Raw genomic sequence first — 56,376 nt, forward strand, 5'->3', positions numbered from 1 at the left:
ATGCCTCAAGGGACGCTCCGCGTCCAGTGACGCGGAGCGTCACGGGCTGCATTCCCACGCAGAGCGTGGGAACGATCCGATAACCGAGCCCGTTCAACAGAGGCAATCACTATGACCAGCATGGAACCCGGCGCCACCGGGGTCGATCCGCGCCTGAGCTTCGACGATCCGTTACTCGACGGTCTGCTGATCCTCTGCAAATTGCATGGCGCCACGGTCAGTCGTGCCAGCCTGAGTGCCGGGCTGCCCCTGAACAAACAACGCCTGAGCCTCGATCTGCTGCCCCGTGCAGCCGCGCGGGCCGGATTACAGGCGCGGTTGTTGCGCCGTGACCTGAAAGACATTTCACCGCTGAACCTGCCGATCCTGCTGCTGCTCAACGACGGCCGCACTGCCGTGCTGCGGCGCTTCGGCGAGGATGGCAAAGCCCTGCTGCTGCCCAGCGAAGCCGACGGCGGCGAGCAATGGGTCAGCCGCGAAGAACTCAGCGAACACTACAGCGGCCAGGCCTTATTCGCCCGTCCGCGCCACGAACTCGAAGACCTCCGCGCGCCGCTGGTGCCACGGGTAAACGCGTGGTTTCGCGACACTCTCAAACTGTCGAAATGGCTGTACAGCGATGCGATTCTCGCCAGTTTTCTGATCAACCTGCTCGGCCTGATGGTGCCGCTGTTCGTCATGCAGACCTACGATCGCGTGGTGCCCAATCAGGCGACCTCGACGCTGTGGGTGCTGTCGATCGGTTTGCTGATCGGCACCGGTTTTGAACTGGTGCTGCGCGTGGTGCGTGCGCACCTGCTCGACACCGCCGGCAAGAAAACCGATGTGATCCTCTCGGCAACGTTGTTCGAGCGCATCACCGGCATGTCGATGAAGGCGCGGCCGGCGACCATCGGCGGCTTTGCCCAGAGCATTCACGACTTCCAGGGCCTGCGTGAATTTCTCACCGCCGTGACCCTGACCAGCCTGATCGACTTGCCCTTCGTGGTGTTGATGCTGGTAGTGATCGGCCTGCTTGGCGGCTGGCTGGTGGTGATTCCACTGCTGGCGTTTCCGATCACCATCATCTTCGCCATGGCGATTCAGGTGCGCCTGCGTGACACCGTGCAGAAAAGCCTGAGCCTCGGCGCCGAGCGTCAGGCAGTGCTGATCGAAACCCTCGGCGGTCTGGAAACCCTCAAGGCCTGCGGCGCCGAAAGCGAGCGCCAGCACAAATGGGAAAGCACCCACGGCGCCCTCACCCGCCTCGACAGCCATGCGCGCAACCTGTCGGCGCTGGCCACCAACGGCACGCTGTTCATCCAGCAGTTTTCCGGGATGGCGACGATTGTGGCCGGGGTTTACAGCATCATCGCCGGCAACCTCAGTGTCGGCGCGCTGGTCGCCACCTACATGCTTGGCAGTCGTGTGCTTGCCCCGCTCGGCCAGATCGCCGGGCTGATCACCCGCTATCAGCAAGCGCAACTGACCATGAAAAGCACCGACGCACTGATGGCCCTGCCGCAGGAACGCGACGGCAAACAACGGCCACTGGAACGTACGCAGCTGCAAGGTGCCCTCGACGTCAGCGGCGTGACGTTCCACTACAACGGCCAGAACGCACCGGCGCTGAGCGAGGTCAGCTTCAGCCTGAAAGCCGGCGAGCGGGTCGGCATCATCGGCCGTAGCGGTTCCGGCAAAAGTACCTTGGCGCGATTGGTGATGGGCTTCTACGAAGCGGAACAAGGCCAGTTACTGCTCGACGGCCTCGACCTGCGCCAACTGGACGTGGCTGACCTGCGTCAGCAGATCGGTTATGTCGCCCACGACCTGCCGCTGCTGGCTGGCAGCCTGCGCGACAACCTGACCCTGGGCGCGCGCTACATCAGCGATTCACGCATGCTCGAAGTCGCCGAACTGACTGGCGTCACCGAACTGGCCCGACAACACCCGCAAGGCTTCGACCGACCGGTAGGCGAACGCGGGCAATTGCTTTCCGGCGGCCAGCGCCAGGCGGTTTTGCTGGCGCGGGCGTTACTGCTCGATCCGCCGATCATGCTGCTCGACGAACCCACCAGCGCCATGGACAACAGCAGCGAAGATGCACTGCGGCAGAAACTGCATGGCTGGGTGCAAGGCAAAACCCTGCTGCTGGTCACCCACCGCACCTCAATGTTGAGCCTGGTGGACCGGTTGCTAGTGCTGGATAACGGCCGGGTCGTCGCTGACGGCCCGAAAGAAGCAGTCATCGAAGCGCTGCGCAAGGGCCGTGTCGGCTCGGCGGCGGTCTAGGAGTTACGCCATGCCTGCTTCCTCCGATAGCAACAAGCGCGGCTACTTCGACAGCTTCGGCAAAAGCGCCGAAGCCGAGTTCATGCCGGAAACCGCTGGCGCAGCATTGCAGGATTCGCCGCGCAAATCGCGGATCACCGTGTGGCTGGCGGCAGCGCTGCTGATCGCCGCCCTGGTCTGGGCCAAATTCGCCGTGCTCGAAGAAGTGACCATGGGCGAAGGCAAGGCGATCCCGTCGAGCAAAGTCCAGGTGATCCAGAATCTCGAGGGCGGCATCGTCACCGAGATTTTCGTTCGTGAAGGCCAGATGGTCGGCAAGGGCGACACCCTGCTGCGTCTGGATGACACGCGCTTTCGCTCGAACAAGGGCGAAAGCGAGGCCGACCGGTATGCGCTGACCGCGCAGGTTGAACGGCTGTCAGCGGAGGCCGAGGGGCGCCCCTTCAAACTCTCCGCTGAAGTCATCGCCAAAGCGCCGCAAGTCGCCGAGGACGAGCGCTCGCTGTACGAGCAACGCCAACGCCGCTTGGCCAGCGAACAGCGCACCCTCAGTGAACAACTGCGGCAGAAAACCCAGGAACTGGCGGAGTTTCGTTCCAAGCAAGGCCAGTTCAGCTCCAGCCTCGCGTTGTTGCAGCAAGAGATGAACATGTCGGAACCGCTGGTGAAAACCGGCGCTGTGTCACCGGTGGAAATCCTCCGCCTCAGACGCAGTGCGGTGGAAATTCGCGGTTCGCTCAACGCCACCACGCTGGCGATTCCCCGCGCCGAATCGGCGATCGCCGAGATCCGCAGCAAGATCGACGAATCCGAGCAGACCTTCCGTTCCGAGGCCGCCAAAGAGCTGAATGAGAAACGCACCGACCTATCGAAAATCACCGCGTCGAGCATCGCCATCGACGACCGCGTCAGTCGCACTACGGTGACGTCGCCGGTGCGTGGCGTGATCAAGCAGATGAAGGTCAACACCATCGGCGGCGTGGTCCAGCCGGGCAGCGACATGGTTGAAATCGTGCCGCTGGAAGACAACCTGCTGATCGAAGCCAAGGTCCGCCCGCAAGACGTCGCGTTCCTGCATCCGGGCCAGAAAGCCATGGTCAAGTTCAGTGCCTACGACTACACGATTTACGGCGGGCTGAGCGCCAAGCTCGAACTGATCGGCGCCGATACGATTACCGATGACAAGGGCAACAGCTTCTATCTGATTCAGGTGCGCACCGACAAGAATCACCTGGGCGGCGACGTGAAACCGCTGCTGATCATCCCGGGGATGGTGGCGACAGTGGACATCATTACCGGCGAGAAAAGCGTTTTGGATTACCTGCTCAAACCGGTGCTGAAAGCGCGGACCGAGGCGATGCGTGAGCGTTAGCCAATGATCGTTCCCACGCTCCGCGTGGGAACGATCATCTGTCGCCATGGTTACGCTGGAAGACCTCCTCCCCCATCGCCGCAATCTGCCCTTCGATCAGCGCTTCAAACGGCTTGAGCAACGGCGCAAAAGTCGTCGGCGCTTCGAGGGTTTCCAGTGCCTGAACGATCGCCTCGATCGTCGATAACGCCCCCGGCCCCGGTGCCTTGCGCAAGCGATAGCGCGACACGCCGCCCTCGGTCAGGGTCACCCGTGGTAGCACCGCCAGCAGCGGATTGAGGTGCAGCATCTTGCGTGCCTTGCGCCAGGTGCCGTCCGGGACGACCAGCAACATTGGCTGATCATTTGGCGCGTAAGCCTGCAACGGCTGCGCATCCTCAGCCGGGAACAACAAGCGCGCCTGATAGCCCGGCCGGTTCAACAGTTTCGGCAAATCCTCGAATACCTCACCGACAATCAGCTCGGCATTGCTCAGCCCCAGTGCCGCCAGACGCGCGGTATTGAGCGCGTGGCTGACCTCGCTCGGATGCTGCAGCACTAACACGCGCGTGCGGCTGTCGAGGTGCGGAATCAACGGGCACAGGCAGTGGGTCTGGGGGCGCAGGCAGCGCGGGCATTGGGCTCGGGACATGATGGGTTACGCCTGATTCAATTGCGCTTTGAGCAAATCGCGGAAGGTCTGGATCAGCGGCTCACGGCTGCGGCCCCTGCGCATGATCATCGAAAACGGTGCCTGATAACCGAAGGTCGCCGGCAGTAATACACGCAGATCGCCCTTGTCGGCCCAGGCCTGCGCGTAGTGCTCCGGCAGATAACCGATGTAGGCGCCGGAGAGCACCAGAATCAGCTGCGCTTCCATGCTTTCCACGGTCGCGGCACTGTGTTTGAAACCGTGCCTGGCCAGTTCCGCCTGACTCCAGTAACCGCGCCCGACCATCCGTTGCTGGGTGATGACCTGCTCGGGGATGCGCCGCTCGTTGAACAGCGGGTGACGACTGCTGCAATACAACCAGTGCTGCTCGCGGTACAGCGGCATGTAGACCAGACCGCTCATGCGCGTGGAAAACGCACCGATGGCCAGGTCAAGGCGATTGTCCTGCACGCCGAGTTGCAACTCATATGGACTCATCACCGACAGGTGCAAATGCACCGCCGGGTGTTCCTGACTGTAGGCGCCGATGGCTTCAGCAAACGGCAGGGCCTTGTCGCTGACCGTGGAATCGATCACCCCGAGATTGAGCGTGCCGCGCAGTTCGCCCTTGAGCGCGGCGGCGTATTGCTCGAAGCCTTCAAGCTCGGCGAGCAGGCGCAGGGTTTCCTGATGGAACAGCTCGCCCTTGCTGGTCAGGCTGAAGCCACCGCGCCCGCGATGGCACAGCACCAGTCCGAGCGCGGCTTCGAGCTGGCTCATGTAGGTGCTGATCGCCGAGGTCGACAGGTTGAGTTTCTGCTGCGCATTGGCAAAACCCTGATGACGCACGACGCTGACGAAGATGCGCAACAGTTTCAGGTCGGGTAAAGCGTTGGCCATTTCTGCTCCCAAGGATCGTTCCCACGCTCTGCGTGGGAATGCAGCCCGTGACGCTCTGCGTCACTTGCGAGTACGGCTGGACGCGGAGCGTCCGTGGATGCATTCCCACTCAGAGCATGGGAACGATCAGGTGTGGAAGTCTGGCATTAGTTTAGAAAAATCTGAACTAAGTTTTTGCCCGTAGCGATTCTTCCCCGTCACTACATTTCGCATGATCGGCCCCACAGCGGCGTCCGAACCTGTGCTCCACGGCGCGCCGGCATAAATAAAACAAAGACGATGAGGCCCTACCCGTGGACAAGATTCTTCACCAACCACTGGGCGGCAATGAAATGCCGCGCTTCGGCGGCATCGCCACCATGCTCCGACTTCCCCATGTACCGACCGCTGCCGGCCTCGACGCTGCCTTCGTGGGCGTGCCGCTGGACATAGGCACTTCGCTGCGCCCCGGCACCCGCTTCGGGCCGCGCGACATCCGCACCGAATCGGTGATGATCCGCCCGTACAACATGGCCACCGGCGCCGCGCCGTTCGACTCGCTGTCGGTGGCCGACATCGGTGACGTGGCGATCAACACCTTCAACCTGCTCGACGCCGTGCGCATCATCGAAGAAGCCTACGACAACATCCTCGAGCACAACGTCATCCCGATGACGCTGGGTGGCGACCACACCATCACCCTGCCGATCCTGCGCGCGATTCATAAAAAGCACGGCAAGGTAGGCCTGGTGCACATCGATGCCCACGCTGACGTCAACGATCACATGTTCGGCGAGAAGATCGCTCACGGCACCACGTTCCGTCGTGCCGTCGAAGAAGGTCTGCTCGATTGCGACCGCGTGGTGCAGATCGGTTTGCGTGCCCAGGGTTACACCGCCGACGACTTCAACTGGAGCCGCGATCAGGGCTTCCGCGTCGTTCAAGCCGAAGAGTGCTGGCACAAGTCGCTGGCGCCGCTGATGGCGGAAGTACGCGAGAAAGTCGGTGGCGGTCCGGTGTATCTGAGTTTCGATATCGACGGCATCGACCCGGCCTGGGCGCCCGGCACCGGCACCCCGGAAATCGGCGGCCTGACCACCATTCAGGCGATTGAAATCGTCCGTGGCTGCCAGGGCCTCGACCTGATCGGCTGCGATCTGGTAGAAGTCTCGCCCGCTTACGACACCACCGGCAACACCTCGCTGCTGGCCGCCAACCTGCTGTACGAAATGCTCTGCGTACTGCCTGGCGTGGTTCATCGCTGAGGGTCGGGTCATGCACGCACGTGATCAGGTTTTGCACGCGGCCGCCGAGTTGGTCGCCGCGTTTGCCCGTAATGATCGCGAAGCTTACTTCGGCGCATTCAGCACCGATGCCAGCTTCGTTTTCCACACCCTCGACCAGCCATTGCTGTCGCGCGATGCCTATCAGGCGTTGTGGGACCGCTGGCGTGCCGAGGATGGATTCGAGGTGCTGTCGTGCACCTCGAGCAACGCCTTCGTCAGCCTGCAGGGTGACGTGGCGATTTTCATCCATGACGTGGCCACCGAGCTGCGCATGCAAGGGGAGCAACACTTCAGCCAGGAGCGCGAGACGATTGTTTTCAGAAGACAAGCGTCGAGCCTAGAACAACAAGGCCTATGGCTGGCCTGTCACGAACATTTGTCCGCAATGCCGGAAGGGCTGCCACCCCCTTAGCCAATGGTGACGCTCACGCACGATGAGCGCGCCTGATGATCGGAGCAGATCATGAATAACAACAACAACGAAAAAAGCCTTAGCAGCATCGAAACAAACGGGGTCGAACAGATCCCGGATCATGAGCGCGACGCCCGACCCAGCGACTTGTTTCGCTTGATCTTCGGCGGCGCCAATACGTTTGCCACCGCTGTGCTCGGCAGCTTCCCGGTGCTGTTCGGCCTGTCGTTTCAGGCCGGTGTCTGGGCGATTGTGCTGGGTGTGGTGGTCGGTGCGCTGATCCTCGCACCGATGGGCCTGTTCGGCCCGCTCAACGGCACCAACAACGCCGTGTCTTCCGGTGCGCACTTCGGCGTGCACGGGCGGATTGTCGGTTCGTTCCTGTCGTTGCTGACGGCGATCGCGTTCTTCTCGCTGTCAGTGTGGAGCTCGGGTGATGCGCTGGTCGGCGGTGCCAAACGCCTCGTCGATTTGCCGGAAACCGACCTGACCCTGGGCCTGGCCTACGGTCTGTTCGCGCTGCTGGTGCTGACCGTGTGCATCTACGGTTTCCGCATCATGCTGTGGGTCAACCGCATCGCCGTGTGGGCCGCGAGCCTGTTGTTCCTGCTCGGCATCTTCGCCTTCGCCCCTGCTTTCGACAGCCAGTATGCCGGCAGCGTGGCGCTGGGTCAGGCCGGGTTCTGGGCGGCATTCATCGGCGCGGCGCTGGTGGCGATGAGCAACCCGATTTCCTTCGGTGCGTTCCTCGGCGACTGGTCGCGCTACATCCCGCGTGAGACGCCGAAGGGCCGGATCATGCTGGCGGTGATCGCCGCGCAACTGGCAACGTTGATCCCATTCCTGTTCGGCCTCGCCACCGCCACCATCGTCGCGATCAAGGCGCCGGACTACATCGCCGCGAACAACTATGTCGGCGGCTTGCTGGCCGTGTCGCCGAGCTGGTTCTTCCTGCCGGTGTGCCTGATTGCGGTGATCGGCGGCATGTCCACCGGCACCACGTCGCTGTATGGCACCGGGCTGGACATGTCCAGCGTATTCCCGCGCGTGCTCTCCCGGGTCAAGGCGACCTTGCTGATCGGCGTGCTGTCGATCGCCTTCATCTTCATCGGCCGTTTTGCGGCGAACCTGGTGCAAAGCGTGTCGACCTTCGCCGTGCTGATCATCACCTGCACCACCCCATGGATGGTGATCATGATCATCGGCCTGCTGGTGCGGCGCGGCTTCTACTGCCCGGATGACCTGCAAGTGTTCACCCGCGGCGAACAGGGCGGACGCTACTGGTTCAACCACGGCTGGAACTGGCGCGGTCTGGGGGCGTGGATTCCGAGTGCGCTGGTCGGCCTGTGCTTCGTCAACCTGCCGGGGCAGTTCGTCGGCCCGCTGGGCGAACTGGCCGGTGGCATCGACATCAGTTTGCCGGTGACATTGGGCCTGGCGTCGGTGGTGTATCTGACGCTGTTGCGCCTGTTCCCCGAACCTATGGAAGTGTTTGGGCCAACGGATGTGCGCAGCCAAAGCATGGAGACGCCGGCCAAAGCGCCGTTGCGCCAGGCTGCCTGATCTAACACAAAACCCTGTGGGAGCGAGCTTGCTCGCGAAAGCGGTCTGTCAGTCACATGAACATTGAATGTGCCGCAGCCTTCGCGAGCAAGCTCGCTCCCACAGAGAGATTCGACCTTAGCCTCACCATAAAAAAGACAATCGGAGACACGCCATCATGGCTTTGGATTTATTCGTCGTACTCATTTATGCCGCTGCGATGCTGATTCTCGGCTACTACGGCATGCGCAAGGCCAAGACCCACGAAGACTATCTGGTTGCCGGGCGTAATCTGGGACCGTCGCTGTACATGGGCACCATGGCAGCAACCGTACTCGGCGGCGCGTCCACCGTCGGCACGGTCCGTCTGGGCTACGTGCACGGCATTTCCGGTTTTTGGCTGTGCGCGGCACTGGGCTGCGGCATCGTCGCGCTGAACCTGTTCCTCGCCAAGCCCTTGCTGAAACTCAAGGTATTCACCGTTACCCAGGTCCTGGAGAAGCGCTACAACCCGATGGCGCGCACCGCCAGTGCGACCATCATGCTCGCTTACGCGCTGATGATCGGCGTGACCTCGATTCTGGCGATCGGCACCGTGCTGCAAGTGTTGTTCGGTCTGCCCTTCTGGATTTCCGTACTGCTGGGCGGCGGTATCGTGGTGACTTATTCAACGATCGGCGGCATGTGGTCGCTGACCCTGACGGACATCGTCCAGTTCGGCATCCAGACAGTGGGCCTGATGTTCGTGTTGTTGCCGATCTGCCTGTACCGCGTAGGCGGCTGGGATCAATTGGTCGCGCAACTGCCGGAGGCCAGCTTCAACTTCACCAGCATCGGCTGGGACACGATCATTACCTACTTCATGATCTACTTCTTCGGCATCCTGATCGGCCAGGACATCTGGCAGCGGGTGTTCACCGCCAAAAGCGAAAAAGTCGCCAAGTACGCTGGCACTTCAGCGGGGATCTACTGCATCATTTACGGCCTGGTCTGCGCCTTGATCGGCATGGCTGCGCATGTGCTGATTCCGGATCTGGACAACGTCAACAACGCGTTCGCCGCCATCGTCAAAGTCTCGCTGCCCGACGGCATCCGCGGCCTGGTGATCGCTGCCGCACTGGCGGCGATGATGTCCACCGCCAGTGCCGGCCTGCTCGCCGCGTCCACCACCCTTACCGAAGACCTGCTGCCGAAATTGCGCGGTGGCAAACAGTCCAACGTCGCGGTCAGCCGTCTGTTTACGCTGCTGACGGGGATCGCGGTGCTGGGCATTGCTCTGGTCGTCAACGACGTGATCAGCGCGCTGACCCTGGCTTACAACCTCTTGGTCGGCGGCATGCTGATTCCGCTGATGGGCGCGATTTTCTGGAAACGTGCGACTACCGCCGGGGCGATCAGCGCAATGACGCTGGGCTTTATTACGGCGCTGGTGTTCATGGTCAAGGACGGCATGGACGCGAACACGCCAATCTATTACAGCCTGGGTGTCAGTCTGGTGAGCTTTGTACTGGTCAGCCTGTTCTCGCCGCGCCCGGCAACCGTGGCAACGGCGGTATGAATCGGCTGTAACGACTTGATGTTTTCTTCAGCGGGTGTGGCGTCGGTGGCCACACCCGTTTTTTTGCCTGATAAAAAACAAAAGATCGCAGCCTTCGGCAGCTCCTACACTTTGTAGAAACTGCCGACGGCTGCGATCTTGAAATCTCTGATCGCAGGTATTAACGGCGACGTGGCTGGCGTCGGCGCTGTTCGTCGTCCGTGCGAATCGGTACCGGTTGCAGAGGCGGTTCGATCAAACCGAGGGCAACTCCCAAATCGTGCAGCCAGTTCTGGATTTTCTCTTTCATCGTCATGCCCCCTTCAGGGTGGTGCTGAGCGGCCGGAATTCTGAGGCCGCTTCGCACTGATAATAGTCCGAAGTCCTACGCAATGCTCGGCCAAATCCGCAATGATCTGTTACTGAATTGAACAGAATCTGTTGCGATTGGTTCACGCTGTTTCACGGACTTCATGCAAAGCCACGGGATAGACCGCTTGCTGCACGTCGATCCAGGCATTCAGGTTGGCCCCGGCCATACCCTTGCGCCACATGAGCCACGTTGTCGCACCCGCGAACGGCTCGGCCAACGGATGCACGGCGACGCTTTCGCGACCCGGCAGGCTAGCGAGCATCGACTCGGCCATCAACGCCACACCACTGCCGGCAATCACACAGGCGAGCATGCCCTGATACGACTCGATCTCCATCGGCCGGCCCATCGCCGCGTGGTAGTGAGAGAACCATGCTTCCAGACGCATGCGATATGAACAGCCCTGGCGAAAAGTGAACACCGAGCGCCCTTCCACGTCCCGCGCGGTGCGTACTGGCGGATGGTCGATTTCAGTGATCAGCACCAGCCGCTCCTCGCACAACGGCACGCCATCGAGCCCGGCCAGCTCCAACGGTCCGTCGACCAACGCCGCGTCGAGGCGGCCGGTGAGCAACCCTTCGAGCAATTCCCCGGTCGGTGCCGATTGCACCTGCAAATTCACTGTCGGGTATTGCTTGTGATACCGCGCCAGCAGCGCCGGCAGATGGATCGCCGCCGTGCTGTACATGGTGCCCAGCACGAAGTCGCCGGCCGGTTGCCCGCCCATCACCGCCGCACTGGCCTGATCGCGCAGAGCGAAGAGTTTGCCGGTGTAGTCGAGCAGGACCTTGCCCGCCGGCGACAACTGCAAGCGCTGCCGTTCGCGGACGAACAGTTCGACACCCAACTGCTCTTCGAGCTGTTTCAGCCGCGTCGACAGATTTGATGGCACCCGATGCAGGCGCTCGGCGGCGCGGGTGATCGAGCCTTCCTCGGCGACCGCCTGAAATATCCGCAGTTGGCTGAATTCCACCCGCTTTCTCCTGAACAGAACAAGTCACTCACTATTATTCAATTTTAAAGAAAGTCAATCGATCCTAGCCTGACGGTCATTGCTGCCTTGAAGGAAGCCCGACCATGTCGCCGCTGATACGTTTATCCGCCTGTTTCGTTGCCCTGATGATGGCCATGGGCATTGGCCGTTTCGCCCTGACACCTCAGATGCCGCACCTGCTCAGCGAAGGGCAGATCGACCTCACCGCCGCCGGGCTGATCGCGGCGGCCAACTACTTCGGCTATCTGCTCGGTGCCGTGGATGCGATGTTCGCCCAGCGGCCGCAGCAGGTGCAGCGTCGCCTGCATGGCGGGCTATGGCTGTGCGTGCTGCTGACCCTGGCGTCGTTCTGGGCCAACGGTTTCTGGTCGCACTTGCTGTTGCGCTTTGGTACCGGAGTGGCGAGTGCCTGGGTGCTGGTGATGATTACTTCGCTCAGTCAACCGCTGGCGGCGGCAGCGGGTCGCCCGCGCTGGGGTGCTCTGGTTTTTGCCGGGCCGGGTCTGGGGATTTTTCTCACAGGCTTGCTGGCGCTGGTCTCACATCGATTGCAGCAGACATCGGCAACCCTGTGGCTGATTTACGCGGCGGCTGCGCTGCTGATGATGCTCGGCGTCTGGCGGTTGTTACCGCAGCCCACGGCGGCAGCGAGGCCAGCGACAATGCATGTGAAAACAGCGAATCGAGGCATTGGCCGACTGGCACTGGTGTATGCGCTGTACGGTATCGGCTACATCATTCCGGCGACGTTTTTGGCGCAAATGGCCAACGCGCAGTTTCATGGCCAGTGGCAGGCGGATCTGTTCTGGCCGTGCTTTGGCCTCGGCGCGGCAATCGGTGTGTGGTTAGTGAGTCTGCGCCGACATGATCCCGAGACCACGCGGCACTGGCTGATGGCGACGTTGTGGCTGCAAGCGGCCGGAGTGTTCGCCTGTCTGCTGGGCAGCGGCCTCGGCCTGGCGTTGGGGGTGATCCTCTGCGGCACGCCGTTTCTGGCCTGCATGCAACTGGTCATGCAGCGTTCGCGAGAGCTGGCGCCCCACGACACTCAGCGCAACGCCGGGATGCTCACGGCGTGCTTCGCTGTCGGCCAGCTGAGCGGCCCGCTGCTGGCGGCGCTGAGCAGCCATTTCAGCGGCGGCTTGCAGCCGGCGCTGCTGATCGCCGGTGCCGGCTTGTTGCTGGCCGGCGCGCTGGCAATGCAGGCCAAGGCTACTGGCCCAGCGCCTTGCGCAAACGCCGACGCAGCCACTGTTCGGCGCTGACGAAAGTGATGCCGAGCAGCACCAGCACGGCGCCGATGACGAAGTTCAGGCTCAACTGTTCGCCGAGCAGCAGCACGCCGAAGGTCACGCCGAACAACGGCGTCATGAACGAGAACACCGCAAGGTTGGCCGCCAGATAACGGCGCAGCAGCCAGAACCACACCAGGTAGCTGAAGAACGACACCACCAGCCCTTGGAACAGCACACTGGCCACCGCCACGGTAGTCAGGCTGACGTGGGTGATCTGGCCGCTGAACAACGCGATCAACAGCAGACCGATGAAACCCACCAGCAACTGATAAAACAGGGTCAATGTCACCGGCGCTTCCGACAGTCGCGAGGCGCGCACCACCACGGTGGTCGCGCCCCAACAGGCGCCGGCCAATACGCCGAAGGCATCGCCCAGCAGCATGCGCCGATCAAGGTTGTCCCACGACACACCACCGGCGAAGGCAATCGCGATGCCGATGAACGCCAGCAGAATCCCCAGCCATTGCAACGGGCGCAAACGCTCGCTGGCCAGCAGGAAATGCACGCCGAGTGCGGTGAAGATCGGCGCGGTATACAAGAACACCGACATATGCGCGGCGGTGGTCAGTTGCAGACCTTCGGCGATGAACAGGAACTCCAGACCAAACAGCGCACCGGCCAGCAAGCCGCCGCGCCAGGTGCTGCCGACCTGATCCCAACCGCCCTTCCAGCAGATCAGCAAACCGACCAGCAACGCAGAAATCCCCGAGCGCCCCGCCGCTTGCATCACCGGCGCGATGTCCGTTGCCGCCCACTTGATCAGGACTTGCTGCACACCCCAGATCAGGCACAGGCCGATCATCACTTGCAGGGCAAAACCGTCGGCATTGCGCCGCTCGGCACTCACCGCATCACCTCGAACACACACAACATGGCAGGCCATCCAATGGTCAGAAAACAGTGTCGGGGATTATCAATCAGTCGCGCGGAAAAAGCCGTCTGGAAAAGACCTTTATTTGGTCAGTGGCGTCAGCGCTGAATGGTTGACGGCTGCGCCGTCATTCGCGAGCAGGCTCGCTCCCACAGAGGGTTCGGTGAACACGTGGGAGCGAGCCTGCTCGCGAAGAGGCCAGCACTGCCAACACAACTGCCGGATCAGCTCAGGCAAACCGCTTCGCCACCAAATACCCCACCGTGCAAGCAACTGCAGTCGCCACTGTCCCCCACGCCCAATCCATCAAACTCACCTGCATCGACCAATCGCGCAAGGTCGCCCAATTGGTCAGGTCATAAGTGCCGTAGGCCACCAGCCCCAACAGCGCACCCAGCTTCGCCGCCCTCTGCCAGCTCAGCGCCGGCAACACGACAAACACCACGCAGCCAATAACGTACAGGCAATAAAAAACCGCTGCGGGCAACAGCAGCGGTTTTTCCAGCATCAGCGAACCGAGCAGTTCGCGATAGGTCGGCGCCATCAGCAGCCCGAGCCAGATGCCATCGAGCAGCAGAAACGTCAGCAGCGTTGCGACGTAAGCGATCAGCGCCTTTTTCATCGATCCAACCTCTTGTGTGGCCTGCAACATGGGCCACTCAAGGCTCAGGTTAGTTCAATGCGATCGGCGTGAATGACGATCTTGCCTTCCTTGTACAGAGAGCCGATGGCTTTCTTGAAGTTGCCCTTACTGACGCCGAACAGGCTGCTGATCAGTGCCGGATCACTCTTGTCACTGACCGCCAGGGTGCCGTCGTTCTCGCGCAACTTGCCGAGGATCTTCGAACTCAGGCTGCTCGCCGCTTCCTGGCCGACCGGTTGCAGGCTCAGGCTGATCTTGCCGTCGGCGCGCACTTCCTTGATGAAGCCTTTCTCGCGCATGCCCGAACGCATGAACTTGAAGATCTCGTTCTTGTGGATCAGGCCCCAGTGCTTGTTGTTGATGATCGCCTTGAAGCCCATGTCGGTGGCTTCGGCTACCAGCAGATCAACTTCCTGGCCCGGGCTGTAGGTGGCCGGGGTCTTGTCCAGGTAACGATCGAGGCGCGCGGTGGCGGTGATGCGGCGCGTGTGTTTGTCGAGGTAGACGTGCACCACGCAGTATTCGCCAGCAGTCATCTGGCGCTTTTCTTCCGAGTACGGCAGCAGCAGATCTTTCGGCAGGCCCCAGTCGAGGAACACGCCGATGCTGTTGACTTCAACCACTTTCAGGCTGGCGAATTCGCCGACCTGAACTTTCGGTTTTTCCGTGGTGGCGAGAAGTTTGTCTTCGCTGTCCAGATAGATGAATACGTTGAGCCAGTCTTCATCTTCGCTGGGAATATCTTTGGGGATATAACGGTTGGGCAAAAGAATTTCGCCATCGGCACCGCCGTCCAGATATAAACCGAAGTTAGTGTGTTTAACCACTTGCAAACTGTTGTAACGCCCGACTAAAGCCATTTCCGAAACCCTCAATACGTGGGCGGCATTCTACCCGTTTTTGCCGCCAACGTCGGGCGACAGATCCTCGCAGCGGAAAATCTGCCTCAACCTGTTGATTTTGCTTGATCACTGCCCTGCGGGGTGCCGCTCGTCAGTCCGGCCCGACGCATCACTGCTGCGCTGATTGGCCTCATTTCAATTAAATGTTCTTATTTAAAACAGCAGGTTAGCTGCTTATTACGGACGACTGACCGGCAATATTGCAGCGCGGCACTTGGTTATTCCGGAGGATATTTACCAAGCTATTGTCAAGTTATTCCTGTACGATGCCTGGCCGAGTTACTTTTCTAAAGGTTAATGGCCGCCATGCGTGTAAAAGCATCCACCAGCAAAGCAAAGCCAGCTCCAGCCGTTGAAACCAGCGAATCGATCAACGATCAGATCGCAGCATTCCTCAAGTCCGGCGGCGAGATCCAGCAAATTGCCAAAGGCGTCAGCGGCCAGACATTCGGCCCGTCCAAGCAGATCAGCCTGGGCAAGAAGTAATACCGGTTTCACCCCGTCCAGAGGCGCTTTGAGCTTCGAAGCGCCTGGACTGGCACCGCGCAATCCCCCTTCGTTTTAAACAAAAATTCCCGAAAATCGACGAACGGCCATCAATGCCTGGCATTCGCCGGTATCCTTGCACGCGTCTAGATCAAGCGTTTCAGCAGGCCTTTGCCCTGCGCTCGCGGTTCATGGAGTGACGCATGCGCCCATTTCCCTATTTATTGTTCGTCAGCCTGCTGTCAGGCGCGACCGCGCACGCGCAGGTTTTTCAGGGTGAACTGGGCGACTTCGATCTCAAGCTTGGCACCACGCCCAGCCGCAGCATGGCCCAGGGTCTGGTCAAACCGGCGGCGGTCGGCTCGTTCCACGGTGGCCTTGATCTGAGCCACGACAGCGGCGTGTATTTCGGCCAGTACGCGCCGAGCATGGGCATCAGCCCGGGCAAGAACCTCGAGATCGATTCCTACGTCGGCTTCAAGCAGCCGTTCGATCAGGTGCTCGGCTATGAAGTCGGGATGATCCATTACAGCTATCCCCGCGTGGACACCCTCGACAGCCAGGAGCTGTTCGGCGGTCTGACCTTGCTCGGCAGTCGCTTCGGCATCGCATTGAGCAACGACCCGGATAAACAGAACAACACCTTGTTTGCCGACCTCACTGGCAATCAGCCGTTCGGCATTGGCGTGAGCATGAAATACACCACGCACCAGTTGAATACACCAGCGGCGGTGGACGGTGGCTATATCAGCAGTTTCACTGATTGGTCGGTGAAACTGTCGCGGCCATTCATGGGCGTCGATCTTGATCTGATCTACAGCGACTCCAGCCTCAGCGGCAGTGATTGCTCGGCGTATTCCGGGCACAACAGCGAGTGCGACGGCCTCGTCACACTCAAGGCTGTACGCACGTTCTATTGATCGGCTGAACTGCCGCGCGCATCCTGCATCACATAAGAATCAGATTTCCGACGCCAGGCTCTCGCAAGGATTTGCCCATGTCTCGCTGGTTCAAACAGATTGCCGCCCTGCTCATCTTCACCCTCGCCCTCGGCGCTTGCAGCCGCGTTGGCCTGGCCTACCGCAACCTCGACGTGATCATCCCGTGGTCGCTCAGCGACTACGTGGACATGAACGGCGAGCAGAAAGACTGGTTCAACGAACGCCTCAAGGAACACCTGAGCTGGCACTGCACCACGCAGTTACCGGGTTACCTCGACTGGCTGGACCGTTTGCAGGCCATGGTCGAGAGCAATCAGGTCAGCGACGCCGCGCTACAGGAGCGCACCGCCGAAGCCAAGCAGGCCATCGCCGAAACCGCCCGGGAAATCACCCCTTCGGCCATCGAGTTGCTGCAAGGCCTGGACGATAAACAGGTGGCAGAAATGAACGACGCGTTTGCCAAGGATTTGCGCAAACGTCAGCAGGAATACGTGAAACCACCGCTGGCCCAGCAGATCAAGGAACGCGGCGAGCGCATGGAAAAACGCTTGAACGATTGGCTAGGCCCGCTCAGTGACACGCAGAAACAACGCGTCGTGGCCTGGACCAACGCCTTGGGCGACCAGAACACCCAATGGATCGCCAACCGCGCGCACTGGCAGCAACAGTTCAGCGCCGCCGTTGCGCAACGCCAAAGCGCGGAATTCCCACAACGCATCGAGACACTTCTGGTCAATCGCGAGCGCTTGTGGACAGCGGACTACCGCAAGGCCTACGCCAACACCGAAGCCCAGGCGCGCTCGCTGTTTGTCGACTTGATGGCCGAGAGCACGCCGCAACAGCGTGAACGGTTGTTGAAGAAAATCGAGGGAGTGCGCAAAGACTTCAATGACCTGAAGTGCCTGAAGGCTGCGCAGAAACCTTGAATAAACCAATGGCCCATTGTGGGAGCGAGCCTGCTCGCGAAGGCGGAGTGTCAGACAGTTCAAATGTCACTGACAGACCGTTTTCGCGAGCAGGCTCGCTCCCACAGGGCGGATTTCACTGGCTCAGGCGATTTGAGCCTTTGAGGCGACTTCATCAAACGTCACCTCATCCAGCGCATCCTCCTGTTCATCCAAAACCTGACGCGGGTGGTCGTTGCCGGGGATGCTGCTGTCGATCAGGCTCAACAGGCTGGAGCCGCGCGGGGTCAGAATGAAGTTGTTGCCTGTACTGCCCTCGTGATCCGGCCGCGGCTCGATGAATCCGCGCTCCAGCAAGAGCTTTTCATAATCACAGGCCAGGGTTTTCAAGTGATCGAGATTGTCGATCGGCTCGCCGGCGCTGGCTTTCTCGGCCGCATGGTCTTCGGCATAAGCGCGGGGAGCGAAGCTGTGGCCAGCGCTGTTCTGCACTTCATGCAGCAAACGTTCAATCAAATCCCAGTTATAAGTCGTCATCCTGATCCAACCTCCGGTGCGGGTGATTTTGTGCCGCTTTCAAGGTTGTGACCGAAGCGCTGCGCAGCCGTTCAGCAGTATTTCCGGACCCGACCGACCGGCGGCTGTCGATTCCCTCGCACGATGAACGACTAGGCTGAAACAGCCGGTTCAACCCGCAGGAGACATCGTCATGAACGTTACAAACCATCCGGTGGTATCACGCGAAGAATGGCTCGCCGCCCGCCAGCAGCATCTGGCCCACGAAAAAGCCTTCACCCGGGAACGCGATCGCCTCAGCGCCGAGCGCCGCGCCCTGCCGTGGGTGAAAGTCGACAAGGACTATCATTTTCAAGGGCCGAACGGCGAGCTCAAGCTCAACGACCTGTTTGGCAACAACAGCCAGTTGATCATCTACCATTTCATGTTTGCCAAAGGCTGGGAGCAGGGCTGCCAGGGCTGCTCGTTCCTCAGTGACCACATTGATGGCGCCAACCAGCACCTGGCCCATCACGACGTCGCGGTGGTTGCAGTTTCCCATGCGCCATTCAACGAGTTTCAGGACTTCAAAAAGCGGATGGGCTGGAAGTTCGACTGGGTCTCGTCAGAAGGTTGCGATTTCAATTACGACTTCGGCGTCTGCGCCCGGGCTGAGGACGTCGCGGCAGGAAAGGCTACCTACAACTACGAAAGAACCGACAGCGTCGAGGAAGAAATGCCGGGGCTGAGCGTGTTTTATCGCAATGACGAAGGCGAGATTTTCCACACCTATTCCACATACGCGCGCGGCCTGGACATGCTAGTTGGTGCTTACCACTATCTGGATCTCACGCCCAAGGGCAGGAATGAAGACGAGATCATGGAATGGGTTCGGCATCATGATCGCTATGACGGTGCGCCGAAGTCGGGTTGCTGCCATGCCGATTGAGGACAATCCTGGCCCCACAGTTTCTGAACTTTTACCAGGCTTCGGCCCTCAACCGGTTAACCCGCCTTAACCGGAACTGAGGCCTGCCCATGAAAACCCTGATCAAGCTGTCCCTCGCCGCCACCCTTGTCTGCGCCCTGCCCGTCTGGGCCTGCACGCCGGAAGAGGCGACGATCAAACGCGAACAACTGGCCAAGGAAGTCTCCAAGCTCACCGAGCAGAATCCGGAAAAGGCCAAGGAGATCAACGCCGAGTTGCAGAAAATGGATCTGGGCACGGCCAGCGCCGATCTGCCGGACAAGTGCCAGTTGATCGATCAGCGTCTGAAGGAACTGGGGTCGGCGGAGAAGAAAGCTGACAGTTAAGACGAAAAAAAAACCGGACAATGTCCGGTTTTTTTATATGTGATGCTAAAGCTTACTCAGCCGCAGGCTCGGCTGGCTTGCGGCGCTTGAGCGGGGCCATGCCGTCGCTGCTCACCAGAGAATCCGGCTTCGGACGGTTGACGCTCTTGCGCTTGGTTGGTGTCTTGGCGGCGGTTTTTTTCTTGTCGCCCTTGGCGTCGGTCTTTTTCTTCTTCACACCAACCGCTTTACCCGAAGCCTTGACCTTTTTAGGGCCGCCGTAGGTGCCTTTGACTTCCTTGATGGTGCGGCGCTCGAAGCTCTGCTTCAGGTAGCGCTCGATGCTCGACATCAGGTTCCAGTCGCCGTGGCAGATCAGCGAGATCGCCAGACCATCGTTGCCGGCGCGGCCGGTACGACCGATGCGGTGTACGTATTCGTCGCCGCTGCGTGGCATGTCGAAGTTGATCACCAGATCCAGACCGTCGACGTCCAGACCACGAGCGGCAACGTCGGTCGCGACAAGGATCTTCACGCCGCCCTGCTTCAGACGATCGATCGCCAGTTTGCGATCCTTCTGGTCTTTCTCGCCGTGCAGCACGAACGCCTTGTATTCCTGAGCCACGAGGCGGCCGTAGATGCGGTCGGCCATGGCGCGGGTGTTGGTGAAAACGATGGCCTTCTGGTAGGTCTCGTTGGCCAACAGCCAGTTCACAATCTGCTCTTTGTGCTGATTGTGGTCGGCGGTGATGATTTGCTGGCGAGTCGTCGAGTTGAGCTGGCTGACCGCGTTGAGCTGCAGGTGCTCCGGGTTGTTCAGGACCTTGGCGATCATCTCGCGCAGGCCGGAACCACCGGTAGTCGCGGAGAACAGCATGGTCTGCTGACGGTTCGGGCACTCATCGACCAGACGCTGCACGTCTTCGGCGAAGCCCATGTCGAGCATGCGGTCGGCTTCGTCGAGGACCAGCACTTCGACTTCTTTCAGGTCGAGGTTGCCGGCATTGAGCTGCTCGATCATCCGCCCCGGGGTGCCGATGAGGATGTCCGGCACTTTGCGCAACATGGCGGCCTGGACTTTAAAGTCTTCGCCGCCAGTGATCAGGCCGGACTTGATGAAAGTGAACTGCGAGAAGCGTTCGACTTCCTTCAAGGTCTGCTGGGCCAGTTCACGGGTCGGCAGCAGGATCAGCGTCTTGATGCTGACGCGGATCTTCGCCGGGCCGATCAGGCGATTGAGGATCGGCAGGACGAAAGCGGCGGTTTTGCCGCTACCGGTTTGCGCCGTCACCCGCAGATCACGCCCCTGGAGCGCCAGCGGGATGGCCGCGGCTTGCACTGGCGTTGGCTCGACAAATTTCAGCTCGGCCACGGCTTTGAGCAGGCGTTCGTGCAGGGCGAATTGGGAAAACACGGGTGCTACCTCGAAGATATGCAAAAAAACAGCTGCATAGGTTACCGGTTTCGAGCGCTCAGGCCGAGTTTCTTTGTGCAAACGCCGACAATCAGTGGTTTTTTTGTTGCCCGATTTGTCACTCGCTGCAATACACAGCGTCTTAAATGCTCTAATCGGCCCTCGCGTCTTACAGAAGAAACGTTTCGCTCATGGATATCAAACAGCTCTGGCTCAAAGCCCAAGGCCTCTGGGGCACGCTCGAAGAGCACCCACTTCTGCAATCGGGACTGGCGCTGCTGGTGCTGCTGGTCATCGCGCTGGTGCTCGGACGAGTGGCGCGTTACCTGATCCTGCACGCCAGCCGCATGCTCGGCCGCCAGCCGGCGCTGCACTGGATCAACGACTTTCGCCACAACAAGGTGTTTCAACGACTGGCGCAGATGACGCCGTCGCTGGTGATCCAGTTCGGCCTGCACCTGGTGCCGGAGCTGAGCAAAACCGCGATGAATTTCCTCGGCAATGTCGCGCTGGCCTTCACCATCCTGTTCCTGCTGCTGGCGGTCAGCGCCCTGCTCAACGCCCTGCTCGACATCTACGCCCGCACCGAGCACGCCCGCACGCGCTCGATCAAAGGCTACGTGCAACTGGCGAAAATGGTTTTGTACGTGTTCGGCGCGATCATCATCGTCGCCACCCTGATCGACCGCTCACCGCTGTTGCTGCTGTCGGGTCTGGGTGCGATGTCGGCGGTGATTCTGTTGGTCTACAAGGACACCCTGCTGTCGTTCGTCGCCAGCGTGCAACTGACCAGCAACGACATGTTGCGCGTCGGCGACTGGATCGAGATGCCGCAAGTCGGTGCCGATGGCGACGTGGTCGACATCACGCTGCACACGGTCAAGGTACAGAACTACGCGTGAGTTGAATTCAACTTCGACGTATCGTGAGTTCGCGGCAATCCGGACAGCAACAGGCCTGTATGCTGTGATGCAGCTTTAGCCAACCTGAGCACCACCATCTGCTCTACCAATCGTGCAGAACACATCCCTCTGCGGCCTAGTGTACCGCCTTCGCTGACACTCTTGATCGCACCCCGCGAAGGGTAGGTAAATAGAGCCAGATTTTCTTGAGCAAGAGCTCAGAGGATGGGGCACTCCGTGAGCGAGTTGGTCATTCCACTTTTTTGAACACGTCCACTTCAGGCAGCTTCAATTGGTTCTGGCGGTGCTCGACAGGGGCGCGGGTGTGTTGCTTCTTATTAGATATCCAAAGCCAAAAATGCAGACCACCTTTCTAAGAGTTAGAAGTCGATAGCCTCCTTAAAGACGTTAGATATCGAAGGCCACCAACACTCATCGTCGTGCAGAAGCACCCTTATCAACGCAAGGTCATTCAGGTGCAGCGCACTCAGAGTTATTTGCCTAAGGGCAGCTTGGGGCTTCGCCTAGATGGGTGAAAGTTTGGTCGACGCTTGCTACAGCCCCTTGTTGGACAGTTACGCCACTAGCCTTCCACATTGATTAGGTCAGCTTGAACGCAGCGCCCGTCGACGCCTTGGTGCCCCTACGAGCGGGGCTAGTAGTCTCCTTCATGAGCGAGTTCGCCGTGCTGCTCACCATCTTCGTCATAGCTTGGGTCAGAGCTTGGGCCCGGATACCATCTTCGCCGCGCATGTCAACATAATGAAGGCCGATGATTAAATAAGCACCACCAGCACCAGCACCAGCACCAGCACCAGCACCATCCAGGGTAGGCTCCTCATTTGGCGAGAGTCGCACTACTTTCCTGAGCTTCGAGCCCATGTCACTAAGGCCCAAGCGAGCCATGTCACCTGGAAGTTTCAGGTTAGTCTAGCCGTCTCCCAGGATGACCACACAGTAGTTGCCCCCACAACTCGATGCTCTGAGGCGTCGAGGCATGCGCCGAGAGGCGTGGATGAATGGCCAAAGAGCGAAAAATGTAAAAAAAATTTCGCCCGTCGAATTTTCTCTAGCGATATAAATTCTATTTGGCAATTAACCTTAAACATCGACTCAGAAGAAGGCTTGGCAATTGACGTAATTAATTCGTTTACAGCCAAGAGTAATGCCCAGCCCTTCAATCACGTTGCTTGAAAGGCATTGCGAGCTTAGACATGCATCAGCCACCTCCCATAACCTCCTAGAATCGACGTATACAAGGGACTCACAAACCGGATTAACTCATTATTTACAGACATGTCGATATATTCCAGAGTCAATTGATTAAAAATAAAAAAACCTCCCTCTAGGTATTACGCGGCCTCCAGCAGAGCCAGCGCCCACAACCCTAATAAAAAACTAGCGCAACAAACAAAAAAGACCATGACAATATATTAAAATTAAAATGCACCATCGCAACCAGCAATAAAAATACATGTTGCAAAAGTTTTAAACGCCGCTAATCTTTTGGCTTACCTAAATCGAGCCAGAGCGGAAACTCAGGCTTCCCCCTGAAATCTAACTTGCAAGCTCGCTATGTACACAACAGTGGAACTTAAAGCTCTTACTCCTTTCACCAAGTGCTACGAAGACCCAATTGAATCGATGATCTCACTCCCAACAGAGCCTCCCTTTTTTTACCCGGTGCGGTACCAAGACGAAAACTACATCCAAGGAATGAAGATCATTCTTCAACCAGATGGCACTCCCTGGGTGGAGGGGAACCTTTTTCTATTATGGCGGGCCGGACAGTATCCTAAACTTTCTGACCAGACTTTAGGCGCTGAGGCTGTCAACCTCAGAGAATTCATGAATGTGATGCACGCTCACAATCAAGATCATCTCGATTTCAAAGGAAGGGAATTTGAAAGGCCGACGTACGTCTTTAAAGCCCACTTCAAGTTAGCTATTGCACGAAACGAGATAGATGCGGAAGGCGTTAACAACAAGATCCGCTCAATGATCCGCTACTATCGATGGAGAATGACGTATCGAAATTACATTCCGACGAAACCACCTTGGAAAGAAAAGATTTCCCATATCACCCGCACCGATAGATACGGCGTAACGCGATTCCGAGAGGTCATCACTACAGACCTAACCTTCCCAAAAAACAAGGAAGAGACGAGTGACTTCATTTACGACGGAGGAAAGCTACGGCCCTTGAACAAGTTTGAGCAGGATGCAGTCATTGAAGGACTGATTATGGTAGGCAATACAGAAATGCTGCTCGCGTTTCTGTTGGCGCTCTTCTCAGGAATGCGAATCCAAACAGTACTAACAATACGTATCGGCAATGTGATCGACGCCTATGCAAATGACATCGCCACATACCCAATCAAAGCGGGGGAAGGCTCACTCGTAGATACAAAATATGGTAAGCGACAGAATATTCAAGTACCTGGCTGGGTGCATCATCGACTTTTTACCTATCTCCAATCCGAACGCTACCAGGGCCGTAAAAAGCAAGCACTGGAAAGAGATGAAACTGAACAATACATTTTTTTGAGTAGGAGCGGAAAGCCTTTGTATGTGAGCCAGCTTGACAAACACAAATACAAGAACCATGAAAAGGGTTCTGCTGTACGAAAATTTATGAGAGACACGTTATTGCCGCTAATCAAAGCACGCGGCCATAACTTTAAATTTAGTTTCCACGACTTAAGGGCTTCTTTCGGAATGAATTTGGTAGAAGAGCGCAGAGAGCTCCTGACACAAGGCAAGATTGGCTACCTAGAATTGATCGATTACGTTGCCAAGCGTCTGCACCATTCGAGCCGCAAAACCACCATGAGTTACTTGGACTACAGGAGGATTAACCAATTGGTGCACGAGGCTGATACAGATTATCAAAAGCACATCCTGAGCCTTATAGAAAATCAATAATGGACGACAGATCTTATTGCGAAATTCGTCTGGACGTCCAGGTTAACTACGCAGAATTACTTACCGAAGCCCAAAATATGCTGGAAAAAAATCCTATCGAATCAATTCTTGTCCGGTTCAGCCATCGACATGCTTTTGATTTTGGAGCTTTTTGCTTTGGCGAACGTTCGGGTAGCAGAGCAAGGAGAAAAGTTAAGTTATCAACTCGCCTACCCAAGCGACTAGCGAGGATAAAAAACCTCGCTAGCCACATCATCAGCATGAGCCTCACCAAAACAGCTCTAAGCTCTGCCTATTCCGCAATTGCGGATTGGGTAATCATGGCAAAATGGTGCGAGGCTAACGGACTTGAAAATTTTCTTAACACGCCTGAGTTATATCACGATGCCTTGGTTGCCTTCACTCAACACCTAAATGGCGATCATAGAGAATACGACACGCGCAGGCGTATGCAGACAGTATGCAAGACTTGCGGAGAACAAATGTTCCCGGAGGAAAGCTATCTGTTCACGAAACTACCTCTAATTGTACGACCTCACAACAAAGCTACGAAGGAAATCGAGCCCCCGAGTCTAGAATCGGTAAAATATCTCCTCCAGACATACGAACCCCTATTCATCGGGCTCACGGATTTCTTAACAAAAGAAGAGCAAATCCCATACAAGTTAAAAATCAAAGACGATTATGCCTGGATAGTAGCGGACGATAAATACACGCTAATCACCAGCAAAATTCTCGGTAAAGGCGGAGCGCGGACTGCTGGGTCTTTGTCTTTTGACTACAGCAAAGCTTGCATGAGGACTTTCGAAGAATATAAAGCCCGCCGCAGTGGAAACTATGACAATTATTATTTTCAGGCAAAAAAATCATATGAGTCGAGATTAGAACTAGCCAACTCATCCAAAAACAACAAATATCGAGCATCTTTGGCAAGATTTGCCCACGACTGTTTTGTCGCGATGTTTGTTGCAGCAACCGCAATTAATGAATCCCCCTTGCGCGAACTACCGTGGGATGCCAAATATATAGTAACTCAAGATGAAGAAATCGGCATGAGATCCATAAAATTTCGGGCTAACAACAAAGAAATTTCAGTTCGCGTCAAAGCTGACTTCATCAAACACTTCAAAAAATATGTCCAACTGAGAGACTACTTATGCATGGGTAATGACCACCCCTACCTCTTCGTAGGCTTTGACGGCAACAGCATGTCAAATTACAGAATACTTGATACTAACATACTCCGCCGTCTATATGATCGCGTATGCAGATTCATTGACCCAACTGTGCCATGTCTTAGCTATCAAAGTTTTAGAAACTACAAAGATAGCTATGTGGCAAAAAATCACGGCCACGAAGCCTCTCGAATTCTCCTCGGGCACAGCGAGCGCACGCAAAGATCCAACTATTTAAAGGCGGGTGAGAAGAATGCGGTGGATCAGATTGGTAAGTTTCACGCAGCGGTTAATGAGTTCTTTGGTAGCCCACACCCCTGTTTGACCCCCGTTGGGGGGTGTTCAAGTGAGGGTGCACCGCAGAAAATCAACATTGCGCAAATCACCACTGAACCGGACTGTAAAAGCGAAGTTGGCTGTTTAAATTGCGCTCACCACAAGGTGCATGCAAACCGTGACGATGCTTGGAAACTGATAAGTCTAGAATTTTTCACCAAACAAATGATCCAATCGAGCGCCAGCCTCACACACTTCGAGTTAATCCACGGGCCCACACTGAAAAAAATTGATCAACTCCTGCATGAAATGCTAGTCGTGAATCCTTCACTGGGCCAAACCCTAAAAGACTTGCGAGAAGATGTATATCTGAACAACACGTTAACCGACTATTGGGAACGACATTTAGAGCGGCTCATCCGCTTGAAGGTAATAGTATGAATAGTAACGCACATAGTACCGAAAGCTTAATAAATGAGCGAATTCCGAACGATAAAATAAATGTTGCTCATATCGGGATGGATTTGAATAATCTTTGCGACTCCAGCATCATCAGCTATCGCCTAAACGGGCAACCAGTTTTACTTCGGGAATTGTATTGGGATTTCCCCCAGCTGCGTCTCGTGCCCACTGACTCGACCTCACTTGACTTTCAGTCATATAGATCCCAGGCAATCTTCAACACAAACAATATCAAAACCTCGCAGTTGCTGCTAGCTACAAACATTTTCTCACTAAACTTTCAGGGTAAAGCGTTAAGAATTTCAAGTATTAGATTGTCATTTAACGCTCTGCGTACTCTGACAAAATGCGCGGACGAAAAAAACATTACGCTTCAGGAAATTATATCTTCACCTGCGCACATTGACTTCGTAAACAAAATACAAGTCAACCACGCATCCAACATAACAAAAATGTTAAGAGACTATATAAAATTAACTTCAAATAAACTAATACTAAAACCACACAAACATTTGTTTCAAGCGTTACATCAACGAGGTAGCGCCAGATATGACAACGAAAAACAGACACCCGTTATTCCAAGTCGCATCCTCCATGCTCGCTACCATCACTACAACGACATTACACTAGACTTTCTTAAGCACGGCGATAGTATTAAATTGCTCGCAGCAAAATTAGCCGAAAACCCACTGTACGGTCGAGACATAAGTAAAGCCAGCAGATATCACACGACTGCCGAAAAACTATCAGAACAGAAACAAAAAAGTAAAAATTTTTCCAAAGCACTGAGCGATCACAACCTCACGAATTTCTGCGAAAAATATAAAATTCGACACTCCGATAACTTAGTACGGCATATTTCCCTTGTACAGCACTGCGCCAAATGCCTGATTCACATTTACACTTTAGTGAGAGATCACGAGGCCAAACTACTGGAAGACGAGTGCATTAAACCAGCCGAGGGTTGGAGTTCAAAGGGAATCTATCTGATGGGTATTTCAACAAAGCTATCGGGAACTATTAAGGATACTGCTTGGATTGCCAATGAGCTAATTTCTGAACCAATTAAGAGCCTGCAGTTAATTAAATCTATCATCGCCCCTCATGTACCTCGAGATACAGCTGGTAGCGACTGCTTACTTCTGACGCCGAGTTTTTTACCGTTTTGTAAGACCGACCCTGGGAAAACGGTGATTATCAAAGATTTTACGCGATATGAAAAGTACCTTCCGCCCATCTTTATTGAAGAAGCAGACATCCTTCAGCTTGAGACAATCGACCCGCTTGCAGACTGGCGCTCAGATCCAAAATACAAGGTAGGTAAACCATGGAAAATCGCATCACATCAGTTCCGCAGGACTATGGCTGTTTTCGGCGCTCAAAGCCAAGTCCTCGATATTCCTGAGCTCAAAAGACTCTTGACCCACCTTACCGAGTCCATGAGCATTTACTATCAACGCGGTTGCTCTGCGGGCGGGTACAACATGAAGTTGAAAAGTCCCGAGCTTGCGAAAGAATTCCAAAATGCCATGAATGACGCGCAGTGGATTTCATATCTACATGATGTTTTGTATTCGAGCGAGAAGCTGCATGGTGGCCATGGTGAGCGTGTAACAACGATGAGCAAAGCGAATGACCCCGATAGAATTATTTACCGACATACTGCTGAAGAAACCATGCAAAAGGCCAAAAAAGGCCTGATTTCTTACCAACGAACCCCACTGGGTGGGTGTGCAAGTAGCAAACCTTGTAACGAACGAGCTCATGGCAATTTCACGAACTGCTTCGGGTGCGCCAGTTCCGTGCTCAAAGCAAGCAATGTCAAGTCCGTCATTGAGCACGCCCAGATTGATCTCATGGATCTTGATCCAAAATCCTTCGAGTACAGGATGGAGCAACGCAACATCAAAGACTACGAAGTAATACTCAGCCATTTGAACTAAGCAGACTTATGAATACCAATATTAAAGGCACAGGCTTACAAGAACTTTACGACGCCCTACTCCGCCTAGCTAACAACAAGCCGGAGCGGGTCGAAAAAGGCACCCGCATTTCGTTCCGCACTGTAGCGCTCGAGGCCGGCAAGGATCCAAGTCTAATCAGGAAAGATCGTGAAATTTACGCGCAGCTTATCGCAGATATCGAGCATTACGCCGCCGTTCAGAAAGAAAAGAGCGCCAAAAAAAATGGTCAAGTGACCCAACTGAAGGCTCGACTCGCACAGCTCCGTAATGAATCCGAGCGTTTTGAAGAGTTGTGGAAAGCCGCCCTAGCCCGCGAGCTGTTCCTCCTCGATCAGATTGACGATTATGAGCAGCGGTGGAAAAAGTACACGAACGTCATCGATTTTGTTCCTAACGGATCGCCTGTCAACCATTAAATAATTAGTAAATTTCTTATCACATTGTTTATTGACTGCGGTGATTTCGATTACTGCGACAACTGCATTTCCCCTGACAGTAAAAAGTATGAGCTCAGCTCAAAAGATGCGCTTGATCCAGTGGGGTTTTTATCCTCAAACGAGCATCGACAGCTCGAAGAACTGCTTCGTCAAATTTTAACATTTTGCAATCGCTCGACCACAAAGTGAAGCTAGGAGATCGACATGAACAATAACTACGTTAACCAAGCCAAAGGACTTCTGTCTGAGATTGGCGTCCATCAGCCCTCGGCAGGTGTATGGGCATTCACGAATGTTCAAACCGTCAGCCACTCCTACATCCATCACTCGCGAGAACCAGTAGCCTTGGCGGCCTACGCAGCAGTTAACGCCACGTTTGCTGCTGGCCGTTTCCCTGACTGGGCGCTGGTCGACATGGTAGACAAAGTGCCCTGCATGGATGGTATCGAGCACACGGCGTTGGCGATGGTTTGCGGTGCTTGTATCCCTACGTTTCCCAGTGCATCAGAACGTGGAAATATTTTTGGACAAGCAGTTTGGGGCATCGTAGAGGCCTATTCGCTTGAAGGTTGTTTTGAGCGTGTCGAGCGGGCTTGGGGCAGTCCAGGCTGGCATTACAACTTGCGGCCTCGAGGTTTCAACTGGTCAGGCGATCAAGAGCTTAACTCAGAATCCATGAAGGAAATGCGGAAGAGCTATCGCGCCATGTCGCCCCTGCAACAAATCATGGTTTTAACGATCATGCACTTGTACTGCCAGGGCAAAGATAAGACATATTTGACTGGGGGCTGTCCAACCAAAATCCCTGCCGCCGAGGCAATGAACATCCTTCGCAGCGATGGGGTGGCGCTCTCGGACTGGGGACACATGGTTACTCATTATACGGGCTGGTGACAGGCCATGGTCTTGGGCGTGCCCTCGTCGGGGACGGCTGTCGTAAACCAAGCCCACGCGCTGCGCTGGTCTTGGCCCTGGCGGGCTTCCATCCTCACGCCTGCGCGCTCCGCTTGCCTTCGCCCCTCGCCCTCTGAGGTCTGTAACGTAATTTTGTGCGCTGTAACGTAAGCAGAGTTACAAAGCACAAAACTACGTTACAGACCATTTATTGCTGGCCGCTGGAACCGTTCACCGGTCAGATGCGGCCATACTGCTCAATAAAGATGGCTAGTTAAAATCGGCCATCACAGATCATATGGTGGCGCATGAAATCAGTCACATCGATCGCAGAAAACGCTGTGCTTAGCAAAGCCTTTATCCGAGCCGGAGAAAGCTTAGGTCTTGATGACACTGATCTGTCAGCTGTTCTGGGCGAGCAGGTTTCCACTGTGCTGCGTCTACGTAACGGTCATGAGCAACTCAAACCTAGCACCGAAGCGTGGAGCCAGGCCATGCTCATGGTTGAGTTGTATGAGTCACTGCTCGCCGTCGCAGGAAACGAGCAAAATGCAAAGGTCTGGCTAACCAGCATGAATCGAGGTCTGAGTGGTCGACCACGCGATCTCATCGCATGCCGAGCGGGGCTGGAGCAGGTCGTCCAATATCTCGCTTCTACTCGCTCTCTCATTTAACCTCTCATGCGCATCGCTGAAATGCTGTCATGGAACACGAAATAAGGAGTGCGGCATGAAGTGGTTCGGTCGATTGATAGGACTCGTTTGTCGAGACAACAGATCAGGCCAAGAGCAAGCCAGAGATCGGGCGTTCATAACTGCCCTCAACAACCTGAAATCTCTGCGCGTGACCCCAGACGGCGGAATGTCGATTGATCCTGATGAGATACGAGAGCAGGTGATTTCGAGTCGCCGGTCACTCAAGCGTTTCGTGCGATGACCATTACGGTTTATTCAGTGTCCACGCAGCCGAGCCTATGGCTCGAAGGAGCGATGGCAAGACAGCAATGGCATCGTGCTCAGCGACCCTATAGTGCATTGCGCAAGGGCTGCGCCAACTTCACTCGAATTTCAGACAAAAAAAGCCCCGGTTAAGGGACTTTCTCTCCATGCCTCACGATCCGTGCTGGCGTCCCCAACGCTGCGACCAGGATTGGCACCGTATATTTACGCAATTGAGAAATCTGTATATCCATACATGGTTAACGTCAAGCGCATATTTTCGGATCGAGGGCAGCACCTTCTAGCGTCCAGAAGGTTCTGCCGTGTCACTCATTGCGTCGGGTTAGGCTCAGGATCCATATTGACTGCCACAGGGCTGCCTGCTGCGGGATCTTCAGCTCTTGGCCGCTTGCCCCCGAGGGAGAACTTCTCGGTAGGGAAGATGGAAGAAATTTTCCGGATCGCATTCGCCAGGTATACCTCAGGCGTACTGTAGTCACGGCTGTAGCGACCGGATTCAGAATTCACGAACCACATGTGCTTCTTGCCATCGAACTCACACCACATTTCACCGGCTATCCGTGCTGGCTGAAGACCCGTCATGCTTGGGTGGCCAAGAATTACTGGCTTGGTGATGTCCTCGGCGACGTAGAGAATTCCGTCCTTACCGATTGCCCAGATAAGGTTCCGGTACTTGTCCTTCGATATCGCACCGAAAAGCGTCCTGAGGCGCTTTTCAGAGGGATCGTAGAAGCTTTTCGTCGTACGGTTCTTACCCTCGCCAGTCTCAGAGACCTCGTCAGCCTTCAAGTAGTTGGGTGCCCGGAGAGCCCCATACTTTTTCTGCAAATTACCGGCGTAGTCATCCGCGCGTCGTTTGAGGCTTTTCAGGAAAGCGTTGTAGAAATGTGGCTGTTCAGGTGGATCCAGTTTGGCCAAGATTTCATTGAACGCCCCCAGCGCGATCTGGCCGTAGAGCAGATCAAAGATGAATACACCCGCAACCGCATTCCCCGCCGGGATATCTGTAGCGTCGAGCAAGATCCGAAAGGTCTGGTGATCGCCCCAACGGAAATCGATCTGCCATTGCCACCGGGCAATATGGCTGGTCAGGAACTTGATTTTCTCCTGCGCCCATCTCTCCACCGTTGACTCAGTGACTATGAGATGGTGTTTCTCTGTAAGCAGCGAGTTACCAAGCTGGTTCGTAGCATCGAACTCGAGCACCCCTTGGCGCGCTTCCGAAACTGTGACCAGCCTAATGGTATGGCTTGTAGCCTGCCTCTCAATGTCGAGTTCACGGCAGAGGTAGGTCATCCATTTGTCCACCTCCATATTGATCCGCTGGGCCGTCTGGTAAGCATAGGTGTATGCCAGGCGAGCCTTCTTCGCAGCCAATGCAATCGAAGCCTCGGGCAGTAGAAACTCATGAGGCTTTTTCGCCCACACTCCTGTTTCACTACGCTTGGAAATGGCTATCACCCAGGTGTCTGCCATACCAGGAGGGGTGTCGGGGCCTAGCAGTTTTTTGAGCGTAATAATTTGTGCTCTGGCATACGGGCCCAGTCGGTCATCATGCATGTAGATCGACCGAACCCCGTCACGGAAGTCATAACCAAGCAAGGTAATAGCATGGCCGCCCCGCGCCACGACCTCCCACTTCCTCTCGGGAGTACGTTCAAGACCGTAAACCATACCTGTCAGGATGACAGGCAAGTTGCTGTCGACGTGCGAAGCGACGTAGTGAGCGAACCAGTCGGACGAACGCTCCCGCAACTGAGTCGCATGGTAGCGGAGTCCTTCAGCGTCTAGTGCACGCTGAATCTGCTCATTGCTCAGCTCGTGATTGGGGAAGCCATTGCCAGAGCTATCGGCGAGATCGAGTGCAGTCGTAGTGATTTGGCTGCAGGACGTGACGCTTCTGACATCTCGTCCTGGGAAGCCATGGAGCGCCGTCCAGACGGCGGTTGTTGCGCAGGCAGCAACTACCTTGTCTTGCTCCTGGAAAGCAATCGAGTCGACGTAGAGGTCGATGCCAAAGAGACTGACGTCATATCGGCGGGCGATTTTTTTGCGAACCCCCGCCCCCATATTCGGCTCACCGATTACTTGCAGGCATGTCTTGCCAACAAAGGTCTTGGTCAGCGGCTTCACCACCATGAAGCCTAGGTAGTTTTCTTGGAGGTACTCAGCAGTCAGCGCAGTTCCGGGCCGCCCTAGCAGGAGATCGTCCATGTCCTTATGGCTGATGGGACATTTGAAAAAATGAAGGCGTGAGCAGATATAGCCGTCGTTGCCAAAGCGCTTGACGTAGTAGTTGGAGAAGTCCTCCAGGAACTCACGGTCGATGTACTCGGGTTCCAGCAGTACCCCTTCTGCATTCAACTCCTCCAGGTACTTGAACAGGTACGAGACCTGAGGTTTGGCGAAAATGTCCGCAAAATCGGCGTCGAAACACTCGCGGATCAAGGCACTCAACGTTGCCTTTTGGAATTTGGAAACCAGGTATGGAGTCATTGTGATCGCGCAAAAAAAAAGCAGCCTATAAGGCTGCTCTATTGAATGAATGTAGGGGTAGCTTACAAACTGCAGGTACGGGCTAGTAGGTCACGATCCATTCGCTGGGCAGCAAAATCTTCTGCCGCGCGGCGATTGAACGCTTCAGAACGGTCACGGGCAGCCTTCAGTCGATCTTCACGACTGGCTCCCATACGTTTACGAGTTTCCTCGAACAGACGCTCCAGGCCCATATTTTCCTTCCCCAGGTCAGTATTTTTCACTGTAGATACAGCCTCTCACCAATGCTCGACCTTGATTCAACTGGACTGCAATGTGGTACTCGACATGCTTGCGGCGGCGCGGATTATCGAGTCCAACACCTAGCTCGACAAGCGACACCTGTCTGCAGCCGACTAACGGCACCACGACTGTAGTTCAGACCGAGAGAAAGCTCCAAGGTTCAGGGGCAAACAGTCTCAGAATCAGCCAAACGGTAACTCCGGAACACTTGGTGCATTTTCATGCAAACAAAGGCCGGCCCTCTCCTGCTAGCGGCGCTGAAACGCCAAAAACCTCCAAGCAAGGAGGTGCCCGAACAGGGCAAGAATCATTGGATAGATCCAGTATGGCATATGGCTGTCATACACTTAAAGTGTAATTTGCCACTTTTTGAGCACCGTAATGGTGCAAAGGCAGGGGGTATTCAGCCCAGGTTAGGCCGGTTCAATCGCAGGAATTCGGGCCCCCTCCTTCCACGGCCCGATTGTCTGTCCCCATAAACAGTGGGACGTAAGTGACCAAGGTGGCCATTACAACCCCAACCATTTTCTCAGCCTTCCAAACAGCGAAGTCTCTTGGATCTCTGGCTGAACTGCCGGTACCGGTTGATTACGCCCGGCACTTGGTTTAGCACCCTGAGCTCGTGCCTTTGCTTCAGCGTCCCGTTTACGCCCAGCGTTGACCGCTTCTTGAGACATGTCCCCTGCCCACTCAATGCGACCTGAGCGTACCCAATAGTGCGAGCGGCACTTGAATGTCCAGTTACCGATTGAGGGCTTGAGCGACACCGTTTTACCATCGAATGACATCTGCCAGTCGGTTGGAGAGAACGGTGTGATCACTTTGACTCCGCAACCGCAGGCACACAGGTGTGCTGCAGTTGCGAACTCCATGGCCAAATAGAGCTCACCGGGTATCAAAGTCTCCGGGAAGTGCTCAACGAATTGCGGTGCGAGACGTTTGATGGTCATGGGCGCTCCTCGCTGTTGCCCATCTCATTGAGGTTGGTCGCGTAAGTTACGTGGCCAGCCTGGCACTGATCGACGTAGAAACCACAGAGCCTTTTCCACATGCCCACCGCGAGTACTGCGTTGAGCGCATTTAAATCAGCGATCTGAATGTTCGAGCGGTAAGCATCCTCTGCCTCATTCTCGGTCAGCGGCAAGGTACGGTCGGCGTGGTCAAATTGGGTGGGTGTTACGGCGGTGACCCGGCAGGTTCCCCAGACTTCCTGAGTATCGTTGACCAGATGCACCCCCATCCCGACGTCCAGCAATGAGGCACGAGTTCCGATGAGCTCCCGGACGACCAGTGCCCGTGCAGAGGTGTTGTCCACGCAAAGAAACACGTAGTCGAATCGCCGGAGCTCGCCCACATTCTCAGGAGTGATCATGCACGGGTGCTGAGTGATCCCACGATGCATCTGGCTATACACCTCTTGGAGATACTCCACCTTTTTCAGGCCCCGCTCCAATGTGGCGAACGGCACAGCGCTCGGATAGCGAAACGCGTTGTGCTGCTGGAGCAGATCGCCATCGTAGAGATGGATCTCCGCCACCGGAGTTTTCGCGACTTGATCCAGGATATAGGCACCAGTACCGCCCAATCCTACAATTGCAATCTTTAGCCCTTTGAACTTATGAGTGGGCATCCCGATCCCTGCACGTGGTGACGCCGTGTCCGTATAGGCAAACACTGTGTCTTCAGTCTCCGACCGAATAGGGGCGAAGGTTTTGGCAGTGACGCTTGGGTCGATGGCCTGGGCCTGGCCACTAAGGATCGATACGTAGATCGAGACTTTCTGGTAGTAATCAGGGTAATTGCCACTACGGGGCTTGGCTGAGAAGTAGTGGTTCACAACCAAATCCGGCAACAGCGGATTCAGATTGCTGTTGTTGATGATCTCTTCGAGGGGACGCCCTTGCGAATCGCAAGGGCGGTCACCAATGAAATGTGCTGTATGGTCGCTCGGTTGGCCCGCAACATCAGCCACCAAATTGAGCGCCATAACCAACACACCTTTGCCCACCTGACGCTCAGCGTTCACGTAGGGCACGTCCCGAACCAAGAGATAACCTTCCTTGGTGTCCAGGTTATACCCTTCGTTGCGAAGGCTCAGGAGGTGAGGACTACGACTTATCAGTTGGTGTGACATTGAAGTGCATCCCCTTCTTGATACGGACGTGTTGGCCATCAACCAGGTTGGTCAGCGAGTTGCCTTCGTGGCCCTTGGCGTAGGTCACGGTGAAGTAGGAGTTAGGGCCAGGCTGTGCATCCGGGTAGGCCAAATGCACCACCTCCCAGTACGACAAAGTGCGGGAGTGAACAACCACTGGCTGCGTGTTGACGAAGACTTTGATGTTGATCTGAACCGCAGCGAAGTGCTCCACACCAGGGCGACCCAGGTCAAACAGATCACGGTCTTCGATCAGTTCATCGTCATCACCCGGGATGACCAGAAAGATGTCGTATTTCTGCGCATCGACGCCGGCGAGTAGCTTGAGGGTGCGCCCAGAGATGCGCTGTGCACCCCAGTCTTGAGCCTCACCATCGATGAAAAAGCGAAATGTGCGATCATTTTTGAATGCCAAGAACTTCTCGACGCCAGCCTGGCGCAAGTCAGTCGTCTCACTGGGGCTGAGCAGCTCCAAGTGGCCATTGGCGAGAACCTGAAACAGCAGGTATTCGTCCACCGGGCGGAGTTCTGCAGCCTCCAACACCTGCTGCCCAGTTGGTACGGGGTCAGCAATCACCAGTGGCCGGTACTCGAGCGCATCATTTCCGAGCTGGATTTTGTACGGGCCGTGGTCACGCACCTCGCGGCCTGCAGCAAGTGCGGCGGCAACGTCTTCAATCTCTAAATCGTTCAACTGTGTCATGGATGAATCCTCGCATTTGAACTAGATGAGCCGTTGCCTGCCCAGACAACACCATAGCTCTTAAAAAACGACCGCAGGGTCGTTGCCTAGCCAGACAACAGTGGACTTCAAAAAAAAGCCGCTTATCATGGATCATGAATCATGAATCATGAATCATGAATCGCGAGCTGTTGTCTTGCTAGACAACAGACTACTCCCGCCCGTTTGGGCAATGCAAGAGGTTGGAGAAAAAAATGGATTTGGCCGGGTTCATCGCAACCATGCGTGAACGAAAAGAGCTGAGCTTTCGGGACTTAGAGAGGCGTGCAGGCGACCTGGATCACGCATATATCTGGAGATTGGAGAAGGGAGACCGGGCAGCACCGTCCGATGATGTTGTCATGCGGCTGAGCCAAGCGCTTGAGCTCGACGACAGAGAAAGCGATGTATTTCGATTGCTGGCCAAGTCAGTGACCGTCGAGAACGCGCTTTACCAGCTCATGATTTCCCGGATGGATATACCGTGGGAAGATTTTGAGGACGTCGCCACGATGAGCTTCCGAGGTGAGCGTCCAGACACCGAAGAGGCCTGGCTCAAGCGGATCGAACTTATTCAGCAGATGTAGCGACGAGGAGCTTCATGGACGAGAACGTTGTGATCTCACGAGCCAGGAAACTGTTGAAGGACGCTGGCATCAATACAGCACCTGTTGATGTAGAGGCGCTTGCTCTTCATCTGGGCTTCAAGGTTTCGTGCGTTGAACTCCCCGATGGTGAAGCGGGCAGCACTTTTGAAAGGCGCGGCCAGAAACACATCTGGGTCAACAAAAAGGATAGTTTGGTTCGACAGCGCTTCACCATCCTCCATGAAATTGCACACCATGTCCTTGAGCTGCCGTCTAGGCATGGTGAGATGGTGCCAGCTGAAGAGCTTGAACGCTTCACGGGGCGTCACCAAGAAGAGATTTCGTGCGACATCTTTGCTGCCGAGTGCCTGGTGCCCTGGTCAATGATCCAACCCATGGCGGAGGAAAGGAATTTCACCTTGGAGCATCTTGCCGAATTGGCTGATCACTTTCAGGCCTCCCGCTCGTGTATCGCTTCCAGGTTCGCTCAGGCTGCAGATGGTCACGTGGCGTTCGTCGTCGCGGAGGATGGCGTGGTCAAGTATTCGATTGGTTCGAAGGCGCTGCGCGATGCCAGGGTGTGGATCACCAAAGGAATTCCCCTTCCTCAAAACTCCGCCGCAGCCAAAGCGCACCGGGATGGAATAAGCGGCCTTCATGAGGTAGACATTGAGGGAACAGATTGGAGCACCAGCGATGATGCTCGGCGGTTCGCCTGCTACGAACAAGCCACTTATCACGCGCCGACCAGGCAGACTCAATCGATCCTGAATTTCGAAGAGCTCGATCCTCGCCCGGTGCCGAACGGCATTCGGGCGAAACACGATGACGATGATCTTCTGGAAGAACTAGATGGCCGCCCAGGTTGGTCTAAGTATAGATAACTGCATAAGCTCTAAGAGAGATGACCCCTAAAAACCCAGTAAATGATATTTCGCAGAGACTGCTTATTGGGATTTCTTTGCAAGCTTAACCTTACGCCTTACCGCCTGGTTAATTTTGTTCATCATGTCAGTTTGAGATTTCTGATCCGTCTCATCGCATTCAAGCACATCACTGGCATTGAACAAATCGACAAGCTCACTATCTTTTTTTCCGATAAACGCTAAAATTGTATCCCTACCATCAGTCATCCCTCTTATCGCACACATATGTATTCGAAAAAGAGAAACATCCCTGATCAGGACAATACAGAAAGGCAGCGCATCCAAAAGCTCCGACCGATAAAACTCATTTACCGGGTCATATAGATTAGCTTTCACCAGCGAAGAATGCATCAAAGACAATAATCTCTCAAGGAACTGCATCGTAGAGTGATGAACTGTTTCTGCAGTAATTACATCTAGCGCCCCACCAACCCATGACGTTTCACCTATCGCCTCAGGCATAAGCTGATCGCGCCTGAAGCACGATTCAGCCAATTGATTTCCCAGCTTCGTCAGTTCTCCTTCTTTTACAAGCTTTCTTACAGAAAGAGACTCATAGTCCATCTCATCCATAATTTCATTTTCATCCCCCAACAAAACGCTTTTTGGAGAAATACTACCATTGGCACTACGGTGCACTAAGGTGTAATTGGTTGCAACCCAGCCACGCCTTAGTTTTTCCAGTTGTTGATGACTAAGCTGACCTAGAATAATGATCAAGTATCTCTTATATTTTTCATTTACCTTACCAGCAGCAATAGCTCTGGCAAACTGACCATAGATACCCGACTTATCGTCCTCAACGTCGTCCAAACATATTTTCAGTAGCGCGTGATAATCCTCTACGTCCAGCAGATCGCCTATCAGAGTCGAATTACCACCCAATAACCCGCGATGAAAATCCTTCACTCTTTTTTCATTTCTTCTTTCCTGATACTTGCCGACATTATCGCCAACCACCTTCATCAGTTCATAAACAGCTTTAGCCTGGCTAGCGCCCGGAATCAAATCCAGCGAAAACTTAGTAAGTGCATCAACAGTTGATATTATTAAACTGTCACTCTCACTCTTCGACATTAAGAATCGCCCCTAGAATCTTTAAATCTATCAAATCACAAACTTACGGACTACATTCTTCCCATGACGACGCCCCACCTAGAGGTCATCATCTTGGGCATTTAGATGTGCTGCCAAGACGTCTCCATGGCACGCAGCAGGCTTGCAATGGCAAGCGATGACCTTACCCCTGATGCTGCTGAGGTTATGCTCAAAGTTTTCAGATGCCTTGAGGAAGCCACGACCGAAGTCGTAGGCAAATTTCCGAATGACCTCATCACGGTCTCCGTCCTGGCCTATCTGGTAAGGGTTGCCCCAGATAGTGCCTCGACCGATGTAGAAGTCGTAGAGGTCTCCCCGATCCTTGTTCACCACCAAGGTGAGCTGCAACGGGATTACCCGGGTTGGGATGGCAGCTAGGCGCAAGGCGTATCTCAAACCAGCAAAGCACTCGCGATCCTCAAAGAGAATCGCGTGCGTTGCTTTTTCGACGGCGCCGGCCTGATCTTCCACCAGCTCGAACGGTAAACCCTGCTCTTCCGCATAAGCGCTCACGTAGCCATTGGGATCGACCATGGCCAGGAGCTGAACCTCGGCAGACTGGCTGGTGTAGAATTGCACCTTCCTCTGCAGCTTCGAGAAGCAAAGGAATTCCTTCGGGTAGGCAATGAAGATGGTTTTGATATCACTCATACCAGATGCTTGACATCGATGGACGTATCGCCCCAATGCTCCTTCAGGTATTCAGTCACCAGTCGGCGATGGCATTGATGAGGTTGGTGCTCGCTGCAAAGCAAGCACCCCCCCTCCATCAAATCCTGGCGCACGTGCTTCTCTATATTGCGCTTCGCCAATAGGTTCATGAACTTCTCCTCGTACTGCTGCCAGGTGATGTCCTTTTTCTGGTAGGGCGAGAGGATCTCTTTGGTCGGAGCAAGGTCGGGCAGGTGCACGTAGTCGACGTCACAGATTTCCTTCAGGAAATACTTCAGATCGTCCCGCTTGGCGAAGCCAGAAAGCTGAGAGATGTTGTTCAGTCGGACGTCCACGACCCGCTTGGCCCCTGAAAGCTTGATCAATGAAAAGAAGCGTTCAGCCTTTTTTTCGGTGAAGCCGATAGTCAGAATTTTCATGATTATCCGTCAAAGAATGGCTGCCACGAGTTTGTAGGCGTAGCCAGTGTTGGGGTCGATATCACCTAGGCTCACCGTAAAATAAGTGATCCCTTCAGGTTGGTGAGTACCTGCACCAAGACCTATGAAATGACTCTCGGCAAGCTCGTCTGTGACGCTGAATGCATACTGAATCCTGTTGTACGAGAACGATGCACGAGCCTTGAGTCTGTGATTACCCCATTGGGCGCTTTCTGCTGAAACCCTAACAGAAACTCTGTCTGGCCGAATTAGGAAGAGCGATTGCCGACGAACGTTCAAGGATTCCGGGGGAACACGATCATTCACACCGCACCGACTGTGATGACCAGATTCCCAGAGTGTCTCGGGATGGTCTTCAAGTTGTGCGATATCGTTCAGACTCAATTGGCCCTGCGACGCCCACAAAGGTGGATGGCAGATAAGATGGTTTTCATGCTGGTAAGGATGATTCTGTAACCCGGAGAACGTCACTGTGGTCAGATCCCGAACCTGTGCTGTCCGACCATTAGCGTACGTACGTTCCGCATCCGAGATTGAGTCATGCTCACGATTGCTCACCGGGCGGATCCACGCCCCATGGTTCTCTCCTCCCCACAGCTTGCCAGCGATACAGCGGCCATATGGCTTTTTCGAGCTGGCCAAGCACACGAACTGGTGTGAGTACGGCATTTCGAAGCTCCTTCCTTGGTATCAATGCGCTATCACCATCCTGCTTGTATCTAGCGTCCTTAGCAAGAGCCTTCCCGTGGGCCTCCCGCCGATTTGCAGCCTCGTCCACGCACTTATTAATTTTAGTGGTAAAGCTCCGGCGCGCCATCTCCCCCCACACTCTTCAGCCAAGCCATGTTCGCTAAATCTCAGACGATCAGGCTAGGGTTGAGTGCTTTCCTTTGAATTCGCATATGAACGAGCCCCGTGGCCTAGGAATGCTCCAAACTTCCCCCTGTGACGCAACGACGCTCGATGCCAATAACGACGAAACTTACCTATCCCACAACGCATTACTGAACGCTCGGGTCATCGCCAGCATGTTTAAGTCGTGATCCGACAAGCCCATTTGGAGTTGCCGCTACGAGCTGTGTGTCACCGCAAATGTGACCCAATGAAAAAATTCGGGATCTTGATTCGTGTAGGTGATGCTATGTGGATAACCCCGAGACCGATCACCAGGCTCACTTTTTAGCAACTTAACTTGGCCTGCGCGCCAGTTGTAGCTAACGCCGTTTAGCAGACGATCTTTGGAGTGATTCAGCTCATTCAGCTCTATGTCGTCAGGCTGGCGTACAGACCACCTATCAGTTGCACTCAAAAACAGATAAGTGACATCCGTGAAGATTTCCACTATCTCTCTCGACGGGACGGTGAAGTCATGTTCAATGCTGTTTCTTGTACTGTTGAATTTCTCAAGAACGTCCGGAGCCGGTAGGCCGCACTTCTTCAGGTACTTAGAGAGGCGGTGAAACCCTCTCATATTATCAAGACTACCCGCACCGAAGCCAAGGCAGGCATCCTCCATACGCATGTGAAGAGCCCTTTTTGCGTTCGCTAGTGCGTTTATGAGGTGTCTTGGAGTGTCTCCATCCTTCAGGTCTGCTCGGGCATAGCTCAGGTAGTCTTCAGCCGAGGGAGATTCACGGCAAGCGAAACCAGACCACGTATAGGCCCCGACGTCATCTTCATGGATTTTTTGCGGATCAAACATCGAAAGCTCCATCAATGAACTCGGCCTAAAATCACGCCCTGGGTAGTGTTCAGGCTGGATAGGTCGTGTTCTTTCGCAATCGCGACAGCCCACCATCTAAAAGCCATGATGTCATGGCAGCATCAAACGTTCAAAACCACAGGACTTTCCTTAAGGCACCGGCGCCAAGCGCGAACCAAGCGCTATCTGGACAAAATGCAGCCTGCATTCTTCCGTGATGCGGATTGATGACCGTGGTCGTGACTGCCCTATCAGCGAGGAATTCATTATGATAGCCATTGAATTCGGCTCGTTCGGTCAGAAATGCACCGGCTAGGATCGCAAACGAGGGGGCTAAGAAGGATATGGCAGAGACACAGATTGAGTGGACAGACTCTACCTGGAATCCGGTAGCAGGCTGCTCCATCATTAGTGCCGGGTGCAAAAACTGCTATGCCATGGAAATGGCACGTCGGCTTGAAGCCATGGGCACCCCGAAGTACATGGGTTTGACCCGCAAAAAGAACAAGCGCATCGTCTGGAACGGCTCTATTGTCGAAGACCATGACTCCTTGGCGATTCCGTATCGCTGGAAGAAACCCCGCAAAGTTTTTGTGAACTCAATGAGCGACCTCTTCCATGAGAAGGTCAGTGACGAGTTCATTATTGCCGTGTGGAAGGTGATGCGAGAAACCCCGCATCACAACTATCAAATTCTGACCAAGCGCCCAGAGCGGATGAAACAGATCCTCAACGAAGTCATCACGGAGGTTCTACCCAACGTCTGGCTGGGCACGTCCATTGAAGATAAAGATGCCGCTGGACGTGTTCAGTTCCTGAAAGACACCCCTGCCCAGATCAGGTTCATCTCCTTCGAACCACTCATAGGGCCAGTAGGCAAAATCGATCTCACGCAGATTGACTGGGCGATTGTCGGCGGCGAAAGCGGGAATAAAGCGCGACCGGTGAAAGAAGGGTGGATTGATGAGATCTACACACAATGCCTAGAAAGTGGCACGGCGTTTTTCTTTAAACAATGGGGGACGTGGGGTAAAGATAATGTCCGCCGTTCGAAAAAAGCTAACGGTCGCGAATACCGTGGCAAAACCTGGGATGAGATGCCAGTAAAGCTGGTGGGCATGTCCTAGTGGAACTACCGTAGCCTGACAAGGAATATCCATGGCTAAGAAGAAGTATGATTGGGAAGAAGGTGCAGTTCTTGAAGAGCACTCAAGGAAGAAGCATCAAATACTTCGCGATTATTTTTATCAGTACGTGATCACACGGTGCAAGCACCCGCAGGTCAGAAAATTTCGCCTGGCTGTAGTAGACGGCTTCAGTGGCGCAGGCCGATATCAATGCGGCACTGCCGGTTCACCCATAATTTTTGTGGAAGAGCTGAATCGAGCGTTAACTGACATCAACACCTACAGGGCAGTTAACAATCTACCCCTCGTGGATATCGAGTGTAGCCTTTTCCTGAATGACGCCGAGCGGATGGCAATCGGCATTCTGGAAGGAGTCTTGAATCCAATTATCCTTCACCATAGCATCTCGAATAGCCGGCTCAAAATCCAAACCCGCTACTCGACCGAGTTGTTCGAACATGCTTATCCAAGAATCAAAGCTCAGATCAAATCAGAAAAATACCCGAACATAATCTTCAACCTAGATCAATGTGGGCACAGTCATGTTGACACTGCGACCTTGATAGACATGATGAATCTGAATGAATCGGTGGAGGTTTTCTACACTTTCGTCATCTCATCTCTACTGGCCTTCCTGAAGCAGCACGATCCAAAAACGCTGTCGAACCAATTGGCATACTTGCAGCTGAGCAGCCGGGACTTCGAGATTCTTGAAGAGAAGCAATCGAAGACAGCATGGCTCGGAGTGGCGGAAAACATCGTCTTCGAAAACTTCAAGAAATGTGCAAAATTTGTCAGCCCTTTTTCAATCAACAACCCTAGTGGTTGGCGATATTGGCTGATACACCTCGCCAATTCGTATCGTGCTCGCCAGGTTTACAATGACCGGCTGCACCAAAATAGCGAGACTCAGGCTCATTTCGGCAGATCTGGCCTTGGCATGCTCGCGCATGACCCTAGCGAAGGTAAGACGCTTTACCTCTTCAATGAGTCGGCGAGAGAACAAGCAAAAGACCAGCTGAAGGAGGACATTCCAAAATTCCTCCACGACTCGGTACCATCTTTATCCGTGAAGGATTTTTTCGAAAGGATTTATAACAATACTCCAGCCCATAGCGATGATATCAATACTGCGCTACTAGGTAGCACCGAGATCGAGATTCACACCGCTACCGGTGGAACGAGACGAAAGGCCAGCCAAATCCATACTTCAGATATCATCGCTTTCAAGAAGCAACGAAGCTTCTTCTTTACCAAATGAAGTCGAGTCGGACATGGAACAGCCTAATGGGGTCGACGACCATCGAGTCGTCCGTCACATCACCTAGCCAAATCCAAGGCAAATGCCAATCCACATAAGATGGCCCCGCCGGCCCCTGTGACAGCTTGATCGTCTATCTTCACCACATATCTACACTTCACATCGCCCAAGAGTTCTTAAAAGATCCTGATGGATTAGGCTGATTGATCTTGTAACTCGAATATCGGCCCGGTACTAACGAGCGTAGCCCTCATGGCCCAACCGCTTTTCGACTTTGACCTCAAACGCGTCTCGCACAAGCACTACATAACAGGGAAAGCCGCCATCAACTTCCCTCATCCTGGAAGCACCACAGGTGGGTGGCATTTCCTTTCCTATTTTGATCGGGAATCCGGGGAGGCCAAGGTGTCGTTGGCAGGTATCCATTATCCTGACACCACAGCCTACTTTGGTGACCTTGGCATCATTGACGTGACCGATGAACTAGCAAAGCGTGGATGGTCTGCGGATAGCCATCGCCTGTTCATGGCAGATCACTACAGAGCCGCTGCGGATATGGTATTGAGATGGGCGCTGAGCGAGTCCAACCACTGCAGCGTCGAGATTGATGATTGGTTCCCCTCACGTGCGGAAAGACAGCGACTGCTTGAGACTCTAGCTTCAGCAAGGTCACAGCTTTCCAAGGTTGGCCGATGGCAAAAAGTGGAAGCGTGGCTGCGTACGCAAACCTTCAGCTAGGGTCGTCGCTAGAGCTGGATGGGGCATGGTGCCGGTGCTAAGTAATGCGTCGGCCCCAAGGGCCCCAGGCCGGTGGATTTTCGACGATATCAATCGATGTGCTGAGCTCGTCCTGCATGCGCTCGAAAACCCTGTCGAGAGTCGGATGGGCTTTTGACTCCCTCAATGCGCTAACCAGTTGGAGCAGCTCGCGGCCCTGCGCTAAAGACATCTGGACGTCGCAGTAGACAGTGTCGTCATCGTCTGTCATTCCCATCGAAAAATCCTCGCAGTATGGTCTTGGCCTCTATTCCCACCACCAGCATTAGGCCGTGCCCCTTCGGGGAGGGGCTGTCGTAAACCGAGCCTGGGCGCAAGCGCCGCCATCTCGGCCCTTCGGGCGTCCATCCCACACGTCTGCGCGCTCCGCTTGCCATTCTATCCAGCCAAGTAATCAGTTGCCTTCGGTTCGAGCGGTCACACAAGCTGAACTTCATCCAGACCTCAATGGACTCATCGCTTTCGCATAGCTGAGGGTGTCCACCCCTTTTGATAGTTCAAGCTTCGAAAAAAGCACGACAGGCGTTCATCAAAACAGTTGCGTCATTTAGAGCTCGGTGATGCCTGGCTGTCGGCAGTCGCCGGTAGATTTCACTGGCAGCCTCCCGGCCCACAAAAACCTCCAAAGGCTTCAACTCGAAGGTGGGCATCAGATCTGCGGCCTCGAAAAGCACATCGAACCAAAAACTGTCTTGAGGTGAGTCGCTGCAAAGCACCTGCCCTGAAAACAGCTCATTCATACGTTTCGCCACAGCGACCGGGGTATCACCTAGCTGATGCAAATGATCTTGGCAGAGACCATGCATATCTTGCGCATCAAACGACCAGTGCGTCCAGTAACGGGCTGGCTTGATCAGCGAGCTGAAAGAGGTCTCACGCGACACGACAGCTACTTCGATAGGATAGCTATCAGGTGCTATTCCAGAGGCTTCAAAATCAATAAAAAAAGAAGGCCGTTCCACTGTGCTGCTCCTGTATTGAGGGTGCGACTTCACTAGGCTACACCGACTGCTTGTGTGCTTGTGCCGCCATCGCTCGAACCAGCCGCTCTAGCTGGTAGGAGCCTGTGCAGCTCGGTGATTTTTCACATGCTGCATCTCACGCTGCCATTCAGTCAGAAATTTATCCCAGTCTGTGGCGTAGGGGCCGTCAGGAACTCTGGTCGACGCGATGCTTGCTTGGTGGAAACGCTCTCTCCAGGGTTGCGGAATAGTCTGCTCCAAAATGATGTCGATTCCGGAGTTATGGTGCATAAACGAGACAGAGTTACGAACCTCAACGAGTTCGAGTGGCTTATCGCTACAGGGGGTGTCGTTTCGCTCTTGGTCATAGAGATCATTGAGGAGGGGAAGGACGTCGGATGCACTGGGATCACCAGGGTGGAAGGTGGCAAGCGCCCACAGAACTCGTCGCTTAAGTCTCTCACGCTCGAGGAGTAAATCGCAGGTCATTTCAACCTCATTTTTTCACAAAGATAGACGGTGGTTATGGCGTGCCGCCTTCGGCGGATGTGTTCGCCATCCGCTTACGTAGCGTTTGCCGGGCAGAGCCTATCAAATAGCTCGCGATCCCGAGCGTCTGCTCATTGAAGAGCGCGCCGCAGCTCTCTCAGCCGCAGGCTATCCGCTGCCAGATGACGATTCGGCTATGTACGCCGAACAACGGTTGCAGGAGGCTAAAGCGGCTATAAGCCTATCGTCACCACACCCTTCTGGTAGAAAACTGTAACGGGTGGGCGAGGGGAGTGACGTTAGTAAGAGGTGTCACCTGACTGGAGAAATCCCTACAAGTATAACGACGGAAAATTCGGCAAAACGGAGGCTATTCTTTCGCTTCGCGTTTTTTCGGATAGGTAAGCTTGCTTCCCACTAGCTCGGCAGAAGGAGTCGGTACCGCCTTCGTGGACTTGCCAATGTCCATAATGTGAAAGACCTCCGCCCCTCGGTTCAGCAGGTAGTCAGCGACTATACGACGATGGCATCGCCACCAGACCGCTTCCGCGCACATGATGGCGCAACGCTTAGTGTCGCTCAGCTTCAACAATTGATGCAAACCGTCTTCAAACTCATCCGAGAAAGCGTAGTCAGCGTAGTTGTGGAAGCTTCTATTTTCCCAAAATGCATTGATGTCATCCGGGACGTTTTTGGATTTTTTTCGCAATCCGCCTAAGCTCTCGATCTGGTAATGCAAGATTTCAGATTTGGCTAATAACTCTGGCAACACATCCAAGTTGTACTGAGGATTCGTCCGGGAGCGAGGCACAGTCCGGATGTCTACCACGGCGTCAACATCGAAGCTCTGGAGCATCTGGACGAAGACATTGATAGGCTTTGTCGAATGACCCACAGTAAAGACTACTTTGTTCATAACCTCCTCCTATGTGCGTCTTGCAGGAATAGTTTCGAAGTAAAGGATTCAAAAAAAGAGATGCTGAGCTACGCCTCGCAACGGTTGCGGCACTACCTCATGCCCAACCCGAACTCGCTGCTACGCTCAGACAATTTCAAGGATAGAGGGAGCTCATGACAAGCGAATATTCGTTATCGAACGTGCTGGAAGGATATCAAATCAGCTCGCCTTGGAGGCTGCACTGATGGAATTAACGCTCCATGTCGAAGCCCAAGGTAGCGGTGAAGTTGGAGATAGGTTCGAAGCGTTTTGTGGGCCATCGGTGAGAATGCCGGGCACATTAAACAGGGTTTAGCGCGGCTTTAAAATGCTACGCGAGCGTAGGCTTTTCCGCTTCCCCCAAGCTCAGTGATCGCTCCTTGTTTTTCGATGCTGCCTGAGAGTGTTGCGTTTTTATCGATTTGATCCCAAATCGGTGCGCATTCATCCATGTTGCCTGGTCGGACGCGATCATGGCTCTAGGACGGGACGGTTAGCATCAACCCTGCCAACCTGACACATGAGCACTGCTCGGCCCACAGACATCGAACATGCCGACAGGAATCCGGGAGACCGAGCAATCCGTCGTGGAAAAAAAGACATAGAGAAATCACCGGCAGCTACGCGATAGATATTGGCGAGCCGCATTGCTAGCGTTCGCCATAGTCATTTCAAAGTAATCGGAGTAGGTTTTGCACTCCGCTCGCCCTGACAACGGGGAAAAAACGATGCTGGGTAAAGCAAGCAATCGGTAGGCTAGAACTCCATGGAAAAGCCCCAGTTCGACGAAAACTTTGCTCGTGTATCTCGCGATAACTATGTCACTGGTAAAGCTGCCCTCAACTTCCCACATTTTGGGAAGACAACTGGGGGATGGCATTTTCTTTCTTATTTCGACCGTGAAACCGGGGTAGCAAAGGTGTCCCTGGCCGGAGTCCATTATCCGGACACGACAGCTTTTTTTGGCAAAACCGGGATCTTTGATGTGACGGATCGGTTCGCTGAGCGCGGTTGGGAGCTGGAGGGCAAACGCCTGTTTATGGCAGACCATTACAGGGCCGCCGGGGACATGATCATCAAATGGACTCTCAGCGATTCTGACTATTGCAACGTTGAAATCTCAGATTGGTTTCCTACACATGCGGAACGGCAGAAGCTTTTCGCGTTGTTGAATTTAGGAAAACAGAGACTATCCGAGCTAGGTCGCCAGCAAAGACTGGAAGTTTGGCTAAGCTCTCAGTAGCCCACCAGCAAGGTCGAACAGACGGGCACCTAAAGCAGTGTTCACAGGTAAGGAACGGAAACGCGCAAGTGTCAGTTTACTGATCATGATGGTTCAAAGTGCACTGGAAGCGATTAACCAGCGGCGCGGGCGACCGCAGCAGGCGGCATGCAAAAAACTGACAAAGTGGAAATTAGCGGTGACTTGGAAGCCTTTTGGCGAACAGCTCCAGCAACGCCGGCCTGGGCGGATTTATCTGACCCGCGCTGCGTAAGCGCTCGTAGTCACCATGACGGGAAGAGTGCAATCCTCAGCGGCACCAGTATTCCTGAATTAAGCTACTGCGAACTGGATGATGGCCACTCCAATCAAGGGAAACGGCGTCTGGAGCAAGTTAAATATGTGTCACTTGGAAAGGGCAGTCTCAAACGACAGCAATAGCAACCGACGAGCTACGTCCCCATATTGGCGAAGCGCACTTTCGGGACGGTGAGACAGTTCAGCTTCCTACTCGATTCCGTCCTTGAGCCTTAGCGCTGTAAAGCAAACGGTCAGCTTTGATCAGAAATTCTTTCTGATTCTCCTCTCCTGTTTTAGCAGTCGAAACTACACCTGAGCTTATGGTGACTATGCCGAATGGGCTCGCTGAATGTTGAATTTTTGCACACAACAAGGAAAGCCTAATGTTCTCTGCAACCACAACCGCACCTGCGAGTTCAGTGTCCGGAAGCAGAACTACAAATTCTTCTCCACCGTAGCGAGCAGCGATATCACCTGGCCTATTGACGTTAGCTGCAATAAGGTTCGCTACGCGCACAAGGCAATCATCACCACTTAAATGGCCGTAATGATCATTATATTGCTTGAACAAATCTATATCCAAAAGGATTACGGATATGCTTGTCTGATTTCTCGTGGCACGCTTCCACTCTTTATCCATAGCCAAGTCAAAATTTCTCCTATTGGCTAGAGAAGTGAGACCATCTGTATGGGCTATCACCTCTAGCTCTTTTCGGATTGCTTTGAGCTCACGCTCTGCAACAAGCAGCTGTTGGATCTGCCGATATAGCAAGTTACCTAAAAACGCCAAAGCCAATATGATGGAGCCTACCAGTGCAACCGATTGGTAAACATATGACCACCAAGGAGCGAATACATGCTCGTACGACACCCCGGCTGCTGCGACGATAGGCAGACCAGCCAAGCGACGATAGGCGTAGATCCGCTCAATGCCATCTACAATGGATTTGATAATTGCAGTACCGCTATCGCTCTGGGGTAAGTAGCGGCTAAAAATCTCACCCTTGGAAAGATTGGTCGTCATCAACGCTGCTACTGTCGGGCGTCGGGCAAGAAGTTCTCCATTATCGAGTGCTAGGAAAATTACTCCTGCGTCGTCAACGTCCATGCGTTTGAAAAAGCTTTGGAAATATGAAACCGGAACCGTGGCTAACGCAACTCCTGCAAATGCTCCATCGGCTGTTTCGATACGCCGACTGATAGGGATCACCATCTCGCCAGTCGTTCGACTTTCGACTATGGAGCCGATGTGGATGGACTGATCATCGTGCTCACGGTGATAAACGAAGTATGCTCGGTCGCTGTTGTTTTTGGTGTGTAGGCCTTCCGAAAACGAATTCGCCATCCAGTTGCCGTGAGCATCGAAGATGAAAAGCCCTTGAACACCTTCAATATTATTCACCTGTCGGGCCATCAGCTTCGCCAATCGCTCTTGTTGGTCAGGGCCGCTTCCATCGTGCGCTACACGCTCAGCCAGATCTCGCAAAGTATTGTCGGCCTGCAGCATCGTGTCACGGGCCTGCTGTTCAGCGGCAAGTACGATGTTCGAAACAGTTATTTTGGCCGCGTCTACTCGCTCACCGGACGACTGCGCCATCTGCCAAGCAGTAGCAAGGATCAACGAAAAACAGACCAGAAGAATGAAACCTATCAGCGAAAGGGACAACGCTTTAGGTGTCAGCCTTGTGTAGATCGGTAAGGAGAGCGTCATGTGCGCGTCGTCAAATTGGCGGTGGGCTTAACAGAGCAATCTTCATACCGTACATCTAAAGAAAGATCAAAGCATTCGCCGGTTGGTTCTGAGCACCCCGGGACGCAGCGCACATCGCCAGAGCGTAGAAAATTCGATGGCTCCTGCACTTTGTGAAACGCCGGACAAAACCCAAACGGTCTATCCTGATGCTTGCGAAGATCGACCAACTCACCTCCTTTGTCTGGTGAAGATATTTCAGCCAGTTTCGCAGGGCCGCCAATGTGCAATGGTGGCGGGGATGTTCGTTTGGGGTTCTACGCCAATCACTGCCACCCAAGGCTTGTCATTATCTCGCGTCGGCAGGGTGTGTCGATCTGAGCCGGCACTTTTTTGATATAGTCGCGCGCATGCTCACGTACTTCTCCGCATAAGCCTGCAAGATAGGCAATAGCGTCTTCGGCTGCGGGAACTAAACCTTCAATGCCGCCGAACCTTGGTGGCAATCCAGTCCAGATTACCGCGTCCAATTGGCGGGGGATCGCCCATTCAGCAATGACCCCCGCTACGGTCTTCCCAACCACGAAACTACCGATGCCATCCTCCCGATCTTGAGGTACCCCCTCCCGAATTCTAAGGGCCTCGCGTGCCTCATCAAGGTTGTCCAGATCCAGTATCGCCCAAAGCACTGTGCACCCAGGCGCATTCGCGCATATGGCCGTCGTAAGATCGCCGTTGTCACTGATTCGCGCGAACTCGATGGGCAACACGGGGCCATCCATAAACCACTTGCTCGCGAGCGGTAAGGTATCCGGTTTCCAAATCAAAGATCCCCATCCTAGACATGCAATGACCATCATCAGCACCTGTAGTTGAAGCGAAGTCCATTTGGGATGACCGAGACTTCAGGTCGGTTGCTTGCATAGCAGTGCCAGCGAAATGCGCGCCGCAACCATTTTCATGTGCCCGGTTCAGCCTTTTGTTTTTCTAGGATCTGCTGATCGAGGAAATGTACGCTCCTCTTGGATCGTGCCGTCCTCTTTGTGGATTTTGAGAGAAGCTGTCTTGCCCTGAAGAAATTCGCTCGCTATCTCGGTAATTTCTGCTTTGGTGGATGCGGACTTGGAGGCGCGTTGCGCGCCCTCTTTGACGAGCTCCCAGAGCTTTTCCGCTTTTTTGATGTGATAGTTATCCATTGGCTCACCTCTGACATGACGATCAATACCTGTCAGGTTGACCCTAGGAGAACCGAAGAGTTTGAAAGGATTGGCGGCATTCTGGTTGCTTACGGAAATCCTCTTGAGCTTTCTCGGGACGTGGGCCAAACGCCCGAAGCATGGGGCTGTAGCCGCTACATAGCAGTAAGAGCTTTAGCATGACAAAGATTAAACAGTCTTAATTCGCTGCAAACGTTGCTTACCAGCGCGGTTAGCGATCTCCGGCGCTGAGCCTTCACCGTTCTGCTGCTAGCAAAGAAATTCGCGTATCAAGCCAGCAGTTCGCCTGGCACTGGTCACTACGAAAAAATGCCCCTCGCCCTTAAGCACGCGGAGTTCGGATCGTGGAATTGAGCGTTTCAGGATGTGCGCGTTGTAGGGCTGTACCAGGGTGTCACGGTCGCCGATCAGAATAAGCGTGCGCGAGCGCAGACGGAATAACCGCAGCAGACTTGTCCAGCCTACCAAAGCGGCTAACTGGTGATGATACGTTCGCAGGCGTACGGTTAGCATTCGCTTTACAACACCGAAACGCAGCAGCGCCTGTGTCGAATTGACTGAACCATCTCGTTTCCTCTGTTTGGCGCCTGCGCTCCGAACTCAAGGATGTCAGCGGGCCTCATCAGTAGAACCGGGCCCGCAGAAGTTGCCGCCAGAATAAGCCGTCGTACCATGGTTGGATGACGAAGAGCCAACTCTTGCGCCAATGCACCGCCCCAACTCACGCCGAATACATCAACATGGTCGATACCTAATTGTTTGAGCATTTCGGCGATCAGATCGGCATGACTTGGCAATCGCATCGGCCAGCGGGGCATTTGCGATTTGCCGACACCAGGCACGTCCAACGTGATCGTTGTGTAGTCACCTAGTTCGTTGCGCAGAGCATCGAAGGTTTTAATCAAACCTCCCAGACCGTTGAGTAGGAGTAGCGGTGGGCCTTGGCCGGCGATTGAGACATTCACCTGCAAGTCTTTAACGGTCATCATTCTGCGCGGCATGGACACCTCATCCGTCATCCGTGAAGCAGTGTAGACGAGCAGTTATGAGGCGTTCGAACCACCGCCCGACCTCCTAACATCTCGATATTTATGCAGGCCCAACACATTCTGATAAAGGTTTCACACGCTGGGTAATCATGCAATTCAGGGCCACGATCTTAGGTAGAGGAACCCTCATCCGTGCCGGGCGCCTAACTGTTGAACTCCTCAGCTTGAGAAAGACAAAATGCATATGTCCGAGGCAACGCAAATCATGGAAGCGCTTTCGACCAATGAAGTAAACGTAAAGCTCGCTGAGGGGTGGTCACTAATATCTGTTGTTGTGACAACACATCCTAATGGTCAGCTCCATCCCTGCTACGTTCTCGGCAAATCGAACCCCATATCCGACGATGAGAAGCCTGACTGATCAGCCTGGCATCCAAGCAGCACTTCGGCTCACGATAATGTATTGAGAGGATAATTTGTCTTATTGGGATTGGATTCAGTGGCCAGCGATGGTCGTCACCGTCCTGGCCGCATGGCTCATCGGATCGCAGCGGCCCAGAAGACGAATGACCGGGTTTGTGTGCTTCAGCGTTAGCAACGTCTTGTGGGTCATCTGGGGCGCCTACGCAGGCGCTTATGCATTGATCGTATTGCAGGTTTGCCTTTTTCTGATGAATCTTCGCGGATTAAGAAAAAATTCGAAGAGCTAAGAAAGCTTGACTCAGGAATGACGGTGCCCGTCGAAGTTTTTTTTGAATCCTCGGGCATTCATGCCCAACAGCACGCATTCAAGAACAATCAGCGCATAGGCCTCGGCATGAAGTCCCCAAGCCACCCAAAGCGCATTGCTTAGGATGAACCCCCAAAAAGCGATCATCCGGCGGTAAGCTCGTTGCGAGCCGATGAACCAGGCTGAGATGACTGTGACAGCCATCGCTGGCCATTGAATCAAATCGATGTAATCCATGTGCGCTCCGCATTTTGAAAGTGCATCCTTGCACCAGCATGTTCTGCAATAATCTACCAGACCATCACTCAAGCCTGATGTTCTCTGAAGGTTGCTACACAAGGTTGTTCAGGCTCGCGCGTACCAATGCCAGGCGCTGAAATCGACCGTATAAAGACTTCATTGACGATCAACCCGAGGCGTTATTCATGTCCGGCGCACCCTGCTTCCGAGACCTACCTGAACCCTATTTCTCGCAATCACTTTCACATTTGAATGAAATTCAAAATGCGCCTAATCGGCATAGGCTGTTTGAGGCGTTGGACTTGGGCCTCAACTTCCTTCGTGAGCTCAGCGCCCGAGGGCTTATAAGCCCAGAGGATTCGGTTGATGCCGGACGGTTATGGGGTGACTCAGCGGACAAACGCCTGCGTGCTCTTCCAGAACTAGGCTCTGCAGCTCCAATCCACCCCTTCGCAAAAAGTGCGGATTCTAATCCGGCTATGGATATGGCCACCCGGTCGGCGTTGGAACATCTGCTGGCATTGGCTGAGCGGGACACCACGCAATCGAGCAAGGTGGCAAATTTTCTTTTGGCTTGGTGGAACGCGCCCGAGAACGGCGGTTTTGACTTCGCTGACCTTTATGGTCTGAACCAACAAACCGCCTCTTGCTGCGGGGTAGTATTTAGCTGGATCGCTCAAAACGGAGCAACTCCTGAAGCAATCGGATATGCCCCACGTTTCCGAGCATTGGCGTTGAAATGGCACGGGATCAAGTAGCATCGCTTCCGGCGCTTTGCAATCAAAGTGGTCAGCTCACCAGCGTACCCTCAACGCAGCCGCTGAAGTGTCTGAGCGATGCGAGAAGACGAACGCAATTCGGCTTCTTTTCTCAAGTCGGACGTAACGAGGTAAGCAATGCTCGAAGAGTAGCCTTATGACTTTCGAGTCCATCGCTTGCAAGTTCGTATTCTCGTAACGCGCCCTTGCGCCCGGCATCTTTGCTGCTCTGCATGAGCCGCCCCAGGAGCAACTGCTTTTCATGCAAGGCTCTAATGGCCACCCAGAGTGCCTCCTCAATCGTTTCATTCTGGGCTTGGAACAATGCGGCGGCGGTATAGGCATGACCGGTATGGCAGCGAAACCGTGGAGAGGATGCGGCTACTTCCCACAGAGCGCCTCCGCATTCCGGACAGGACATGCCTGCGACCTGGCCGATCTCATTTAGCGCGCAGGAACCACCTTTACTGAAATCCTCAGCCAGATCATTCTCCGTAGCGAATGGCTCGATACGGTTTGATGCAGAAGATGCTGTCGTCTCAGATGTACGTTGATTGATGATCTGTACTAGCCTCTTCGCCAACTCAGTAAGCGGCAGGCATCCGTCCACACTCACATGCCGGAGAGCATTCGTCGGCATTGAGGGTGCTTCGGCAGTCTCAGGATCTTGTACGAAGGCCAGTCCGCCATATGCCTTTATCGCCTGAAGCCCCACTACACCATCATCAAGCTCGCCGGTCATCAACACCCCTATGGCATTACTTCCATAGCTAATGGCAGCCGATCTAAACATCGGATCAATCGCAGGCCGCGAGTGGTTTTCCTTGGCGCTTCGAGTGATCTGAATAGCTCCTTTTTTGACAAGGAGATGCTTATCGGGAGGGGCTATGTATACACGACCCGTCACTACCTGCTCTTGGCTCAAAGCGAAGCCGACGGGCAATTGGCTCGACTGGGTTAGAAGGCTAGGGAGAGCACTAGGTTGGTCTCCGATGTGCATCGTGACGAAGACAGCCGCATTAAAATCAGACGGAAGCTCGGCAAGAAACTCACGCAGTGCAGCGAGTCCGCCGCTGGACGTTCCGATGACTATAACTGGGTGGTTGTGGTTTTCTTGCTGCATGGATCGATCCTGGTTGCTAGCTGTCGCACGCTCGAATTTGACTCATCTGCCTCAACTAATTCGCGATAAGTGCTTGCCGATCTTCCCCGGTGATGCCCTTACCCTGTTCCTAGTTTCGATAGATACCTCTGAAGGAAGGTTCGAAAAATTGAGCAATGTTTGATCTAGATCAAGGGATTGCTACGCAGCATTCATAGCCTCAAGCGCACAACTGGAGATGAATTCCATGCTAGCGCAGGAGATCAGAACGCGAGGCGCCACACGCTCTTCAATACGCTGCGAGGACATCTGTGGGGACTTGACCTGCGTCGAGCGTCCCGGGAGCTCCACGCGTTTTCACGGCACACGCGGCATTTTCGCTTACACTCATGCACCGTTCCGTTTGTTTGGTCGGTCGGGCTCTCTGTTTAGAGGAGGATTGTTTGAACGTAAATTGGGAAGGATTGCTGCCGATTCGCGGCGAGGTCATCGTCATTGAGGACGACCCAACTCTGCAGTCGCTCATGACCGATATCATGGATGAGATTGGTGCGAAGACTGTCCCGTTCGCGACAGCGGATGATGCGTTGACCTACCTGCTCGAAGCACATGGTGAATGCGTCCTTGTGATCGCCGATCACGGCGTCCCCGGCCAAGTCCAAGGCATCGAGTTCATACAGATGGTCAAAGGCAGATGGCCTCACATCGCTGCGATACTTACCTCGGGTTATCTGATCGAGAGCACCGAAGTGCCAGCTCAAACTATTTACCTGCACAAGCCTTGGTCGCTGGATGAGATGGTTGTGGCAGTGGCGGAGCTTCTGCAGCCCGGAAACCCCATAAGTAAACGCTAAGCCTGGCTTCGAAATCGTGAGGCCATGCCGGATTTGGTTGGTGCTCAGCGGATGAAGCTGGATCTCCACTGCCCTGAATCAATACAAGGGGTGAAGTCCCTGAATT

Annotated in this window: 56 protein-coding genes and 2 pseudogenes; 31 read left to right on the plus strand and 27 right to left on the minus strand. The window is 54.5% G+C overall.

Going from position 1 to position 56,376, the window contains the following annotated elements; translation table 11 throughout:
* Positions 1-111 precede the first annotated feature (111 nt).
* The gene (locus tag AAEZ10_RS12810) at positions 112-2,271 is read left to right on the plus strand and encodes a type I secretion system permease/ATPase (protein WP_281119921.1); all 2,160 of its coding nucleotides are present in this window, start codon (positions 112-114) and stop codon (positions 2,269-2,271) included.
* A 10-nt stretch (positions 2,272-2,281) separates the two neighbouring features.
* Positions 2,282-3,643, plus strand: a complete 1,362-nt coding sequence (locus AAEZ10_RS12815) for an HlyD family type I secretion periplasmic adaptor subunit (protein ID WP_039761043.1) — start codon at positions 2,282-2,284, stop codon at positions 3,641-3,643.
* Positions 3,644-3,677: 34 nt separating this feature from the next.
* On the opposite strand, the gene AAEZ10_RS12820 is transcribed toward AAEZ10_RS12815, so the two are convergent.
* Both AAEZ10_RS12820 and AAEZ10_RS12825 read right to left on the minus strand, forming a co-directional pair.
* Complete coding sequence (locus AAEZ10_RS12820) at positions 3,678-4,274, minus strand: tRNA-uridine aminocarboxypropyltransferase (RefSeq protein WP_350569469.1); 597 nt, start codon at positions 4,272-4,274, stop codon at positions 3,678-3,680.
* Between the two features lie 6 nt (positions 4,275-4,280).
* Positions 4,281-5,174, minus strand: a complete 894-nt coding sequence (locus AAEZ10_RS12825) for a LysR family transcriptional regulator (protein WP_350569471.1) — start codon at positions 5,172-5,174, stop codon at positions 4,281-4,283.
* 293 nt (positions 5,175-5,467) lie between these two features.
* On the opposite strand from AAEZ10_RS12825, the gene speB reads away from it, so the two are divergent.
* The 4 genes from speB (at position 5,468) to AAEZ10_RS12845 (ending at position 9,951) form a co-directional block, all read left to right on the plus strand.
* Complete coding sequence (gene speB, locus AAEZ10_RS12830; RefSeq protein ID WP_003222717.1) at positions 5,468-6,418, plus strand: agmatinase; 951 nt, start codon at positions 5,468-5,470, stop codon at positions 6,416-6,418.
* Between the two features lie 10 nt (positions 6,419-6,428).
* Positions 6,429-6,851 (plus strand): YybH family protein, encoded by a 423-nt coding sequence (locus AAEZ10_RS12835; protein ID WP_350569473.1) that lies wholly within the window; start codon positions 6,429-6,431, stop codon positions 6,849-6,851.
* Positions 6,852-6,902: 51 nt separating this feature from the next.
* Positions 6,903-8,414, plus strand: coding sequence for a purine-cytosine permease family protein (locus AAEZ10_RS12840; RefSeq protein WP_110645031.1), 1,512 nt, complete (start codon positions 6,903-6,905; stop codon positions 8,412-8,414).
* 157 nt (positions 8,415-8,571) lie between these two features.
* Positions 8,572-9,951, plus strand: a complete 1,380-nt coding sequence (locus tag AAEZ10_RS12845) for a sodium:solute symporter family protein (protein ID WP_350569475.1) — start codon at positions 8,572-8,574, stop codon at positions 9,949-9,951.
* A 160-nt stretch (positions 9,952-10,111) separates the two neighbouring features.
* Here the strand turns inward: AAEZ10_RS12845 and AAEZ10_RS12850 are convergent, their stop codons facing one another.
* Positions 10,112-10,240 carry a PA1414 family protein gene (locus AAEZ10_RS12850; RefSeq protein WP_003184145.1) on the minus strand — a complete coding sequence of 43 codons (129 nt, stop codon included), beginning with the start codon at positions 10,238-10,240 and terminating at the stop codon, positions 10,112-10,114.
* 142 nt (positions 10,241-10,382) lie between these two features.
* Complete coding sequence (ptrR, locus tag AAEZ10_RS12855) at positions 10,383-11,276, minus strand: putrescine utilization regulator PtrR (protein WP_073472867.1); 894 nt, start codon at positions 11,274-11,276, stop codon at positions 10,383-10,385.
* A gap of 104 nt (positions 11,277-11,380) precedes the next feature.
* Between ptrR and AAEZ10_RS12860 the strand changes: the two genes are divergently transcribed.
* Positions 11,381-12,562: an MFS transporter gene (locus tag AAEZ10_RS12860; protein WP_350569477.1), complete on the plus strand. Its 1,182-nt coding sequence runs from the start codon at positions 11,381-11,383 to the stop codon at positions 12,560-12,562.
* On the opposite strand, the gene AAEZ10_RS12865 is transcribed toward AAEZ10_RS12860, so the two are convergent.
* From AAEZ10_RS12865 to AAEZ10_RS12875, 3 genes are all read right to left on the minus strand, one after another.
* Positions 12,510-13,439 carry a DMT family transporter gene (locus tag AAEZ10_RS12865; protein WP_041478962.1) on the minus strand — a complete coding sequence of 310 codons (930 nt, stop codon included), beginning with the start codon at positions 13,437-13,439 and terminating at the stop codon, positions 12,510-12,512. The genes AAEZ10_RS12860 and AAEZ10_RS12865 overlap by 53 nt on opposite strands.
* Positions 13,440-13,692: 253 nt before the next feature.
* Positions 13,693-14,085: a DUF2177 family protein gene (locus AAEZ10_RS12870; protein ID WP_122704770.1), complete on the minus strand. Its 393-nt coding sequence runs from the start codon at positions 14,083-14,085 to the stop codon at positions 13,693-13,695.
* A 44-nt stretch (positions 14,086-14,129) separates the two neighbouring features.
* Positions 14,130-14,966: a CvfB family protein gene (locus AAEZ10_RS12875; RefSeq protein ID WP_016771157.1), complete on the minus strand. Its 837-nt coding sequence runs from the start codon at positions 14,964-14,966 to the stop codon at positions 14,130-14,132.
* Positions 14,967-15,305: 339 nt separating this feature from the next.
* Here AAEZ10_RS12875 and AAEZ10_RS12880 point away from each other — a divergent pair, with 339 nt between their 5' ends.
* The 3 genes from AAEZ10_RS12880 to AAEZ10_RS12890 all read left to right on the plus strand — a co-directional run bounded on the left by AAEZ10_RS12880 (position 15,306) and on the right by AAEZ10_RS12890 (position 17,361).
* Entirely contained in the window at positions 15,306-15,494 is a 189-nt protein-coding gene (locus AAEZ10_RS12880; protein WP_016985943.1) for a PFL_1563 family small protein, read from the plus strand.
* Between the two features lie 203 nt (positions 15,495-15,697).
* Positions 15,698-16,414, plus strand: coding sequence for a TorF family putative porin (locus tag AAEZ10_RS12885; protein ID WP_350569480.1), 717 nt, complete (start codon positions 15,698-15,700; stop codon positions 16,412-16,414).
* Between the two features lie 77 nt (positions 16,415-16,491).
* The gene (locus tag AAEZ10_RS12890) at positions 16,492-17,361 is read left to right on the plus strand and encodes a DUF6279 family lipoprotein (protein WP_350569482.1); all 870 of its coding nucleotides are present in this window, start codon (positions 16,492-16,494) and stop codon (positions 17,359-17,361) included.
* Positions 17,362-17,484: 123 nt separating this feature from the next.
* Here the strand turns inward: AAEZ10_RS12890 and AAEZ10_RS12895 are convergent, their stop codons facing one another.
* Positions 17,485-17,877 (minus strand): hypothetical protein, encoded by a 393-nt coding sequence (locus AAEZ10_RS12895; RefSeq protein WP_056783658.1) that lies wholly within the window; start codon positions 17,875-17,877, stop codon positions 17,485-17,487.
* A gap of 172 nt (positions 17,878-18,049) precedes the next feature.
* On the opposite strand from AAEZ10_RS12895, the gene AAEZ10_RS12900 reads away from it, so the two are divergent.
* The gene (locus AAEZ10_RS12900; RefSeq protein WP_350569484.1) at positions 18,050-18,784 is read left to right on the plus strand and encodes a DUF899 domain-containing protein; all 735 of its coding nucleotides are present in this window, start codon (positions 18,050-18,052) and stop codon (positions 18,782-18,784) included.
* An 89-nt stretch (positions 18,785-18,873) separates the two neighbouring features.
* Complete coding sequence (locus AAEZ10_RS12905; RefSeq protein WP_024012041.1) at positions 18,874-19,149, plus strand: hypothetical protein; 276 nt, start codon at positions 18,874-18,876, stop codon at positions 19,147-19,149.
* Between the two features lie 52 nt (positions 19,150-19,201).
* Here the strand turns inward: AAEZ10_RS12905 and AAEZ10_RS12910 are convergent, their stop codons facing one another.
* On the minus strand, positions 19,202-20,542 hold the full coding sequence (locus tag AAEZ10_RS12910; RefSeq protein ID WP_024012040.1) for a DEAD/DEAH box helicase: 1,341 nt from the start codon (positions 20,540-20,542) through the stop codon (positions 19,202-19,204).
* A gap of 191 nt (positions 20,543-20,733) precedes the next feature.
* On the opposite strand from AAEZ10_RS12910, the pseudogene AAEZ10_RS12915 reads away from it, so the two are divergent.
* From AAEZ10_RS12915 to AAEZ10_RS12945, 8 genes and pseudogenes are all read left to right on the plus strand, one after another.
* Positions 20,734-21,438: pseudogene (locus tag AAEZ10_RS12915) on the plus strand (mechanosensitive ion channel family protein); the annotation flags it as partial.
* A 1,593-nt stretch (positions 21,439-23,031) separates the two neighbouring features.
* Positions 23,032-24,369, plus strand: a complete 1,338-nt coding sequence (locus AAEZ10_RS12920; protein WP_167351299.1) for a site-specific integrase — start codon at positions 23,032-23,034, stop codon at positions 24,367-24,369.
* Positions 24,369-26,261, plus strand: coding sequence for a hypothetical protein (locus AAEZ10_RS12925; RefSeq protein WP_350569487.1), 1,893 nt, complete (start codon positions 24,369-24,371; stop codon positions 26,259-26,261). The genes AAEZ10_RS12920 and AAEZ10_RS12925 overlap by 1 nt, the downstream gene beginning before the upstream one ends.
* Complete coding sequence (locus tag AAEZ10_RS12930; protein ID WP_350569489.1) at positions 26,258-28,225, plus strand: site-specific integrase; 1,968 nt, start codon at positions 26,258-26,260, stop codon at positions 28,223-28,225. Before AAEZ10_RS12925 ends, AAEZ10_RS12930 begins: the two co-directional genes overlap by 4 nt.
* 8 nt (positions 28,226-28,233) lie before the next feature.
* Entirely contained in the window at positions 28,234-28,662 is a 429-nt protein-coding gene (locus AAEZ10_RS12935) for a hypothetical protein (protein ID WP_350569490.1), read from the plus strand.
* Positions 28,663-28,665: 3 nt separating this feature from the next.
* Entirely contained in the window at positions 28,666-28,872 is a 207-nt protein-coding gene (locus AAEZ10_RS27970; RefSeq protein WP_502947694.1) for a DUF7693 family protein, read from the plus strand.
* A 15-nt stretch (positions 28,873-28,887) separates the two neighbouring features.
* Positions 28,888-29,577, plus strand: coding sequence for a hypothetical protein (locus AAEZ10_RS12940; RefSeq protein WP_041478950.1), 690 nt, complete (start codon positions 28,888-28,890; stop codon positions 29,575-29,577).
* Between the two features lie 308 nt (positions 29,578-29,885).
* Positions 29,886-30,251: an antitoxin Xre/MbcA/ParS toxin-binding domain-containing protein gene (locus AAEZ10_RS12945; RefSeq protein ID WP_350569491.1), complete on the plus strand. Its 366-nt coding sequence runs from the start codon at positions 29,886-29,888 to the stop codon at positions 30,249-30,251.
* Between the two features lie 594 nt (positions 30,252-30,845).
* Here the strand turns inward: AAEZ10_RS12945 and AAEZ10_RS12950 are convergent.
* The 4 genes from AAEZ10_RS12950 to AAEZ10_RS12965 all read right to left on the minus strand — a co-directional run bounded on the left by AAEZ10_RS12950 (position 30,846) and on the right by AAEZ10_RS12965 (position 36,172).
* Positions 30,846-32,993 (minus strand): hypothetical protein, encoded by a 2,148-nt coding sequence (locus AAEZ10_RS12950; RefSeq protein ID WP_237143814.1) that lies wholly within the window; start codon positions 32,991-32,993, stop codon positions 30,846-30,848.
* 830 nt (positions 32,994-33,823) lie between these two features.
* Positions 33,824-34,264 carry a ubiquitination-like system serine protease family protein gene (locus tag AAEZ10_RS12955; RefSeq protein ID WP_041478946.1) on the minus strand — a complete coding sequence of 147 codons (441 nt, stop codon included), beginning with the start codon at positions 34,262-34,264 and terminating at the stop codon, positions 33,824-33,826.
* The gene (locus tag AAEZ10_RS12960) at positions 34,261-35,448 is read right to left on the minus strand and encodes a ThiF family adenylyltransferase (protein ID WP_041478945.1); all 1,188 of its coding nucleotides are present in this window, start codon (positions 35,446-35,448) and stop codon (positions 34,261-34,263) included. Before AAEZ10_RS12960 ends, AAEZ10_RS12955 begins: the two co-directional genes overlap by 4 nt.
* Positions 35,423-36,172, minus strand: coding sequence for a multiubiquitin domain-containing protein (locus tag AAEZ10_RS12965; RefSeq protein ID WP_041478944.1), 750 nt, complete (start codon positions 36,170-36,172; stop codon positions 35,423-35,425). The genes AAEZ10_RS12960 and AAEZ10_RS12965 overlap by 26 nt, the downstream gene beginning before the upstream one ends.
* A 233-nt stretch (positions 36,173-36,405) precedes the next feature.
* On the opposite strand from AAEZ10_RS12965, the gene AAEZ10_RS12970 reads away from it, so the two are divergent.
* A complete protein-coding gene (locus tag AAEZ10_RS12970) occupies positions 36,406-36,777 on the plus strand; it encodes a helix-turn-helix domain-containing protein (protein ID WP_041478943.1) in 372 nt (123 codons plus the stop codon).
* A gap of 14 nt (positions 36,778-36,791) precedes the next feature.
* Positions 36,792-37,661, plus strand: a complete 870-nt coding sequence (locus tag AAEZ10_RS12975) for an ImmA/IrrE family metallo-endopeptidase (protein ID WP_041478942.1) — start codon at positions 36,792-36,794, stop codon at positions 37,659-37,661.
* Positions 37,662-37,724: 63 nt separating this feature from the next.
* Here AAEZ10_RS12975 and AAEZ10_RS12980 read toward each other — a convergent pair whose 3' ends face one another.
* The 5 genes from AAEZ10_RS12980 to AAEZ10_RS13000 all read right to left on the minus strand — a co-directional run bounded on the left by AAEZ10_RS12980 (position 37,725) and on the right by AAEZ10_RS13000 (position 41,615).
* Positions 37,725-38,780: a hypothetical protein gene (locus AAEZ10_RS12980; protein WP_350569494.1), complete on the minus strand. Its 1,056-nt coding sequence runs from the start codon at positions 38,778-38,780 to the stop codon at positions 37,725-37,727.
* A gap of 78 nt (positions 38,781-38,858) precedes the next feature.
* Positions 38,859-39,452: a DUF4326 domain-containing protein gene (locus AAEZ10_RS12985; RefSeq protein WP_052392180.1), complete on the minus strand. Its 594-nt coding sequence runs from the start codon at positions 39,450-39,452 to the stop codon at positions 38,859-38,861.
* Positions 39,449-39,892: a DUF488 domain-containing protein gene (locus AAEZ10_RS12990; protein ID WP_041478939.1), complete on the minus strand. Its 444-nt coding sequence runs from the start codon at positions 39,890-39,892 to the stop codon at positions 39,449-39,451. Before AAEZ10_RS12990 ends, AAEZ10_RS12985 begins: the two co-directional genes overlap by 4 nt.
* Before the next feature lie 9 nt (positions 39,893-39,901).
* Positions 39,902-40,582: a dual OB domain-containing protein gene (locus AAEZ10_RS12995; protein WP_143979042.1), complete on the minus strand. Its 681-nt coding sequence runs from the start codon at positions 40,580-40,582 to the stop codon at positions 39,902-39,904.
* Between the two features lie 400 nt (positions 40,583-40,982).
* Positions 40,983-41,615 (minus strand): hypothetical protein, encoded by a 633-nt coding sequence (locus AAEZ10_RS13000; RefSeq protein ID WP_350569497.1) that lies wholly within the window; start codon positions 41,613-41,615, stop codon positions 40,983-40,985.
* Positions 41,616-41,959: 344 nt separating this feature from the next.
* On the opposite strand from AAEZ10_RS13000, the gene AAEZ10_RS13005 reads away from it, so the two are divergent.
* The 3 genes from AAEZ10_RS13005 to AAEZ10_RS13015 all read left to right on the plus strand — a co-directional run bounded on the left by AAEZ10_RS13005 (position 41,960) and on the right by AAEZ10_RS13015 (position 44,741).
* A complete protein-coding gene (locus AAEZ10_RS13005) occupies positions 41,960-42,742 on the plus strand; it encodes a phage Gp37/Gp68 family protein (protein WP_041478937.1) in 783 nt (260 codons plus the stop codon).
* Between the two features lie 31 nt (positions 42,743-42,773).
* Positions 42,774-44,003, plus strand: a complete 1,230-nt coding sequence (locus AAEZ10_RS13010) for a three-Cys-motif partner protein TcmP (protein ID WP_041478936.1) — start codon at positions 42,774-42,776, stop codon at positions 44,001-44,003.
* Between the two features lie 252 nt (positions 44,004-44,255).
* Positions 44,256-44,741, plus strand: coding sequence for a hypothetical protein (locus AAEZ10_RS13015; RefSeq protein ID WP_350569499.1), 486 nt, complete (start codon positions 44,256-44,258; stop codon positions 44,739-44,741).
* 37 nt (positions 44,742-44,778) lie between these two features.
* On the opposite strand, the gene AAEZ10_RS13020 is transcribed toward AAEZ10_RS13015, so the two are convergent.
* From AAEZ10_RS13020 to AAEZ10_RS13030, 3 genes are all read right to left on the minus strand, one after another.
* Positions 44,779-44,997 (minus strand): hypothetical protein, encoded by a 219-nt coding sequence (locus AAEZ10_RS13020; RefSeq protein ID WP_350569501.1) that lies wholly within the window; start codon positions 44,995-44,997, stop codon positions 44,779-44,781.
* Between the two features lie 280 nt (positions 44,998-45,277).
* Positions 45,278-45,742: a 3'-5' exonuclease family protein gene (locus AAEZ10_RS13025; RefSeq protein WP_350569503.1), complete on the minus strand. Its 465-nt coding sequence runs from the start codon at positions 45,740-45,742 to the stop codon at positions 45,278-45,280.
* Between the two features lie 859 nt (positions 45,743-46,601).
* Positions 46,602-47,147: a DUF488 domain-containing protein gene (locus AAEZ10_RS13030; protein ID WP_024013800.1), complete on the minus strand. Its 546-nt coding sequence runs from the start codon at positions 47,145-47,147 to the stop codon at positions 46,602-46,604.
* A 155-nt stretch (positions 47,148-47,302) separates the two neighbouring features.
* On the opposite strand from AAEZ10_RS13030, the pseudogene AAEZ10_RS13035 reads away from it, so the two are divergent.
* The 3 genes and pseudogenes from AAEZ10_RS13035 (at position 47,303) to AAEZ10_RS13045 (ending at position 48,831) form a co-directional block, all read left to right on the plus strand.
* Positions 47,303-47,495, plus strand: a pseudogene (locus AAEZ10_RS13035) (hypothetical protein).
* Between the two features lie 439 nt (positions 47,496-47,934).
* Positions 47,935-48,411: a hypothetical protein gene (locus AAEZ10_RS13040; protein ID WP_024013801.1), complete on the plus strand. Its 477-nt coding sequence runs from the start codon at positions 47,935-47,937 to the stop codon at positions 48,409-48,411.
* Between the two features lie 147 nt (positions 48,412-48,558).
* Positions 48,559-48,831, plus strand: coding sequence for a hypothetical protein (locus AAEZ10_RS13045; RefSeq protein WP_151551084.1), 273 nt, complete (start codon positions 48,559-48,561; stop codon positions 48,829-48,831).
* Between the two features lie 58 nt (positions 48,832-48,889).
* On the opposite strand, the gene AAEZ10_RS13050 is transcribed toward AAEZ10_RS13045, so the two are convergent.
* From AAEZ10_RS13050 to AAEZ10_RS13065, 4 genes are all read right to left on the minus strand, one after another.
* Positions 48,890-50,401, minus strand: a complete 1,512-nt coding sequence (locus AAEZ10_RS13050) for a sensor domain-containing diguanylate cyclase (RefSeq protein WP_024013803.1) — start codon at positions 50,399-50,401, stop codon at positions 48,890-48,892.
* Positions 50,402-50,706: 305 nt separating this feature from the next.
* Complete coding sequence (locus AAEZ10_RS13055; protein ID WP_236168472.1) at positions 50,707-51,207, minus strand: hypothetical protein; 501 nt, start codon at positions 51,205-51,207, stop codon at positions 50,707-50,709.
* A 144-nt stretch (positions 51,208-51,351) separates the two neighbouring features.
* On the minus strand, positions 51,352-51,576 hold the full coding sequence (locus tag AAEZ10_RS13060; RefSeq protein ID WP_024013805.1) for a DUF2188 domain-containing protein: 225 nt from the start codon (positions 51,574-51,576) through the stop codon (positions 51,352-51,354).
* 539 nt (positions 51,577-52,115) lie between these two features.
* Positions 52,116-52,598, minus strand: a complete 483-nt coding sequence (locus AAEZ10_RS13065; RefSeq protein ID WP_236168471.1) for an alpha/beta fold hydrolase — start codon at positions 52,596-52,598, stop codon at positions 52,116-52,118.
* Positions 52,599-53,095: 497 nt separating this feature from the next.
* Here AAEZ10_RS13065 and AAEZ10_RS13070 point away from each other — a divergent pair, with 497 nt between their 5' ends.
* A complete protein-coding gene (locus tag AAEZ10_RS13070; protein WP_372241012.1) occupies positions 53,096-53,296 on the plus strand; it encodes a hypothetical protein in 201 nt (66 codons plus the stop codon).
* Between the two features lie 11 nt (positions 53,297-53,307).
* On the opposite strand, the gene AAEZ10_RS13075 is transcribed toward AAEZ10_RS13070, so the two are convergent.
* Entirely contained in the window at positions 53,308-53,553 is a 246-nt protein-coding gene (locus AAEZ10_RS13075; protein ID WP_024013806.1) for a hypothetical protein, read from the minus strand.
* A gap of 188 nt (positions 53,554-53,741) precedes the next feature.
* Here AAEZ10_RS13075 and AAEZ10_RS13080 point away from each other — a divergent pair, with 188 nt between their 5' ends.
* Positions 53,742-54,314 (plus strand): DUF7673 family protein, encoded by a 573-nt coding sequence (locus AAEZ10_RS13080; RefSeq protein WP_209417955.1) that lies wholly within the window; start codon positions 53,742-53,744, stop codon positions 54,312-54,314.
* A 112-nt stretch (positions 54,315-54,426) separates the two neighbouring features.
* On the opposite strand, the gene AAEZ10_RS13085 is transcribed toward AAEZ10_RS13080, so the two are convergent.
* A complete protein-coding gene (locus AAEZ10_RS13085) occupies positions 54,427-55,437 on the minus strand; it encodes a chemotaxis protein CheB (RefSeq protein ID WP_350569508.1) in 1,011 nt (336 codons plus the stop codon).
* A 422-nt stretch (positions 55,438-55,859) separates the two neighbouring features.
* Here AAEZ10_RS13085 and AAEZ10_RS13090 point away from each other — a divergent pair, with 422 nt between their 5' ends.
* The gene (locus AAEZ10_RS13090; protein WP_024013809.1) at positions 55,860-56,270 is read left to right on the plus strand and encodes a response regulator; all 411 of its coding nucleotides are present in this window, start codon (positions 55,860-55,862) and stop codon (positions 56,268-56,270) included.
* Positions 56,271-56,376: the final 106 nt, after the last annotated feature.

Origin of the sequence: Pseudomonas sp. H26/SER47-MNA-CIBAN-0231 (genome assembly GCF_040310465.1) — a bacterium.
GTDB lineage: Bacteria > Pseudomonadota > Gammaproteobacteria > Pseudomonadales > Pseudomonadaceae > Aquipseudomonas > Aquipseudomonas atacamensis.

Coding starts and splice junctions, on each gene's coding strand:
- AAEZ10_RS12825 (WP_350569471.1), bottom strand. CDS start 5,174: ATGGCCAACGCTTTACCCGACCTGAAACTGTTGCGCATCTTCGTCAGC.
- AAEZ10_RS13050 (WP_024013803.1), bottom strand. CDS start 50,401: ATGACGCTCTCCTTACCGATCTACACAAGGCTGACACCTAAAGCGTTG.
- AAEZ10_RS12885 (WP_350569480.1), top strand. CDS start 15,698: ATGCGCCCATTTCCCTATTTATTGTTCGTCAGCCTGCTGTCAGGCGCG.
- AAEZ10_RS13020 (WP_350569501.1), bottom strand. CDS start 44,997: ATGGGAATGACAGACGATGACGACACTGTCTACTGCGACGTCCAGATG.
- AAEZ10_RS12820 (WP_350569469.1), bottom strand. CDS start 4,274: ATGTCCCGAGCCCAATGCCCGCGCTGCCTGCGCCCCCAGACCCACTGC.
- AAEZ10_RS13075 (WP_024013806.1), bottom strand. CDS start 53,553: ATGGATTACATCGATTTGATTCAATGGCCAGCGATGGCTGTCACAGTC.
- AAEZ10_RS12875 (WP_016771157.1), bottom strand. CDS start 14,966: ATGGCTTTAGTCGGGCGTTACAACAGTTTGCAAGTGGTTAAACACACT.
- AAEZ10_RS12965 (WP_041478944.1), bottom strand. CDS start 36,172: ATGACACAGTTGAACGATTTAGAGATTGAAGACGTTGCCGCCGCACTT.
- AAEZ10_RS12895 (WP_056783658.1), bottom strand. CDS start 17,877: ATGACGACTTATAACTGGGATTTGATTGAACGTTTGCTGCATGAAGTG.
- AAEZ10_RS13005 (WP_041478937.1), top strand. CDS start 41,960: ATGGCAGAGACACAGATTGAGTGGACAGACTCTACCTGGAATCCGGTA.
- AAEZ10_RS12940 (WP_041478950.1), top strand. CDS start 28,888: ATGAACAATAACTACGTTAACCAAGCCAAAGGACTTCTGTCTGAGATT.
- AAEZ10_RS12960 (WP_041478945.1), bottom strand. CDS start 35,448: ATGTCACACCAACTGATAAGTCGTAGTCCTCACCTCCTGAGCCTTCGC.
- AAEZ10_RS12925 (WP_350569487.1), top strand. CDS start 24,369: ATGGACGACAGATCTTATTGCGAAATTCGTCTGGACGTCCAGGTTAAC.
- AAEZ10_RS12850 (WP_003184145.1), bottom strand. CDS start 10,240: ATGAAAGAGAAAATCCAGAACTGGCTGCACGATTTGGGAGTTGCCCTC.
- AAEZ10_RS12985 (WP_052392180.1), bottom strand. CDS start 39,452: ATGAGTGATATCAAAACCATCTTCATTGCCTACCCGAAGGAATTCCTT.
- AAEZ10_RS12890 (WP_350569482.1), top strand. CDS start 16,492: ATGTCTCGCTGGTTCAAACAGATTGCCGCCCTGCTCATCTTCACCCTC.
- AAEZ10_RS12990 (WP_041478939.1), bottom strand. CDS start 39,892: ATGAAAATTCTGACTATCGGCTTCACCGAAAAAAAGGCTGAACGCTTC.
- AAEZ10_RS12995 (WP_143979042.1), bottom strand. CDS start 40,582: ATGCCGTACTCACACCAGTTCGTGTGCTTGGCCAGCTCGAAAAAGCCA.
- AAEZ10_RS12930 (WP_350569489.1), top strand. CDS start 26,258: ATGAATAGTAACGCACATAGTACCGAAAGCTTAATAAATGAGCGAATT.
- AAEZ10_RS13030 (WP_024013800.1), bottom strand. CDS start 47,147: ATGAACAAAGTAGTCTTTACTGTGGGTCATTCGACAAAGCCTATCAAT.
- AAEZ10_RS12840 (WP_110645031.1), top strand. CDS start 6,903: ATGAATAACAACAACAACGAAAAAAGCCTTAGCAGCATCGAAACAAAC.
- AAEZ10_RS12810 (WP_281119921.1), top strand. CDS start 112: ATGACCAGCATGGAACCCGGCGCCACCGGGGTCGATCCGCGCCTGAGC.
- AAEZ10_RS12945 (WP_350569491.1), top strand. CDS start 29,886: ATGAAATCAGTCACATCGATCGCAGAAAACGCTGTGCTTAGCAAAGCC.
- AAEZ10_RS12880 (WP_016985943.1), top strand. CDS start 15,306: ATGGCCGCCATGCGTGTAAAAGCATCCACCAGCAAAGCAAAGCCAGCT.
- AAEZ10_RS12955 (WP_041478946.1), bottom strand. CDS start 34,264: ATGACCATCAAACGTCTCGCACCGCAATTCGTTGAGCACTTCCCGGAG.
- AAEZ10_RS13085 (WP_350569508.1), bottom strand. CDS start 55,437: ATGCAGCAAGAAAACCACAACCACCCAGTTATAGTCATCGGAACGTCC.
- AAEZ10_RS12970 (WP_041478943.1), top strand. CDS start 36,406: ATGGATTTGGCCGGGTTCATCGCAACCATGCGTGAACGAAAAGAGCTG.
- AAEZ10_RS12935 (WP_350569490.1), top strand. CDS start 28,234: ATGAATACCAATATTAAAGGCACAGGCTTACAAGAACTTTACGACGCC.
- AAEZ10_RS12860 (WP_350569477.1), top strand. CDS start 11,381: ATGTCGCCGCTGATACGTTTATCCGCCTGTTTCGTTGCCCTGATGATG.
- AAEZ10_RS13015 (WP_350569499.1), top strand. CDS start 44,256: ATGGCCCAACCGCTTTTCGACTTTGACCTCAAACGCGTCTCGCACAAG.
- AAEZ10_RS13040 (WP_024013801.1), top strand. CDS start 47,935: ATGGAAAAGCCCCAGTTCGACGAAAACTTTGCTCGTGTATCTCGCGAT.
- AAEZ10_RS13010 (WP_041478936.1), top strand. CDS start 42,774: ATGGCTAAGAAGAAGTATGATTGGGAAGAAGGTGCAGTTCTTGAAGAG.
- AAEZ10_RS12845 (WP_350569475.1), top strand. CDS start 8,572: ATGGCTTTGGATTTATTCGTCGTACTCATTTATGCCGCTGCGATGCTG.
- AAEZ10_RS12980 (WP_350569494.1), bottom strand. CDS start 38,780: ATGTCGAAGAGTGAGAGTGACAGTTTAATAATATCAACTGTTGATGCA.
- AAEZ10_RS13065 (WP_236168471.1), bottom strand. CDS start 52,598: ATGCCGCGCAGAATGATGACCGTTAAAGACTTGCAGGTGAATGTCTCA.
- AAEZ10_RS13000 (WP_350569497.1), bottom strand. CDS start 41,615: ATGTTTGATCCGCAAAAAATCCATGAAGATGACGTCGGGGCCTATACG.
- AAEZ10_RS12835 (WP_350569473.1), top strand. CDS start 6,429: ATGCACGCACGTGATCAGGTTTTGCACGCGGCCGCCGAGTTGGTCGCC.
- AAEZ10_RS12975 (WP_041478942.1), top strand. CDS start 36,792: ATGGACGAGAACGTTGTGATCTCACGAGCCAGGAAACTGTTGAAGGAC.
- AAEZ10_RS13045 (WP_151551084.1), top strand. CDS start 48,559: ATGCAAAAAACTGACAAAGTGGAAATTAGCGGTGACTTGGAAGCCTTT.
- AAEZ10_RS12900 (WP_350569484.1), top strand. CDS start 18,050: ATGAACGTTACAAACCATCCGGTGGTATCACGCGAAGAATGGCTCGCC.
- AAEZ10_RS13070 (WP_372241012.1), top strand. CDS start 53,096: ATGGTCGTCACCGTCCTGGCCGCATGGCTCATCGGATCGCAGCGGCCC.
- AAEZ10_RS12870 (WP_122704770.1), bottom strand. CDS start 14,085: ATGAAAAAGGCGCTGATCGCTTACGTCGCAACGCTGCTGACGTTTCTG.
- AAEZ10_RS13060 (WP_024013805.1), bottom strand. CDS start 51,576: ATGGATAACTATCACATCAAAAAAGCGGAAAAGCTCTGGGAGCTCGTC.
- AAEZ10_RS13080 (WP_209417955.1), top strand. CDS start 53,742: ATGTCCGGCGCACCCTGCTTCCGAGACCTACCTGAACCCTATTTCTCG.
- AAEZ10_RS12905 (WP_024012041.1), top strand. CDS start 18,874: ATGAAAACCCTGATCAAGCTGTCCCTCGCCGCCACCCTTGTCTGCGCC.
- AAEZ10_RS12815 (WP_039761043.1), top strand. CDS start 2,282: ATGCCTGCTTCCTCCGATAGCAACAAGCGCGGCTACTTCGACAGCTTC.